The organism is Paenibacillus pasadenensis (assembly GCF_002864175.1).
Lineage (GTDB): Bacteria > Bacillota > Bacilli > Paenibacillales > Paenibacillaceae > Paenibacillus_O > Paenibacillus_O pasadenensis.
The window spans coordinates 1-57,671 of sequence record NZ_NFEZ01000004.1 but is presented as its reverse complement, the minus strand read 5'-3'; the positions used below and the strand labels follow the sequence as shown (position 1 = coordinate 57,671).

The following is a 57,671-nucleotide window of genomic DNA, read 5'->3' as shown; positions in this document are numbered from 1 at the left end:
TGAACAGCGCGGTGCTCAGGTAGCGCTCGCCGTTGGAAGGAACGACCGCGATGACGCGCTTGCCCGGTCCGAGCTTGGCTGCGACCTGCAGCGCGGCGGAGATGGCGGCGCCGGAGCTGATGCCGACGAGCAGGCCCTCTTCCTTGGCGGCGCGGCGAGCGTAGTCGAACGCTTCTTCATTTTCGACGGTGATGACTTCGTCGTAGATGTCGCGGTTCAGGATATCCGGGATGAAGTTGGCGCCGATGCCCTGGATCTTGTGGCCGCCCGGCTTGCCGCCCGACAGCAGCGGAGATGCCGAAGGCTCGACCGCGACGATCTTGATGTCCGGGAAGCTCTGGCGGAGCACTTCGCCGGTGCCGCTGATCGTGCCGCCCGTGCCGATGCCGGCGACGAACGCATCGAGCTTGCCGTCCAGCGAGTTGATCGCTTCCACGATCTCAGGTCCTGTCGTCTCGCGGTGAATTTTGACGTTCGCCGGGTTTTTGAACTGCTGCGGCAGGAAGTAGTCTTCGTTCTCGGCCGCGAGCTGCTCGGCCTTCTTGACCGCGCCGTTCATGCCCTCGGCTCCCGGCGTCAGCACGAGCTCCGCGCCATAGGCGCGCAGCAGGTTGCGCCGCTCAAGGCTCATCGTCTCCGGCATGACGAGGACGGCGCGATAGCCCTTGGCCGCTGCGACCATGGCCAGGCCGATGCCCGTGTTGCCGCTCGTCGGCTCGACGATCGTCGAGACGCCCGGCTTGATCAGGCCTTGCTCCTCGGCGACGTTGATCATGCTGATTGCGATGCGGTCCTTGACGCTGGATCCCGGATTCTGATACTCAAGCTTCACATATACTTCCGCGCTGCCTTCCGGCACCAAGCGGTTCAAGCGGACAAGCGGAGTATCTCCGATCAGTTCGGTCACATTCTGCACAATTCTGGCCATCGTCCAACTGCCTCCTCATCTATATTCCGACTAAAATAGTAGGTTATTAGCTGTTTCTATCTTAACAAGGCCTTTCGGCCCTTGTCAAGCCTGCGATGAAGAGACCTTGGGCCAATGTCAAAGTCTAACGCAAAACCGCTATCCGCTGGCCGATGGGGCCGGCTGCGGGGAGGCGTCGGCGCCCGTCCGAGCGCCGTATTGACGCAGCAGCCGCTGCTCGCCTTCCTTCAGCGAGCCCGCCTCGTCGAGAGCGATGAGGCGCCGCACCTTGGAGCGCAGCACCTGCTCGTCCAGCGCCGGCGGCGACTCGCGCTCCAGCAGCTGCACGAGGGCGAATCCGCCCTCCACCTCCGCCGGCCCGCCGAGCTCGCCCTCCGCCAGCTCCGCCGCCGCGGCCGCCGCGCCCGGATCGAGGAACGGGTCGCCTTCCTCGACGACGCCGAGATCGCCGCCGAGCTCCGCCGTCGCTTCGTCGAGCGAGTGCCGGCGGGCCAGCTCGGCGAAATCCTCGCCGGCCTCCAGCCGGCCGAGCAGCGCCTCGGCTTCCGCGCGGGAAGCGCTGACGATCCAGCGCAGATGAGCGCGCGGAGACGGCCGCAGCTCCGATTCATGCTCCTGCAAGTACGTGTCGACCCGGTCGTCGCTGACGGCGATGCCCTGGGTCATCCATTTCTCCATCAGGAGGCGGTACATCGCTTCCTCATATACCTCGTCCCGGTCCAGGCCGAACTGGCTCTCCATCTCGCGGTAGAAGCCCTCTTCGTCGCCGTAGCCTTCCATCTGCGCCTGCAGCTCCGCCTCGATCTCGGCTTCCGTCACGGCCAGGCCGGCCTTGGCGCTCTCCTGATCGAGCGCGGAGCGGATCATCATCGTCTGCAGCACGCTCTCCCCGTACTGATCGCGCAGCCGCGCCGCCAGCTCCGACTCCGCGATCACATCGCTGCCGACGACAGCGGCCGTACCGTCGCCTCCGTCCTCTCCGTTCTCCCCGACCTGCGCTCCGACAGGCACGAGGACCGGCTCGCCGCGCAGCTGCCCCGCCAGCACGAACGCGGCCAGCACGATCATGCAGGCCGCCTGAAGGCCGATGATCGTTTTCAACGCCTTGTCTCTGCCCATGCTCCGCTTCCCTCTATTTCCCGCTTCCCGAAGTCGCTTCCTGCAGCAGCCTCTCCAGCTTGGTGCGATCGAACACATACGCTTCATTGCAGAAATGACACTGAACCTCCGCCTCGCCGTCCTCCTCGATCAACTGGCGCAGCTCGGCCTCGCCGAGGCTGACGAGCGTCTGCTCCACGCGCTCCTCGCTGCACGGGCAGGCAAAGCCGACCGGCAGCGTCTCATGCACCGTCAGCTCGTCGCCGACGACCCAGCGCAGAATCTCTTCCGGCGTCTCGCCCTGGTCCAGCAGCGCCGTCACATGCGGCAGATGGCCGAGCGCATGCTCGAGACGGGTGATCTCCGCGTCGCTGAGGCCGGGCAGCAGCTGGATGATGAAGCCGCCGGCATGCAGCACGCTGCCGTCCACGTCCACGAGCACGCCGACGCCGACCGCCGAGGGCGTCTGCTCCGAGGAGGCGAAGTAATAGGTGAAATCCTCGCCGAGCTCCCCCGAGATGATCGGCACGCTGCCGCGGTACGGCTCCTTGAGCCCGAGATCCTTGGTCACATGCACATAGCCGGTCGTGCCGACGACGCCGGCGACATCCAGCTTGCCTTGCGCGTTCGGAGGCAGATGCGCCTGCGGGTTGTCGACGTAGCCGCGAACTTCGCCGCGGGCGTTGGCGTCGACGACGATCGCGCCGATCGGTCCGTCGCCCTTGACCTGCAGCGTCAGCTTCTCCTCGCCTTTGAGCATGATGCCCATCATCGCGCCGACGGCCGCCGTGCGGCCGAGCGCGGCCGATGCGGTCGGAAGCGTGCCGTGGCGGCGCTGCAGCTCGCGCGTAAGCTCCGTCGTGCGCGCGGCGAAGACGCGGATCTTGCCGCCCCACGCCGTCCCGCGCACCAGATAGTCCTTCGTCGTGTCGCTCATGCGATCCCTCCTGTCCGGATTCGTCCCGGTAAAATGAATCGGCGCCCCGTCCAAGCCGGACAGGGGCGTCGATGGATGAAGTCAGTCCTGATTGCGCTCGTAGATGAGGCGCAGCCCCTCGAGCGTCAGCAAATGGTCGACCCGCTCGATCGTCTCCGACTCCGCGGCGATCAGATCGGCGAGCCCGCCGGTTGCGACGACGCGGGGATGGTTGTCGAACTCCTTGCGGATGCGCCGCACGATGCCGTCGACCTGGCCCGCATAGCCGAAAATGATGCCCGCCTGCATCGAGGTGACCGGATTGCGGCCGATGACGCTGCGCGGCTTGACGAGCTCGATGCGCGGCAGCTTCGCCGCCTTTTGGTACAGCGCCTCGGTCGAGATGCCGATGCCGGGGACGATCGCTCCGCCAAGGTACGCTCCGCTCTCGTCGATGTAGTCGAACGTCGTCGCCGTACCGAAGTCGACGACGATGAGCGGGGCGCCGTACTTCTCTATGCCGGCGACGGAATTGACGATGCGGTCGGCGCCGACCTCGCGCGGATTCTCGTAGCGGATGTTCAGCCCGGTCTTGATGCCGGGGCCGATGACGAGCGGCGCATGCTTGAGATAGGTCGTGGACAGCTGCTCGAGCGTCCGCATGAGCGGCGGCACGACCGACGAGACGACGACGCCGCGGATCTCGTCCAGCGAGATGCCCGCATAGTGGAACAGGTTGTACACCATCATTCCGTATTCGTCGCTCGTCGCCGAGCGGTTCGTGCTCATCCGCCAGTGATGGAGCAGTTCGCTGCCGCGATAGATGCCGAGCACGATGTTCGTGTTGCCTACGTCAATGACGACGATCACCGCTTACGCCCTCCCTTTTTTGCCGCCGAGGTCGAGGCTGATGTCGAGCGAGCGGAACGAGTAGGTGAGCCCGCCGACGGAAATGACGTCCACGCCCGTCTCCGCGATGCCTCGCACCGTCTCCAGCGAGACCCCGCCGGACGCCTCGACGATGACATGAGGGGCGCGGCCGCGAATAAGGGCGACCGCCTCGCGCATGAGCTCCGGCTCCATATTGTCGAGCATGATGATGTCCGCTCCGCTGTCGAGCGCCTGGCCGACCTCGCCCAGCGATTCGGTCTCGACCTCGATCTTCATCGTATGGGGAATCGCCGCCCGCGCGGCCGCCACGGCCGCCTCGATGCCTCCGGCTCCCTTGATATGGTTGTCCTTGATCATGACGGCGTCGTACAGGCCGAACCGGTGGTTCGAGCCGCCCCCGACGCGCACCGCGTACTTCTCCAGGCGGCGATGGCCCGGCGTCGTCTTGCGCGTGTCGACGAGGCGCGTCGGAAGGCCGCCGAGCGCATCGATGAACTGCCTCGTCTTCGTCGCGATGCCGGACAGCCGCTGCATCAGGTTGAGCGCCAGGCGCTCACCCGTCAGGATGCTGTGCGTGCGGCCCGAGACCTCGGCGATGACCGTGCCCTTGGCTACGGCATCGCCGTCGCGTACGAGCGCGGTGAAGACGAGCTCCGGATCGACGACGCCGAACACCGCCTGCGCGACCGGCAGTCCGGCGACGATGCCGTCTTCCTTGACGTGGATGACAGCCTTCATCACGCTGTCCGCCGGAATCGTCGAGCGCGTCGTGATGTCGCCGGTGCCGATGTCCTCGGCCAGCCAGGCGCGGATGCTCTCGCGCAGTCCCGTATCGTATCCTTCCAAGCCGAGTCCGTGCTCAGCGGATCGCTGCATCATCGATCTTCTCCTCCGTCTGGCCCTGCACTCGATGCAGCACCGTATGCTTGCGCCAACGCCCGTCGTCCCGCTGCGGGAAGTCCACGCGGTAGTGCGCGCCGCGGCTTTCCTCGCGCGCCGCGGCGGATTCCGCCGTCAGCAAGGCGTTCGTCAGCAGATTGGCAAACTCGAAATCTTCGCGCTTCGTCATCTCCGTCGTGAAAAACGGCAGCTGCCGCTTCAGCTCGCCCAGTCCTTTGGCGAGACTGTCCGCGCTGCGGCGCAGGCCGATGTAGCGGACCATCACCTTCTGCAGCTTGAGCCGCTTCTCGACGACGGCCTGCCGCGACACGGCGTCATGGCCCGCGCGCTCCTCGCGCACGCGAACCTCGCCCTCCAGCGGAGGCAGCTCGTGGATGCGGTGGATGATGCGGCGGCCGAACACGATCGCCTCGGACAGCGAGTTGCTGGCCAGCCGGTTCGCGCCGTGCACGCCGGTCGAAGACACCTCGCCGCAGGCGAACAGGCGGCGGATGTTCGTTTCCCCGTTCAGATCGGTGCGTACGCCGCCCATCGTATAATGCGCGGCCGGAGCGACCGGGATCCAGTCCGTCGTCAGGTCGAGCCCGTACTGCAGGCAGGTCTCGTAGATCGTCGGGAAGCGATGGCGCACCATCTCCTCGGATTCATGCGTGACGTCGAGATAGACAAATGTCGCGCCGGTCTGCTCCAGCTCGCTGACGATCGCGTTGGCGACGACGTCGCGCGGCGCGAGCTCCAGCTGCGGGTGGTACCGCTCCATGAAGCGCTCTCCGTGGATGTTGCGCAGCACCGCTCCCTCGCCGCGCACCGCCTCGGAGATGAGGAAGCGCGGCGCGCCCGGATAACAGAGCGTCGTCGGGTGGAACTGGATGAACTCCATGTCCCGGATGTAGGCGCCGGCCCGGTAGGCCATCGCCACGCCGTCGCCGGTCGCCACCTCGGGATTGGTCGTATAGCGGTACATCTGCCCGGTGCCGCCGGTGCAAAGGATCGTCGCCTTGCCGCGCACGAACACCCGGCTTCCGTCCGGCTTCTGCACGAGCGCGCCGCAGCATTCGCCGTCCCGCGTGATGAGGTCGATCGCGAAATGGTCGTCCCATACCTCGATGTCCTCGTTCGCCAGCGCGCGCTCGGACAGCGCGCGCACGATCTCGTAGCCGGTCGCGTCGCCGTTGGCGTGCAGGATGCGGCGCTGGCTGTGCGCGCCTTCCTTGGTCAGGGCGAACTCGCCGTTCTCGCGGTCGAACTGCGTGCCCATGTTGATGAGCGTGCGGATGCCTTTCGGCCCTTCATGGACGAGCACCCCGACGGCGTCCTCGTCGCATAGCCCGGCTCCGGCGACGAGCGTATCCTGAAGATGGAACTCCGGCTTGTCCTCGTCGGAGATGACGGCCGCGATGCCGCCCTGGGCGTAGCGGGTATTGCTGTCGAGGAGCGATTTTTTGGTGATCATGAGCACCGAGCCGCGCTCGCTCGCCCGCAGGGCGGTGAAAAGGCCGGCGATGCCGGCCCCGATGACGATGACGTCCTTCTCGACGACAGGCAGGGCGTCCAGGTCGAGCTCCACCAGATATCTAGGAATCATAGGTCGGTTCTCCTCCGAACATGGGAGTAGCGCATGGCTACTTGACCAGCAGCATGCGCTCCAGGGACAGACGGGCTTTGTCGGCAACCTGCGGCGGCACGTAGATCTGCGGAGACATGTTCTCCAGGCAGCGCACGAGCTTCTTCAGGTTGTTGACCTTCATGTTCGGGCAGACGAGATACTTCGTGGCGAAATGGAACGTCTTGTCCGGGCTGTCCAGGCGAAGCTGGTAGCCGGTGCCGTCCTCGGTGCCGACGATGAATTCCTTGTTCGGCGATTCCTTGCAGTATTTGATGATCGCAGTCGTGCTGCCGACAAAATCTCCGAGCGCGACGACTTCCGGACGGCATTCGGGATGGACGACAAACTCCGCGTTCGGATATTTGGCCTTCATCTCCTCGACGTCCTTGACAGTCAGCATGTCATGCGTATTGCAGTAGCCTTCCCAGATGATCATCTTTTTGTCCGTCTTCTGCTGGACGTAGTGGCCGAGGTTTTTGTCCGGCACCCAGATGATCTCGTCGCCTTCGACCGAGTTGACGACCTTGACGGCGTTCGCCGACGTGCAGCAGATGTCGGTCTCCGCCTTGATTTCGGCCGAGGAGTTGATGTACGTGACGACCTTGGCGTTCGGATGCTGGGCCTTCAGTTTGCGGAGCCCGTCGACGTTGACCATGTCGGCCATCGGGCAGCCGGCGCGCTCGTCGGGAATGATGACCGTCTTGTTCGGAGCGAGAATCTTGGCGCTCTCCCCCATGAAGTGCACGCCGCAGAATACGATCGTGTCCGCATCCGTCTCAGCGGCCTTTTGGGCGAGCAAAAAGGAATCCCCCCGGAAATCGGCCACTTCCTGAATTTCGTCCCGCTGGTAATAGTGGGCGAGAATGATCGCGTTGCGCTCCTTCTTGAGCTGCAGCAGCCTCTCCCGCAATTCCCGGTTTTGCTCTGCCTTGCGTTCCAGAGCCAGTGCTTCCACGGCGCTTCCTCTCCTTCGGTCCATCGAGTCGCCAGCCGATTGTCACGCCGAGCCGACCCGTATAGTATGCGGCATTCGTCCCCGTCTCAATAGGGAACGGAAGCCGTTTCAAGCAAGTGAAATGATTCACATGTTACAAAGAAGTGACGAATCAGTACACCTAATTTACACTTCGCCGGGTACACTGTCAACCGACGGTTCAAGCGATTTCAAGACCATTTCCCAGGAAATTGAAACGGAAAGAAAAAAGCTCCCCGCAAGTGCGGGAAGCTGGGGAAAATCAGCGCTTGCTGGGATCGTAAGGCTCGCCGACTGCGGCCGGAGCCCGGCTCTTGCCTGCGGCGATCGCCAGCACGAGCAAAGTCAGCACGTACGGCAGCATGTACAGGAACTCGTTCGGAATCGACTTCGACCAGTCGAACAGGCCCGCCTGGAAGCGGAGCGCTTGCGTGAACCCGAAGAACAGCGCCGCTGCGGCCGCGCCGATCGGATGCCAGCGGCCGAAGATGACCGCCGCAATCGCGATGAAGCCTTGGCCGCTGATCGTCGTGTGCGAGAAGTCGTACGTCGTCGTCAGCGAGATCGTCGCGCCGCCGAGGCCGGAGAGCGCGCCGCTCAGCAGGACGCCGATGTAGCGGTACTTGGTGACGCTGATGCCGACCGTGTCGGCCGCGCCCGGATGCTCGCCGACCGAGCGCAGGCGCAGGCCGAAGCGCGTGCGGTAAAGCGCGTACCAGCTGACGAAGACGAGCAGGTAGCACAGGTACGTCGTCGGGTACGCCTTGAACAGCGCGTCGCCGATCAGCGGGATGTCCGACAGGAACGGCACGTTGTACTTGGTGAACGCGATGCCGGACAGGTTCTCCGTCTGGCCCGAGCCATTGAACAAGCTCTTGACGAGGTAGACCGTCAGGCCGAGCGCCAGGATGTTGATGACGACGCCGATGATGACCTGATTGGCCTTGAACGTGATCGTCGCGACCGCATGCAGCAGCGAGAACGCCGCTCCGAGCACGATCGACATCAGCACGCCGAACCAGGCCGACGCGCCGCCGAGGCCCCACTCATGGCCGTAATAGGTGAAGACGGCGGAGCTGAAGGCGCCGATGATCATGAGGCCCTCGAGGCCGATGTTGACGACGCCCGAGCGCTCCGAGAAGATGCCGCCGAGCGCGACCAGAATGAGAGCGGTCGAGAAGACCAGCGTCGTATTGAGCAGAAGACCGATTGTATCCATCTAGGCCGCCTCCTTCCTTTCTTCGCGCCGTTTGCGGAAGAACGGCTTGAGGAACCATTTGACGATGCCGTGGCTGGCGACGAAGAAGATGACCGCCCCGATGACGATGCGGATGATCTCGTTCGGTACGTCGGCCTCGAAGCTCATGCCGGTGGAGCCGTAGCTGAGGAAGCCGAACAGCAAGCCGCCGAAGATGATTCCGAACGGATTGTTGCCGCCGAGCAGCGAGACGGCGATGCCGTCGAAGCCGTAGCCTGGCAAGGCGTTCATGACCGCCATCGACTTGAACACGCCGAGCGATTCGAACGCGCCGCCCAGGCCGGCGAGCGCGCCGGAGATCATCATCGCCTTGACGATGCTGCCCTTGACGTTGATGCCGGCATAGTGGGCCGCGTCCGGATTGAAGCCGGAGGCGCGCAGCTCATAGCCTTGGCGGGTGCGCCACAGGATATAGTAGAAGACGAACGCGCACAGCACCGCGACCAGCGTGCCCCAATGGACGCGGGCGTTGTCGAGGATGCTGACGAGCCAGTCCATCGAGGCCGAAGCCGTCTCCTGGACGTCCTTGGAGCGGTTCTGTCCCGGCTCGACCATGACGACGCGCACCATGTAGTTGGCGAGGTAGTAGGCGATCCAGTTGAGCATGATCGTCGAGATGACCTCGTTGACGCCGCGCGAAGCCTTCAGCCAGCCGGCGATGCCGGCCCAGAGCGCGCCGGCGATGCCGCCGACGATGACGGCGAGCGGCATGTGGATGAACCACGGCAGGTCGAGGTTGATGCCGATCCACGTGGCGGCCGTCATGCCGGTGATGAACTGGCCCTCGGCGCCGATGTTGAACAGGCCGGCACGGAACGCGAAGGCGACCGCGAGACCGGTGAAGATGAGCGGCGTAACTTGGCGGATCGCTTCGCCGAAATCGTACTTCGAGCCGAAGATCTTGTTGAGCATCGCTCCGTACGCTTCCCACGGGTTGTAGCCGCCGAGCCACATGACGATGGCGCCGACGAGCAGGCCGAGCACGATCGCGACGAACGGCACATAGGTCTCCTGCTTGGTGAAGATCTTGTTGAACGCTTGCACTTAGCTTTCCCCCTGTCTAAGGGCGGTATCGGACGCGGCGCTGCCGAGGGCGTTGCCCGCCATCATGAGGCCGATCTGCTCTTCGTTTTTCTCGTCGGCATCCATCTGGCCCATGATGCGGCCCTCGTAGATGACGGCGAGACGGTCGGAGAGGCCGTACAGCTCCTCGAGCTCGAACGAGACGAGCAGCACCGCCTTACCGGCGTTGCGGGCTTCGATCAGCTGCTTGTGCACGAACTCGATCGCGCCGACATCAAGGCCGCGGGTCGGCTGCACGGCGATGATCAGCTCGGGATCGCGCGTCAGCTCGCGGGCGATGATCGCCTTCTGCTGATTGCCGCCGGACAGCGACCGCGCCTCCGTATGGATGCTCGACATGCGGACGTCGAATTCAGCCGCGAGCTTCGTCGCGTTTTCGTCCATCGCCTTGTAGTTCAAAATGCCGTTGCGCGTGTAGGGAGCCCGGTAATAATTGCCCAGGACCATGTTCTCGCTCACGGAGAAATCGAGCACGAGGCCGTGCTTGTGGCGATCCTCCGGGATATGCGAGACGCCTGCCTCGGTCACCTGGCGCACCGACGAGCCGAGCAGCTCCTGCCCGTGGATGCGAACCGAGCCGCCGCTAGCTTTGCGCATGCCGGTGATCGCCTCGACAAGCTGCGTCTGGCCGTTGCCGTCGACGCCTGCGATGCCATAGATCTCGCCGGCGCGGATCTGGAAGCTGACGTTATCGACGACTGCCTTGCCGTGCTCGCCTTGGACCGTAAGGCCGTTCACCTCGAGAATCGCCTTGCCCGGCTTGGACTTCTCTTTGTTCACTTGGAAGTTGACCGAGCGTCCGACCATCATTTCGGCCAGCTGGCGCTCGCTCGAGTCCTTGACCGCGACCGAGCCGACGACCTTGCCGCGGCGGATGACCGTGCATGTGTCGGCGATCGCCATGATCTCCTTGAGCTTATGGGTAATAAGGATGATCGACTTGCCCTCGCGAGCGAGGGCGCGCAGAATCTCGATCAGTTCCTCGATCTCCTGCACGGTCAGCACCGCCGTCGGCTCGTCGAAGATCAGGATGTCGGCGCCCCGGTACAGCGTCTTGAGAATCTCGACGCGCTGCTGCATGCCGACGGTGATGTCCTCGATGCGTACGTGCGGATCGACCTTCAGGCCGTACTGGTCCGACAGCTGGCGCACGCGTTCGCCCGCGCCCTTGATGTCGACCTTGATGCCCTTGGTCGGCTCGTTGCCGAGGATGATGTTCTCCGCGACCGTGAACGGCTTGACCAGCTTGAAGTGCTGATGGACCATCCCGATGCGCAGCTCGATGGCCTTGCCGGCGCCGTCGATGACGACCGGCTTGCCGTCGATCTCGATATGGCCCTCGTCCGGCTGGTACAGTCCGAACAGGATATTCATCAGCGTCGACTTGCCCGCTCCGTTCTCGCCGAGCAGCGCGTGGATTTCCCCTTTGCGCAGCTGGAGGCTGATGTTGTCATTCGCGACAATGCCCGGGAACCGCTTTGTAATCCCTTTCAACTCTGCCACGATAGGCTGCTGTCCCATGCCTCTCTCTCCTTTCCTTGCCCTCAAGCCCTTTACGCGAAAAAGAACAAGGCCGGCTCTGGGGCTGGCCTTGTCTGATTCCATTTGAACCCTGTCTTATTTCGCAGGAACGGTGATTTCTCCGTTCACGATTTTCGTCTCGTATTCCTTGACTTTAGCCATGATGTCTTCGGATACGTTCGGGTTGTTCTCCGGCAGGCCGACTGCGCCGTCCTTCAGCGTCAGCGTACGTGTCGTGCCGCCTTTGAAGTTGCCTTCGATCAGTTCCTGGGATACGATTTGCACCGCTTGGTCGACGCGCTTGACCATCGACGTCAGCGTGATGTCGTTGCCGAACTCGATCGATTGGTCTTTGTCGACGCCGATGACCCATACTTTTTCGCCTTTGGAGACGCGGTCTTTGGCTTCCGTGAAGACGCCGTTGCCGCTGCCGCCTGCAGCATGGTAGATGATGTCGTTGCCGTCGTTGTAGAGCGTCGCTGCGGATGCTTTGCCAAGGTCAGGCTTGGTGAAGTCGCCGACGTATTGGACCGTTACTTTGGCATCCGGGTTGACGGCTGCGACGCCTGCCACGAAGCCCGCTTCGAATTTCTTGATCAGATCGCCTTCTACGCCGCCGACGAAGCCGACTTTGTTCGTCTTGGTCGTCAGGCCTGCGACGACGCCGACGAGGAAGGAGCCTTCGTTCTCAGCGAACATGACGGATTCGACGTTAGGAGCGGTCACTTCGCTGTCGATGCTCGCCAGCTTCGCTTCCGGGTTTTGCGTCGCGACCGTCGTGATCGCTTTGTTCATCATGAAGCCGATGCCCCACGTCAGGTTGTAGCCTGCTTTGACCATCTGGTTCAGGTTCGGTTCGAAATCGCTCTCGCCCTTGCTCTCCAGATACTTGATCTCGGCGCCGGTGTCCTTTTCGAGCTGCTGCAGGCCTTCCCATGCGGATTGGTTGAACGATTTGTCGTTCACGCCGCCGCCGTCCGTAACCATGCCGATCTTGAAGTCCTTGCCGGCATCGCTGCCTGCGCCTGCATTTTCGGTGTTCGCTGCCGCGCCGCCATTGTTTGTCTCGGAGTTATTGCTCTTCGAGCCGCAGCCGCTAACGACGAGCATCAGTGCCAGAGCGGAAACGCTGAGTACATGGAACGGTTTGCTTGTCCATTTCATCTTTGTCTTTCTCCCCTGTTCTTCACCATAGGTTATTGGTTGGATATAGATAGTATAGCCTATATTCATCAAGAGTCAACGAGAAAATGTAACTAATCCTGACATAATGAAAGCCATTACAAAATAAAATTCCGAATATAATGTCGGTTCATGACAACATTTCGGATGATCATGCATATTGCAGCATAAATATCTAACATCAACGTTACATATTCGTGCGCAATGCATGGTTTGGCTTCCATCAAGTTGATCTCATTATTCCCTGACCCTCGCTTATTATACCCGAACGCCTTGAACAGAAGCAACAGCCCCCATGCACAAATGTGCATGGGGGCTGCGCCGAATAGTTCGATTGTCACGCCTTGTCTGTCGGGCCCGGCTCGCCGCCGGCGTCCGCATCGGCCGGCGCGGCATCGGAGCCTTCGCGGATGCCTTCGCCGCCTGGGGCATCGCCCGGCTCGCGGCCTTGAATGCGGACCTTGACGCTGCCGATGGAGTCGATCGTCGGCTCGCCGCCTGGCTCGGAGCCTTCGCCGCCCTCGCCGACGCCTACGCCGTTGCCTTCGACCGATCCGGTCTCCAGCAGGTTGCGGATCTGCTCGAGATCGAGCGTCTCCTGCTGCAGCAGCGTCTGTGCGATGAGGTGGACTTCCTTGCTCCGCTCGGTGAGCAGGTTTTTGGCCCGCTCGTAGCATTCGTTGATGAACGTCTGCATCTCCTGGTCGATCTCATAGGCGATCTTGTCGGAGTAGTTCTGCTCATGGCCGATGTCGCGGCCGAGGAACACCTGTCCCTGCGAGCTGCCGAACTGCATCGGGCCGAGCTTGTCGCTCATGCCGTATTCCATGACCATGCTGCGCACGATGCTCGTCGCCTGCTTGAAGTCGCTGTAGGCGCCGGTGCCGATCTCGCCGATGAACAGCTCCTCGGCGACGCGGCCGCCGAGCAGGCCGGTAATCTTGTCGAGCATCTCTTGCTTGGTGATCAGCATGCGGTCTTCCTTCGGCAGCATGATGACGTAGCCGCCGGCGCGTCCGCGCGGGATGATCGTCACTTTATGCACCATGTCGGCGTTCTCGAGGAAGTAGCCGATGATCGTATGGCCCGCCTCGTGGTAAGCGACGATCCGCTTCTCGCGGTCGCTGATGACGCGGCTTTTCTTCTCGGTGCCGACGATGACGCGGTCGACCGCCTCGTCGATCTCGATCATGGCGATGTCCTTCTTGTTGCGGCGCGCCGCAAGCAGCGCGGCCTCGTTGAGCAGGTTCTCCAGATCGGCGCCGGTGAAGCCGGTCGTCCGCTTGGCGACGACGTCGAGCTTGACGTCCTTGTTGAGCGGCTTGTTGCGGGCATGCACCTTGAGCACGGCCTCGCGGCCCTTGACGTCGGGACGGTCGACCGTGATTTGGCGGTCGAAGCGGCCCGGACGGAGCAGCGCCGGATCGAGGATGTCGGGACGGTTCGTCGCGGCGACGATGATGATGCCCTCGTTGGCGCCGAAGCCGTCCATCTCGACGAGCAGCTGGTTGAGCGTCTGCTCGCGCTCGTCGTGGCCGCCGCCAAGGCCGGCGCCGCGCTGGCGTCCGACGGCGTCGATCTCATCGATGAAGATGATGCACGGCGCGTTTTTCTTGGCGTTCTCGAACAGGTCGCGGACACGGGAAGCGCCGACGCCGACGAACATCTCGACGAAGTCGGAGCCCGAGATGCTGAAGAACGGCACGCCTGCTTCGCCGGCGACCGCGCGGGCAAGCAGCGTCTTGCCTGTGCCCGGAGGTCCGTTCAGCAGGACGCCCTTCGGAATGCGGGCGCCTACGGCGGCGAACTTGCGCGGATCCTTGAGGAATTCAACGACCTCGACGAGCTCCTGCTTCTCCTCGTCGGCGCCGGCGACGTCCTCGAACGTCACGCGCTTTTTCTCTTCATTATACAAACGAGCCTTGCTCTTGCCGAAGTTCATGACTTTCCCGCCGCCGCCTTGAGCCTGATTGATCAGGAAGAAGAACAGGATGAAGATGATCACGAACGGAATGATGGAGGTCAGGAACGTGAGCCAGATGCTTTGACCTTTCATCGGCTTGTAATCGTAGTCGAATCCGTTCTGCTTCGCGGCGTCGTCGATCTCTTTGGCCGCGAACTCCTCGGCACTCGTGTAGGTGTAGAACTTCAGTGATTCGCTTTCAGCCCCCGCTGGCGCTTTTCTGTATTCACCGGTCACCAGATACGTGTAACTGTCGAATTGCACGGTCAGCTTGCTGATGTTGTCCGCCTGGAGCTCCTGGCGGAATTCGCTGTAGAAGATCTTTTCGGTGTTATCGTCCTGACCGCTGATGAACTGCACAATTCCGACGGTTACCAGGAAAATAAGCAGGTAAAATCCAGTGTTCCGGATGATTCGATTCATCCCCTACCTCCTCTCAAGACGCTTCAAATATTTTACCATAGCCGCTCCGGCGATCTCAACAGAACCCAAGCGGGCTCAGAGCCTCGCGGACTCTAGCTTATTTGCGGTAGACTTCCGGCTTGAGGATGCCGATGTACGGCAGGTTGCGGTAGTACTCGGCATAGTCCAGTCCATAGCCTACGACAAAAGCATGAGGAAGGGTGAATCCGGTATAGTCGGCGTTGAGGTCGACCGAGCGTCCGGACGGCTTGTCGAACAGCGTGACGACCGTCACCGACTTCGCGTTGCGGCGCTCCAGCACGTCGATCAGATAGCTGAGCGTCAGGCCGCTGTCGATGATGTCCTCGACGATGAGCACGTCCCGGCCTTCGACGGAGACGTCGAGATCCTTGATGATCTTGACGACGCCGGAGGATTTGGTGGAGGCTCCGTAGCTGGAGACGGCCATGAAGTCCATTTCCAGCGGCACGCGTATTTCTTTAACCAGATCGGCCATGAAAATAAACGCGCCCTTGAGGACGCAGATGACGAGCGGATTGCGGCCCTCGAAGTCCCGGGTCAGAATCTCTCCGAGCTCCTTGACCTTGTCGCGGATCTCCTCTTCGCTGTGCAGAATTTCTTGAATGTCATTATGCAATGATGGTTCCTCCCGAATCGTCTAATCCTATTCTTATGAGCGGAATAAGTCCGGTTATTCGCCGGCGGGCTCACTCGAGCCGCCGGCCGGCCGGACCTCGGCGCGCAGCAGCAGCCGCGTGCCCTCGTCCGCGAGCGCATGGCTCGAGCGGCGGAGGCCCGGAATCCAAAGGATGCGTCCGCCGCCGTCGCACAGCAGCGGAAGGAAGGGCCTCCTGGAAGGAGGCAGCTTCCCGTCAACGAACATATCTTGCACCTTTTTGGTGCCGTTTAGTCCCAGCGGACGCATCCGGTCGCCGCTGCGCCGAGGACGGAGAAGCAGCGGGAGCTCCAGCTTGTCCCAATCAAAAAAAGCGGTCCGCGCGTCCGCGTCCGAAGCCGCGAAGCGCGCCGTACCGTCCCTCGTGTGGCGATGGGCGCTGAACCGGATCTCCAGCCCCGCCTCCGCGATCGTCCAGACGCCATCCGGCTCCGGGATCTCGACCGCGTAGGGCAGCGGCTCCTCGTCCGCGCGGCGGGTCCAGGCAAGCCGGCCGTATTCCCGTCGGAACCGCAGTCCTCTCGACAGGTCGACCCGCCAGCTCGCAGGCGTGCCGGACAGCGCGCCGACACGGATCCGCTCCACCTCGTCAAAGCTGGAGGGCGCCATTTCCAGAGCAAGATAATCTAATATTAGTTTAATCAATCTTCTTTGTAAAGCGACGTGGAGGGCCGCAAAAGCCGCGCCGGACATCGTCAAACCGCCTCTTTCGGACACGACGCTCGAGGCGAAAACCTCCTTGGTCCTGGCATCGAGGTAGTCCGACTCGGCCGACGCCGATTCGGCCGTCCGGCAGAGCGATTCGGCGAGCCGTCCGTTGAACTTCTCCAGATAGGGCATCGCCTCCAGCCGAATCGCATTGCGCGTGTAGTCGGCCGAGCGATTGCTGGCGTCCTCCTCGTACGGAACGCCATGCCGCTCGCAGTAGGCCAGCAGGTCCGGCTTATGTATACGCAGCAGGGGGCGGATCAGTTCCGCCTTTCCTTCCTGCCGCCGCAGCGGAATGCCGGACAGCCCTGCCGACGAGCTGCCGCGAAGCAGCCGCATGAGCACCGTCTCCGCCTGATCGTCCGCATGATGGGCGAGCGCGATGCGCGGCGCCCCCGCCCGCTCGGCGGCCTCCAGCAGGAAGCGGTAGCGCAGCCTCCGGGCTTCCGCCTGCTTGTTGCCTCCATGCTCCGCCAGATGCGCGGGCACGTCCAGCTCGGCCGTCTCGCAGGGCACGCCGAGCCGGGCGCAGAAGCCGCGCACCGTCTCGGCCTCGCGCGCGGAGGCTTGCGGGCGGAACCCGTGATCGGCATGCGCCGCGGCCACGGACACGCCGAGCTGCGGCGCCGCGGCATGCAGCGCATGCAGCAGCGCCATCGAGTCGGGCCCGCCGCTCACGGCGACGAGCACCGTGTCGCCCGGCTCCCAGAGCCGCTCGTCCGCGCCCATCCGCAGCAGCTCCCGATGCACGCGGTCCGGATCGCCGGCGCTTGCCGGCGGCCTCAGCGGCTCCCGGCGCGTACAGTCCGGCTGGCCGGAATCGGTTGATGCCATGACGCTTCCTCCTTGTCGTCGAATCCTCTCGCTCTAGCCGAGCCCGCCGCCCAGCCAGAACACCGAAGCCGCCAGCCCTGCGGCGGCGGCCAGAAACAGCGCTTTGGTCCACCAAGGCACCGGCTTCGCGGGACGGGAGACGCGGTGCATGACAGCTTTCCAGGCATGGGACGCCTCCGCCGCGTCGGCGAAGCCGCCCGCGAGCGCGCGCGCCAGCCAGCCGGAGAACGGCCGCAGCTGCGGCGCGTCCTGGGCGAGCTTCAGTACGTCGCCCGCGCTGCGGTTTTGCGGGAGCGTGCCTGAGGCGGCCCGATGCAGCTCCTTTTCGGCGAACAGCTGCACGCACAGCACCGTGAACGAGAACAGGTCGTATCCGGCATCCGAAGCGCGGGTGCCGGCGTTCCAATAGCCGCGATCGTAGATCTCGGTGAACTGGCGGATGCCCTTGCCGAAGGCGGTCACGCCGCCGTAATCGATCAGCTCGACGCGCCCGTACTCGGCCGCGAGCACGTTGTCGATCTTGAGATCGCCGAATGCCCAGCCGGAGGCATGAAGCTCGGCGAGCCGCAGCAGCAGATTGTATCCGGCCAGCGGGAACCATTCGTCGCCGCTCGCGGCCAGAAAAGCCGGCAGCTTGGCCCCGCGCACGTAGCGCATGACGTAGAACGGGTACTCCTTGCCGGAGACGAGCTTCAGGTCGTCCACGTCCAGCAGGTACGGGCTCGCCCCGCCGCCGCGCGGCTGCTGCTTCTCCAGCGCCTTGAGCACGTTGATCTCCGACTGCAGGTCCGCCGTGTCCATCCCGACCTTGAGCGCGAGCAGCCGGCCCTCTTGCTGGACCAGGTACACCTTGCCGTTGGCGCCTTCTCCGAGCATCCGCTCGACGCGGTACCGGCGGCGGCGCCACTTGCCCGTAATGACCATGCCCCGGTCCAGATCAAGCTTAGCCGACGTAGCCACTCCTCATCTCGTCCTCCTCGCCGCCCCTTCGCCGGTCGCCGGCGCTGTCGCGATAATACTGGATCACCTGGCGAAGCGCCGGTCCCGTCGGCGTCGTGCCCCGCATCTGCAGCTTGGGAAACAGCGCCTGCACGCCGCTCAGATCGCTCGTCCACTCGCGATCGAGCGCCGCGTCGTCGCCGTGCCGGTCGCCCGGGAAATGGAATACCGCCAGCTCGCTTTCGCCCTGCCGCGACTGCAGGCTCAGCATGAGGTCGCGGATCGCTTCCTCCACGGCGGCGATTTTGGGCTTCATGCTGGCGCTGGCGTCGATCAGCAGGGCGACGCGCAGCCGGCTCGTCTCGCCGAGCTCGTCGATGACGCGCACGACTTCCCCGCGCCGCTCCGGCGGCAGGTCCTCGAGCGCGCCGGTGCCGCCGAGCACCGACTTGAGCTCCTTCTGCACCGCCTGCTGGATCGTCTGCACGACCGTCTTGCGCGTCATCATCTGCACCGTCTGCGACAACTGCCGCGTGCTGACCATGCGGCTCATGCCGCCGCCCGCATGGGCGATCTCCTGGATCTCCTTGGCCCCGTACTCGCCGAGGTCGCCTCCGTCGAGCACGCCGACCACGTTCACCGTTATTCCTTCCGCAAAGGCTTCCGCCGACGCCACGACCGGATTCAGGCCGACGTTCGAGCAGCCGTCCGTAATGAGCAGAATCTGCTTCATCGCAATCCCTCCCGCTGATAGATTGAACTCTATCATTCAGTGTTGCCCCATCGGGAGAGATCTAGACCTGCGGCGCGGCGGATCGGGGCCAGCGGGAGCGCCCGGGCGGCCGTCCGGCCGGGCGCTACTTCAGCGGGTAGCCGCGCTTGTAGGCCGGCTGCTCGGTGCGCAGCCCCTCGGTCTTGAGAAGCGCGTCGACCGCCCAGTACGGATTCCGCAGCAACGCGCGCCCGATTCCGGCAAGATCGGCGTCGCCGCTTTGCACGACCGATTGCGCGAGCTCTGGCTCGTCCAGCATGCCGACCGCGATGACCGGGATGCCGGCCGCCTCGCGCACGGCGCGGGCCATCGGCACCTGGTAGCCCGGATAGTTGCCGGGCTGGCGCTTGCCGTTTGGCGGCGCCTCGCCGCCGCTCGACACATGCAGGATGTCGGCGCCGGCTTCCTTGTAGCGGCGGGCGATTTCCAGGCCGTAGTCGAGCTCGTAGCCGCCTTCGATGTATTCGGTCGCCGAGAAGCGCAGGATGAGCGGCATGTCCGCCGGCATGACCTCGCGCACAGCCGCGATCACCTCGCATCCGAAGCGGAGCTTGTCCTGGCCGTACTCGTCCGTGCGGCGGTTCAGCGACGGCGAATGGAACTGATGGATGAGGTAGCCGTGCGCTCCGTGCAGCTCGATCGTGTCGAAGCCGGCCTCGACCGCGCGCCGGGCCGCCTCGCGGAACAGGCCGACCTGACCGCGCACCTCCGCGGTCGTCAGCTCGCGCGGCGTCTTCCAGCCGGTCGGCTCGACCGGGATCGGCGAGCTGCTGACCGGCTGCTCGGCGTCGGTCGCCTTGCGCCCGGCATGGGCGATCTGCACGCCGACGCGCGCGCCGTAGCGCTGGCATTCCCGCACGATGCGGGCATAGGCCGGAATCTGCGCGTCGTCCCACAGGCCGAGGCAGCGGCTGGTGATGCGGCCGTCCGGCTCGACGTTGGTCATTTCCATGATGATGAGGCCGGTGCCGCCGACCGCGCGCGAGACATAATGGACGAAGTGCCAGTCGTTCGGCGTGCCGTCCTGCTCCTCGACGGAATATTGGCACATCGGCGCCATGACGATCCGGTTTTTCAGCTCCAGCCCTTTCAGGCGGAACGGTTCCGACAGCTTGGCCATGCTCTTTCGCGCTCCTTCCGGCGGGAGCCTGCGGGCTCCTCGTCGTTTCTTTTCCTCTATTATAAGCGAACCCGGTCGAGAAAAGAAAAAACCGCTCCCCGAAGGAAGCGGCAAAGGGAGGTCAGGCTCTCGCCGACGAGCGGCGCAGCATGAGCCAGGACAGCGTCGCGAACAGGACGGCCAGCGCGAGCAGCAGCAGGCAGACTCCCTGCAGGCTGATCTGGAGGCCGGAGATCCAGTCGAAGATCGGAACCCACCAGCCGCGCAGCGAGGCGATCGTGGTGAACGCGCCGCCGAGGATGAACGCGCCGCCGTACAAGAGGAAGTTCCCCCGCTTGCCGTAGCGCCGGCTCAAGCTGCCGGACACGAAGCCGCCGTAGCCCGCGAAGAGCAGCGCCGTGAAATAGACCGCGAACGTCTGCCAGAACGGACCGTCCGTCGTGTAGGGAATGACGAAGAAGTGCATGCCGAACCAGCCGCCGATCGCCTGCTCGATCGAGGTCGCGACCGTCAGCAGCGCGCCGTGGAACGCTGACATCGCGAGAAAGGCGATGCCGCTCCCCGTAAAGTAGTCGCGCCGGCTGATGCACAGGCTGAGCGCGAAGTTGAAGGTCCAGTAGACGGAAATCATGCCGACGATAAACATGTAGATGATGATCGACAGCAGTCCTCCGGTCGTGAACGACTGCTCGCCGCCGCCGCGGTTCACGGAGAAGGCGACGACCAGATTCACCGTGAAGCTGGAGAGCAGGATGAGCCAAGGCAGCAGCAGCCAGTTGAATTTGTCTCTCCGATACATCGTAAGGATGCTTTTCAGTCCTCGATTCATGCCGATTCCTCCTTGCCGCGGGCCGCATGGGCCGTCAGGTCGACAATCAGCTGCTGCAGCGGCAGCGGCTCCGCCTCCAGCCCGGCTTCACGCGCCCGGCCGATGCCGTTCTCGCCCGGCTCGCCGGCCAGCACCGAGGCGACAGCCGAGCCGCCGATCGTCTCGCGGCGCAGCACTCTCCGGCCCGCCGTGACGGCGTCGACCTTGGCGGCCGAGCCGCTCACCCGGTAGGCGCGGGAACGCAGCGACTCCGCATCCTCGCTCAGGAGCAGCCGGCCGCCGTCGATGACATGGATCGCCTCCAGCAGCCGGCTCACCTCATCGATCAGATGGGTCGACAGCACGACCGTGCGCGGATGCTCGGCGTAATCCTCGATCAAGCGGTCATAGAACAGCGAGCGCGCGACGGCGTCGAGGCCGAGGTACGGCTCGTCGAACAGCGTCAGCTCCGCCCGGCTCGACAGCCCGACGACGATGCCGACCGAGGAGAGCATGCCGCGCGAGAAGCCTTTGATCTTCTTGCGGCGGGGAAGGCGGAACGACTCCACGAGCTCGCCGGCGAGCGCCTCGTCCCAGTTCGGATACAGCGCGCGGGCCGTCGCCAGCACGTCCTCGACATGGAACATATCCGGGTATCTCTGGCTTTCCTTGATGAAGCAGATCTTGCTGAGCGCCTCTCGGTTCTCGTACGGCTGCTGCCCGAAGATGCGGACCTCGCCGGACGTGGCGAACAGCTGCGCGGTCGCGATGCTCATGAGCGTCGTCTTGCCCGCGCCGTTGCGCCCGAGCAGGCCGTGGATGAGGCCGGCCTCCAGCTTCAGGCTCACGCCGTCCAGCGCCTTTTGGGCGCCGTAGCTCTTGGTCAGCCGGTCGGCCTCCAGCGCGTAGGCGGCCTGCGTCCGGTCCTTGACGGTCATCATATGCTCAGCCCCTCCCTTTCTCCTGAATGATGGCCGCCAGCCGGCCGCTGTCGATGCCGAGCTTCTCCGCCTCGCGCAGCAGCGGCACGACGTACTGCTCGTAGAACTGCTCCCTGCGTCTTTCCATCAAGCGCTCCCGCGCCCCTTCCGCCACGAACATGCCGATCCCTCTCTTCTTGTAGAGAATGCCTTGATCCACCAAAAGATTGACGCCCTTGGCCGCAGTCGCCGGATTGATGCCGTAGAACTGGGCGAAATGCGTCGTCGAAGGCGCCTGCCCTTCCTCCGGGAGCGATCCGTCTACGATGTCATCCTCGATCTTCTCCGCGATCTGCTGAAAGATCGGCCTCCCGTCATCCTTGAGAAAGCTCAACTTGCCTCACCACCACATTGGTTAATTACTCATGTAACTAACCATATAACCTATGCGGGAGAATGTCAAGGGATGCGGGCGCAACATTCATACAAGGAAATCAAAATCAGATTAGTTTGTAATATTTGGATCTGCATGATATTTTCAATTCACATGCATAGAGGAGGTAAGAGATGACGATTTTAAAGGAAGACGCTCATTGGCATAGCATTTTAAAGGAGAGAATCGCTGATTTAGAACGTACCATTGAAAATATGGGACTAAAATGAGGAAAAATATTTTTGGAATGGATGGAAACTCAAAACAAGTACCTAAAGTGGGAAACAGGTTTTGAACCATCGAAGCTCCGAAAATATAATCGTGGAGAGATCATCTTTGTCAATTTTGGGTTTAATCCAGGATCGGAAATCGGGGGACTTCATTATGCAGTCGTAGTGGATGAAAATGAGAAATCAAATCCGGTCGTAAATGTCGTGCCTCTCGGATCTCTTGAGAATAGCCAACCTAGGAGTATCTTACATAAGCATGAAATATATATAGGAGTTTTGGAAGATCTTAATGGAAAAGAGGCTTTTGCTATTCCAAACCAATTACAACCGATTAGCAAACTACGGATCTACAAGCCAAGAAGAGCTGCTGATAAAGTGTTTAAATTGCCCGCACCATTTTTAGATTTAATCGATAATAAAATTTTGGAACTGTTTACACCCAGATATTCGTCGGCTATCAAACTAATGGAGCAGGCAACTAATACAGCAGCTGCAAGCCGAGAAAATGACTCACAATAAACTATTGCATTTATCTAAAGATATATGCTATACTGTCTGGAGCGCCTTAAACAATGCCCTTTGGACTTTGTCCACTGCGGTCCTAAAAAGATTAAACGTACTTTAAAAGAGAAGACCGTCCCCTTAGGGGACGGTCTTCTTCGTCCTAAATTCAGAAAAGTAGTTCTCATTAACTGTTAATAATTTTACCTGTTGGATAATGGAGTCATCGGGAAGTCCCTTCCTCTAGATTGTCTTCCATCACCTAAAAGATGCAGCTGCCTCCATTTCAGCACATGTGGATCAAAGGAAACTCTCATTGAACGCAATAAAACGAACCGCTCTTCGGAAAAATCCCGAGGAGCGGTTCGTTTTTACAGGGATGTCTATTCGAACGAAGCTTGGGCCAGCAGGCGCTGCAGGAGCGCGGCGCTCTCGGCGCGAGTCGCGCCGGCGAGCGGCTGGAAGCGGCCCTGGTCGTCGCCTTGGATGAGGCCGTAGCGGCTAAGCTCCGCCGCTGCTGCCTGGGCCCACGAGGCGATGCGGCCGCTGTCGGCGAAGGCGACGGCTTCCGCTTGCGGAGCGGAGGCCTGGCGCCCGGCCAGCTGCACGGCGCGCAGCGTCATGACCGCCATCTCTTGGCGGGTGATGCGCTGCTGCGGACGGAAGCTGCCGTCCTCGTAGCCGCCGATCAGGCCCGCCTCGGCAGCGGCGGCGATGCCGTCCGCGTACCAGGCTCCCGCCGCGATGTCGGTGAACGATGCGGCGGAGCCGGCGGTCAGGCCGAGCGTGCGGGCCAGCAGCACCGCGAACTCGGCGCGCGTCACGGCATCGCCCGGAGCGAACGCCGAAGCGGTCTTGCCGGCGACGATGCGCTTGCCGGCCAGCTCTTGCACCGCCGCGGCGGCCCAGTGGCCGCGCATGTCGGCGAAGGCGGCGGCTGCGCCGCCCAGGGCGACATAGCTGCTGTTGCCGCGGCTGAAGAAGACGATCTGGCCGTCCTGCACGATGAACGGTACCGGCACGTAGGCCAGCTGGCCGGAGGCGTCGGAGCTGAGGCGCACGATCGCCGTCACGGCTGAAGTGTCAGCGAGGCTGAGCGAGCGCGGAACGTAGGAGCCGAAGCGGTTCGGCTCGGACGTCTTGCCGTCGACCGTCAGCGCAAGCTCGTACTCGGCAGCGCCGATTGCCGGCAGTCCCGCAGCCTTGGCGAGGTCGAGGCCTGCCTGGCCGCTGCCGATCTTGACGGTCAGCGCGGCGTCGGCGGCACCTTTGGCCAGCGACTCCAGCAGCGCGCGGGTAAGGACGTAGCTGCCCTGCGGCGAGGATACGGCTGCCTCGCGGAAGCTCGGCGCGCCCAGCAGGGCGGCGACCGTGCCGGAAGCGAGCGTCACCTCGGTCCGGTCGAAGGAACCGGCTGCGGATGCAGCGATGGTCAGCTTGCCGTCGGCTGCGGCTTGCAGCGCGGCAAGCGCCTGCTCCGCTCCGACGGTCACGGTTCCGACGGTCAGGCCCGCCTGTTCGCTCAGCTGCAGCGGGGCGGCGATCTCCCCTGGCTTGGCTGTAGGCGCAGGCGTTGTCGAAGCCGTCGGCTGCGGCGTCGCCGTGCCTGTCGGTGTTGCTGTCGGCGTTGGCGTCGGCGTTGTTGTCGATGTCGGCGTTGGCGTCGGATCGACCGGCAGCGGGCTGCCTTTCAGGTCGATGATGCGGCCCGCCGGAGCCGTGCTCTCATCGATCGTTTTCTTTTCCTTCAGATAGGTTTCCATCACTTCATAGTCCGGCAGATAGAGCGGCACGACTCGGCCTTCGTTGTAGGCCTTGGCCAGAGAGTCGTAGAAGTCGCCGCCGCGCGCGGTGAAGGCGTTGGTCGCGAGCTCGTAGGTCGCGTCCTCCTTCATGGCGACGTAGCTGCCGTCCGGCTGCAGCGTCTCGATCTTGACGACGCGCGAGCCGGCAGGCTTGAGCGAGTCGTAGTAGAAGCGCATGCCCGCCACATGCGGGAAGCGTCCATCGGAGGCCGGAAGCTTGGAAACGCCGTTTTCGAGCGCCTCGCGGATTTCCTTGCCGGTCAGCTTGACGGTGACGAGATCGTTGTTGAACGGAAGCACCGTCAGCACCTGGCCGAGCGTAATCGTGCCGGCCTCGATCGAGGCGCGGATGCCGCCGCCGTTCTGCAGCGCGAGCGTCGCGTTCGCGCCCGCTTTGCGGGCTGCGCTCAGCATGCCGTCGGCGATCAGGCGGCCAAGGTTCGTCTCCTTGGTGCGGACGTCATCGCGGACGCCGTTCAGCACGACGGTCGACTTCGCGACTTCCTCGCGTCCGAGCGCGTCGACGCCCGGCTTGTAGTCCTGCTTCAGCAGCGCCTCCGCTTCGGGATCGTTCGCCAGCACATAGGCGCTGCCGTTTTTCTCCTCGATGGAGATGAGCTTGTCGGCGTATTCGGAGATGACCCCTTCCTTGTCGAAGGCGACATCGAGGCGGCCGAGGAACTGGCCCTTCTCTCCCGTCTGCACGATCAGCGTCGGCGCTTCGAACGTGCGGTCCACGACCGCTTGCTCGAGCTTGGTGTGCGAGTGGCCGCCGACGATGACGTCGATGCCTGCCACCGCTTGCGCCAGCTCAATGTCCTCCTCGTAGCCGAGATGGGACAGGGCGATGATCTTGTCGATGCCTTGCTCCTGCAGCTGCTTGACGGCGGCTGCGGCGCTAACGGCCGGATCGGCGAACGTCACCGCTCCCGGAGACGCGATGTTGGCCGTGTCCGGCGTCGTCAGGCCGATCAGGCCGATCTGCTCGCCGCCGATTTCCTTGATCATCGTCGGATAGATCTTGCCTGCCGCCGCTTGTCCGGCTCCCGCCGCCGGGCGGACGAACGCCTGCAGCGCCGCTTCGCCAGAGAAGTCCACGTTGGACGAGACGAACGGGAACGCCGCGCCCTGCACGAAACGGGCCAGCACATCGGCGTTTTTGTCGAACTCATGGTTGCCGAACGTCATGGCGTCGTATTTCATCAGGTTCATGAACGCCAGATCGGCCATGCCTTCGTACTTGTTGAAATACAGCGTGCCGGAGAACACGTCTCCCGCATCGACGAGCAGCGGATTGACCGCGCTCGCGCCGTCGTGTCGAGGTTGGCATGCGTATCGTTCGTATGCAGCAGCGTCATGCGGAAGTCCGGCTTCGGCGCCGGCGTCAGATCGATCTGCGCGAGCACCGGATCATGGTCGGAGACGCGTCCTCGCGATTCCGGGAAGTCGGCGTTCAGGTGAACGACGTCGACCTTGGAGCCGACCAGCAGGTTGCGGCTGACGAGGATGTGGTCGAGCACCTGCGAGTTGCCGTCGTACGTGTACGTGTACTGCTGCTCGGCCGGCAGCGTGTCGATCAGGTTCGCCAGCTCGCCGCCTTTGAGGACCTTTGCCGTCTTGGTGAACTGGAAGTCGTTGAGGTCGCCGGTGACGACGACGTTCGCTTCCGGATTCGCCTGGACGATGGTCTTCACAAAGCCGTTCACGACGGCGGCGATTTTGTGGCGCTGGGTCTCGCTGGACAGGATCGGCGGCTGCGCCGCGCCGAACGGCCCCTGGTCGCCGCCCTTGGAGTTGAAATGGTTCGCGACGACGATCACCTTGCGGCCTTGGAACACGAACTGCGCGGCCAGCGGCTTGCGCGAAGAGGCGAACGCGTCGTTCGTCGGGTCGACGCGGCCCGGGTTGAGCGTCAGCGAGTCGGAAGCGGCATCGTAGGCCGTCGCTTCCGTGGAGCCGCCTTTGCGGCCCTGCACGCTGTCCGCGAGCTGCACGCGCTCGGCGTTGTACAGGAAGCCGACGCGGATGTTGCCGCCCGGCGCTCCGCCGTCCTCCTTGTTCACCGGAGCGATGTCGACGTACGTATACGTCGGTCCGCCCTTGGCGGCGATCGACTGGATCAGCGCGGTAGCGTCCGCTTCGACGATGCCGTTGTCGGTCTCGCCGTTGCGGTCCTGCATCTCGATGACGGTAATGATGTCCGGCGCCTTGAGGTTATGCGCGATGGAGTCGCCGAGCTTCTCGATCTTCTCCGCCTTGACGCCCGGGTAGAAGTTCTCGATGTTGTAGCTGGCGACGAGCAGCTTGTCGCCCTCCGGCTGCAGCGTCGTCGTCTCCTGGGCAAAGGAGCTCGTCTCAATTGCAGGCAGGCTGCCCGGCGCCGGGATCAGCTTGAAGTTGCCGGCATGGTAGCCGAGCGCGCCTACGACGTCGCCGGCGAAGCGGTCGCCGGTGCCGACCTCGAAGCCCGGATTGGACGAGAGGATCAGGACGCGCTGCGGATTGTAGTCCTTGTACGCGCCGAGCGCCAGGCCGCCGGCCGGCGTCACCAGCTCGCTGGAGCCGTTGTCGATGCGCGTGGCGATCGTGTACAGGCCGCTGCTGATCCAGTACGGGCTCGTGATGACCGGAGCCGGAGCTTGGACGCGCATGCCCTCGAGCGATTCGAAGAAGTCGATCGCGTCGTTCTCCGGATCGAAGACGGTCATCTTGTCATCGTCGATCGTCGGCGTCGGAATCTGGCGTCCCTGGGCGCCGAGCACGACCGGAGCCGGCAGCTCATGGCCGCTCTCCAGCACGGAGATGCTGGCCAGCGCGAGCTGCGTCGTCGTCAGGTTTGTCGCCAGCCCTTCGTTGTACTCGTCGATCTTGCCGCTGACTTCGACGACATCGCCGACAGCCGGCTTTTTGGACGCATCCGTGCTGTATACGAACAGTCCCTCGGAGGTGGCCGGGTCATTGTCCGGCTCCAGCGTCTGGATGTAGAAGCCCTTGTAGGACGGGGTCGCGCTCGCCAAATTGTAGCCGAGCTGCGTGACGACGCCCTTCACGCCCTGGATCGTCTGGCCGACGAACGGGGAAGCATGGCCCTTGCCTTGAATGTCGCGGATGCCGACCTCTCCCGCCAGCTGGTAGGAGAAGGAAAGCGTCTCGGTGCGCTGCTCGCCGTCCGTGGCGTACGCCCGGATCGTCATCGCCCGGTCGACGAGGATCGACTCCTCGTAAAGGGGGCTGGACGCGGTCGGCTCGGAGCCGTCGGTCGTGTAGCGGATCGGCAGGTCGCCGGCCGGCACGCTCAGAGCCACGCGGGTTCCAGGAGCGACGATGCCGCCGGCTGGGCTCGCGAGCACGGTGAACAGCTGGTCGACCAGCATGCCGTCATGCAGCGGCACGAGCTGGTAGATGCCCTGGTACTGCTTGACGACGCCGATGACGCGGTCGAAGGCTGCATTTTCCTTGACCTTGGCCGAGCTGGAGAAGATGGCGAAGCTGGTGTCGGAGCCGGCCTGCTTGGCCGACCAGGTGCTGCCGGACTTCGCTCCGATCGTCACATTGTCGATGGAGATGAACTGCGCTTCCAGCGCCTCGCCGGCCGGAGCGGCCAGCTGCTCCGGCGTGACGGCGCGGATCGCCGGCACCGGCTGGTCGCGCTCCAGGATCTCGAGGCTCAGTCCGGCTGCAGGCTTCAGCTCCTGCAGGTTGTTGTAGTGGACCATCTCGCCCTGCACGCTGACCCGGTCGCCCGCGCGGAGCTGGTCCGGATAGTCATACAGCACGATGGCGGCGGTATTGTCTTGGAGATAGACTTCCCTGCCGTTTACGGCGGTAACGACGCCCTCCGTCCAGACGTTGCGTCCGACCGGAGCGAGGCGGGCGTCGGCGACCGACTGCTTGGCCAGCACATCATAGGCCAGGTCGCGGGAGATGCTTCCTTCTGCGCCTTCTTTGGCGGCATAGGTGTGGAAGGTGACGGACTCCGTCAGCACGATCGGGCTGGTGAAAGCGCGATACGTGGAATCGGCGGACGTCGAGTAGTAGACGGACGCGCCAGCCGTCGCCGTCGACAGCGTCACCGCCGTGCCGGCCGGCCATGCGTTCGGAGCCGGGCTGCCCGTCACGGGCTGGACCGTCACGACCGACGGCACGTCGGACGGGGAGGCGCTGTTGCGCGGAGCCGGAGATCCGACTTCAAAGTCGGTTGCGTTGTTGTCCGTATCCTGGCCGCGGTCGTTGCCGCCTGTGACGGACGGCTTGCGAATCGCCGCGGTCGTGTTGGACAGAACCTTGGTCGGGCCCGAGCCTTCGAACGTCGTCGCCGCCCCGTAGCCGACCATGTCGACGACGGCACCGGAAGCATCGGACAGGCGGACCTTGCCGTCCGTGCCGCCGAGAGCGAGGGAACCGGACGCATCCGGGGTCGGCAGCGATGCGGCGCTGTTCGCGCCAGCGGCTTGCTGAATCAGGAAATAGCCTCCTGGAGCAAGGGAGCCGCTTAGCGTCATATTGTTGTTCGATGGAAAGCCGCCGGCTTTGCTGGCGTATTCCAGCTTCCACCCGTTCAAGCTCACCGTCTCGCTCGTCGGATTGTACAGCTCGATGAAATCATGGCTGTACGGCGCGCCGTTGTTGCCGCCAGCTCCGAAGATCTGGCTGATGACGACATGGCCGGCCGCCGCGGCGCGGACGGTCGTCGCCATGCCGGCTGGCAGCAGCAGCGTCGCCAGCAAGGCGAGCACCGTGAACAGGCTGATGTTTCGTTTGGAGCGAATCAAGAAGGATACGGGGTGAGAAGGCAAATTCGTCAGCTCCTTGAGGATAATAGAGGATATTGCGTTTATTATAGCGGAAAATTTTAGCTTGCATAGATGAATATTCATCATGAGTATCATTAGTTTTTTGTAAATGAGATGCAAATTGATTCAAAGATGAATGAAAATAGATGCAGAATGTTTGCAAATTCATATGAATTCAGGCTTCCGACGGTGAAATGTCAGGTTTTCAGCGGCGACTTCATTTTGAACAAAAATTTCGGCGAGGGCCGGATTGTTCGCTGCGCGCAAGGGGCGAAGGGAAGCGAAGGCCGTCTTGGCCTTCGTTGAACCCTAGGTCCCGAACGGCAGCAGACAGCCCGTTTGAGCGCTCGCCGCCCCTCTCCGTCCGACGCCTGACAGGAGAAGGCAATGAAAAAAACCGGCAGCCCGAATGGGGGCTGCCGGTCGGCAAGGTCTGGCGCGTCGCCGCATGAGGCGCCGGCCAGGATGCTGGCTCTATGCGCCTTAAAAGGTGCTCGCTCGATGAGCGCTGGCTCGGGGCGCCGCATAAGGCGCCCGCTCGGTAGGGCGGACTCGGCGCCGGATGAGGCGCCGAGCGAGATATGGAATCGCGGAGCCTTGGCGCGGCGGGCGGACGGCTGACCGCTCCGGACCCGGCGAGGCTCGGCGTCGAATGGATAAGTTCGGGAAGCTATTCGGTTGTCGCTCCCGGCTCCGGCGCCGGGCTCAGCGGGGCTTGCCGCCGCGCGCCTCCTTTCCCGGAGGTCGCCCCGGCCTCACGAGCCGCAGGCGTCCTTCCTCGCCGCCGCATGGGCTGCGCACCGGTCCGCGCCGCCTTCGGAGCGCCTGGGCGGCGCGGCTTCGTCGCCGCCCGCTCCCCGCCGCCGCAAGCACGTCGGCGGCGAGCTCCATGGCCGGCAGACGCCCGGCCCAGCGGCAAGGCTCCCGGCGCGGCATCCCCCTGCCGCGCCTCCGCCGCGCCGCCCGTGCCCGGCNGCGCCATGCCTCCGGCGGCGCGGCCGCGCCCGCCGCCGTGCGGCTGCGCCGTTCGCCACGAGCTCCAGCTGCGCGCGGGAGCTCGTCCGCTCCGCCGCCGCCGTCCTCGCGCCGCCCGCTCCGCGCGCCCGCCGGCTGCGGCTGCCGCGGGCATCCAGCCCTCGGCATAGCCGGAGCGCTCGGCCTCGCGCTCCGCCTGCGCGGCCGCCGCCGTCTCCATGAGCGCCGCGGCGAACGCGCGCTGCGCCATCCGCTCCTCCGCGGTCCACAGCCGCTTGCCGCGCTTCTTGTCCGCCGCGAGCCGCATCCGTTCCATCTCGCGCATCAGCAGCTCCTCGAGGCGCAGCTCCTCGAGCCGGGCCTCCGCCTCGCGGCGCTTTTCCCGCTCCTGCTCCCGGCGGCGGCGCGCCGCCTCCAGCTGCTGCTGCTCCTGCAGACGCAGCTGCTCCTCGAGCCTCTGCTGCTGCTTCTGCTGCAGGCTTTCGCGCTTCTTGCGGGAACGGGCGCTGCCCGGGTTTCTGCGGATAAGAGTGGTCATGATCGAATTCCTCCTTTGATTGGTCGAGCGGTTGATCTATGCTCAAGGTTCCGGCGGACCGCCCTCTGCGGCTCTGCCGTACGCGATTCGCGCCATGCGGCCCGGCGCCGCCATGTCCGTCCCTAACGTCCGTCATCCCTCGGATGCCGGCCCTTCCCTGCCTCGCATCGGCCATCGCGGACCCGTCCCTGCCGGTCGTCCTCCACCAGATGTCCGTCCCTGCCGGCCGATGCCGCGGGCGCTCCGTCCTGTCTCCGCTCTGCCTCGCCGCCTGCCTGCCGCTCTAGCTCACCGTGCGCGGCCGCTCCAGCTTGCTGAGGCCCGGCCAGCGGAACGTCGCCCACTCCGGCAGATGCTTGTCCACCTGGGCCACGACGACCGTCATGTCGTCCACGATCTCGCCCTTATACTGCCGCACGACGCGCTCGAGCAGCATGTCCGCGATCAGCTGCGGGTCGTCCGTCGCCATCTCCTGGATGATGCGCTTCATCCACAGCTCCTTGTTGACCGCATGGCCCGGAGCGTCGTAAATGCCGTCCGTCATCATGATGAGCGTGTCGCCCGGCTGCAGCTGCATGCGGATGAGGTCGACGTCGATGTCCTGCAGGATGCCGATCGGCAAGTTGTTGGCGGCCACCGGGATGACCTCGCTGCCGCGCTTGATGAAGCTCGGCGTCGAGCCGATCTTCATGAATGTCGTCTGCGCCGTGTACAGGTCGATCAGCGCCACGTCCACCGTGGCGAACATCTCGTCGGGCGAGCGCAGCATCAGCACCGAGTTGACCGACTTGATCGCGAGCTGCTCGTCCATGCCCGACTGCAGCAGCTGCTGCAGGATGCTGAGCGCCGTGCTGCTCTCCAGCCGCGCCCTTTCCCCGTTGCCCATGCCGTCGCTGATCGCGACCGCGAACTTGCCGTTGCCGAGCTCGACCGTGCTGAAGCTGTCTCCCGACAGCAGCCCGCCGCCCTTCGCCGCGCCGGCGATGCCGGTCGCGACCTCATACTCCTTGGCCGAGCCGAAGCGCAGCAGCCGGGGCTCGCCGTTTTTCAGCGGCTCCCGCTCCGCCTTCACCGCCACATGCTCGCCCAGAATGTCGCTGAGCAGCGGCGCAATAATTTTGCGGCCCTCGTCGTGTCCCTGCGGGAAAGTATGATAAACCTCAATCTCCACATTCCCTTCCTCGAGGCTGATGATGTCGATGCCGTGGATGGACAGCCCGAGCGCCTCCAGCGCGTCGCGGATCTGCTCCTCCTGCAGATGCAGCTGCTGCCCCTCGCGCTGGATCTCCCTCGCCAGATCCTCCATGATCTGCGAGACGCCGGCCAGCTGGTCGGCGACCAGTTGACGCGATTCGAAGATTTGCCGCTTCCAGTGCAGATCGTGCTTGTAGCGCTCATGCTGCTGCTGCAGGGCGTTCATGACCGGATGCGTCTTGCTGCAATGGCTCGTCCACGTCCTCGGCATGTCTTTTTTGCCGGTATACTCCCCCTCGTCGATCGTCGTCATCATCTCGGTCATCATCTTGTAGGTGTCCATGAACTTCGAGCTCCAGCACATATCCTTGCGGTGGCAGCTGGCGCATACTTTGGAGGAGGCGGCATTCATGAAATGCTCGAGCTCCTCCTCGGCCGGCTTTTGCGGAGCGGCCGTATTGAGCTGCCCGAAGCTGCTCGCCAGCTGGCGGAACACTTCCGAGAACTGCGTCACCCGCTGCGCCGTCACTTCCCGGACGCGTTTCGCATACTCATGCTGCGACTTCACATGCTCGCTCGTGCCCGGCACGTAGCGGGAGATCGTCTTCACGACGAGCTTCGGCGTGAGCAGGAACAGCGCGGCGGCGACGACCGATTCCCAGGTGCTCGCCATGACGTCCATCCCTCCGCCTACATATAAGGAAAGGATCGACGTGCCGAGCAGCATGCCGAACGCGACGGCCATCCTTCCGCCTTCCTTCAGCAGCCCCGCAAGCAGTCCCGAGAAAGCCAGCAGGCTCATCTGCACGACCGCGTTCAGATTGGCGAGGCTGAGGATGAGGCCGGCGACGACGCCGACCGACGCCCCGAGCGGCGCGCCTCCCGCAAAGGCGAACAGCAGCAGCATGTAGCGGGAGAGGATATGCTCGAGCGACAGCCCTTGGATGCTCCACCCGACCGCCCCCGTCATGACCGACGCCATCAGGATCATGAGGCAGATGATCTCCTCGTTCTTGAGCGAGTTGCTCTTGCGCGTCATCGTCAGCACCGGGATCGCCTGCACGAACACCAGCGTCAGGACGAACGCGAGCGCCGACTCTACGCCGACCATCATCAGGTCGTACCAGCCGAGCGTCCCGTGCACGAACGCCCCGAACAGCTTCACGACGAGCGTCGCCAGGAACACGAGGATCGGCGCCTGCGACAGCTCCGCCTTCTCGTACACCTCCAGTCCCTTCAGGAGCAGGAACAGCACCGCGATCTCCATCGCGATCGGAATCGCGCTCGGCGTCGCCGCCAGCAGGCTGCCGGCGACGAGCGACACGGCCGTCAGCTTGTACATGTCCCTGCGCAGGAAGTAGATGACCGCGAAGTACGCGGGAGCGAACGGCATCAGGTTTTCCAGGATGACCGCCCGACCGAGCAGGAAGCCGACGACAGCGAGCAGGATCGTCCAGCGCTTCGCGGCGATCAGCTGGAATACTCTCCACTGGGCCGCCCTTTCCCTCCCTCTGCGCAGCGCCTCCGCCGCGCGGCTTGTCCGAGGCTGGCCGGGGAACAAAACAACGTTGGCCTTTTCCTTCATTTCGGCACCACCATTTCCGCCTTAGTGTAGGTCTGATTATAGGGGCCGGTTTTTATGAAGTTTGTCAGAACAAGGCTTCTGCCCGAAAGTTTTTTCCGACACGCGGCGCGTCCGGGTCGAGCCGCCCGCGCCGCGCTGTCGGCTGGGGGCGCGAGCCCTTGCCCCGCAAGCGCTCCGGGTCGTTCGGAGAGCGGCCTGGCAGCCGCGGCGAAGCTCCCCTCGCGCGGATGATGCGGTGCTTCACCCCGTTTAGCTTCACTCGGGACGCGTCGAATCGCAGTGGGTTCGTGTCGGGATTGATGGGACGGAGGGGAAAAGTTTTTGGCATACGCGGGTATAAGGCGAATCGGGGGACGGCGGAGTCGAAGCCTCGGGGGCGGATGCTGTCCGCGCACGACGCCGGGCCGGGGCGGGCCAGCCGCGAGAAGCTCGAGGGCATGAGGCTTTGGGGGCAAAAAGAAAACCCCCAAGGCGGATGCCTTGGGGGTTTTTCGCTCGAACGAGCTCGTTTGAAATCATGTTTCGTTTTCCCGAACGGGAGCTATGTAGAACATTCGTATCCTATGATAGCGCGTCGGCTGTAGGCTGTCAATGCTTATGAAAGCTGTCCGACCGCCGCTTCGGCGGCCATCTGTCCGGTCTGCTTCAAGGCGAGGATGGCTTCCGCCTCGGCCTGCTGGAGCGGATCGCGCGAGAGCAGGCCGCGGACGAGCCTCCTCCGCTCCCCGAACGGCATCTCGATCGCCTGGAGCGGAATCGCCTTCATCGTCTTGCTCCAGGGGAGCTGGTAGAGGAGCAGGCTGTGGTGCAGGCCGTAGGCGACCGGGACCTCCAGATCGGAGCGGTTGTCGTCGCTGAGGCCGAACGGGATATGGCTGCCCAGCTCCTTTTCGATGACGCTTCTCAGCGTCGGCTGCTTCAGCAGCGTCTCATGGAACAAGGCCAGCACCTGCCGCTGCTGCCGGACGGTCAGCGACACGTTGACGAGCCGGCCCGCAGCGTTGCGCTTCTTGACCGGCTCGATGAGGCTCCGGCGCGACACGGTCGTCAGCTGGTTGATCATGATCGCCGTATCCTCGGCCGGCAGCGTGTCGACCGGACCGATGGCGAACTTCGGATGCTTCACCTTGCTGCTCAGGGGAAAGACGCTCAGGTTCGAGCTGTGCGCCGGCGCGTCCCACACGACGGCATAATGGGGCTCGTTCATGAGATGGCCGATGCCGATGAAGCTGACGAGCACGATATCGAATCGGTCGAGCGAAGGCTTGTAGACGGTCTTGCCGCGTTCATCCGTTCCTTGGGACAGCACTTTGGCTTCGGCGTTGATGAGGCGTTCGAACTGATCGACGAGCTTGTCCTGCAGCTCGCGGTCGAGGCGGCCGAATGTCTCATGGCCGTTCAGGCATTCATGCACGTTGGGGTCTCTCCTCCGGGGACGCAATCGGGCCGCTTGCTCAAGAGCCGATTAGATCCACTATTTTTGTAAAGACGAATCTCTCTTCCCTCCTTACCCGCTTTTGTCCGCGCGACGCGAAAAAAGCCCTCCGGTAAGGCGCGCTTCGCATCGAAGCGCTTCTTGGCGGAGGGCGGGAGGGGAGAATCGTCGAGCCGCGCTCAGGAGCGCGGCGGAGGCGAAGCGACGGAGGACTCCGCATAAGGCAGCAGCGGCGTCTCGACCCGGTCGCGGTACGTCGGCTGGAAATAAGCGGCGAACGTCAGCGGCACGGTCAGCTCCTGCTCGCTGCCGCAGCCGCAGGAGCTGCGGCTCAGCTCCAGCGACTCCAGCGTCGTCAGGCGGGTCAGTCCGTGCAGGCTTTGCACGTACTTCAGCACGGCGTCGTACGTTCCCTTGACGACGGCCGACACCTGCAGGCGCAGCGGCCCTGCGGCCGCCGCTCCCGCCGGCTGCGGCTCCGAGGACGGGGAGCCGCCGGCCGCCAGGCCCAGCTCGTCGGCGGACGGGGCGGCATCGCCTTCGGCCGCGGGGGCGCCTTCGCCGGGAGCGGCGGAGCGCTCGGCGGCCGGATCGGCGGACGGATCCGAGCGGAGCGGACGGGAGGCGGCCAGATCGCCGCTGAAGGCGATCGACACATGCTCCACGCCATTTTCGGCGCCGAGCTGCTCGAGATCGAGCACGAGCTGCTCTGTGTTGTCCCAGTACGGCAGCTCCGCCTGGACGCCTTCCACGGGGCGAATCTCCGCCTCCTCCCGGCGTTCCTGGAGCTTGGCGATCAGGATGTCGTTCAGCTTCTGCTGCGTGCCGAGCTCCGCCTCGAGCGAGGCGGCCTTTTCCTCCGCCGGCTTCAGCCCGTAGAGGAAGAACAGCAGCAGGCCGAGGAAGAGGATCGCGGACAGCAGCAAAATCCAGGAATTGCGTCTAGCTGCCATCGGCGGTCCCCTCCTTCGTAGGCTCGGTCGGCTTCAGGACGATCGTATAGGCCGCTGCATACGTCGGCGTCGCGTCGTTCTCGGCCCCTGTCTGCTCCTGCTTGATCGAAGTCAGCGTCGCCTGGTCCAGCCACTCGATCCGCCGGATATCGAACAGATAGCGGGAGGAATCCTTCATGCCGCCCAGCCGGACCGATACGCTCAGCTGCCCTCCGCTGCTGTAGGCGATGCTCTGCAGCTCCGCCCCCGTCGGCAAATAAAACTCGAGATCGCGCACGTAGCCGGTTGCATCCCGCCGCTGGGCCCGAATCTGCTCGGCCTGCTCGTACGGATCGGCTTCCGCTCCGCTGGCCTGCCGGTTCAGCCCGTCGAGCTGGCGCTGCAGCGCCAGCTGCTGCTGGCTCGCGTCCAGCAGCCGCTCCTGCGCGTCGGACGCCGCTTGCCGCTCGCCGACATAGCTGTAGCCGAGCAGCGCCGCGCAGGCGATCCAGGCGACCGCGAGCAGCGCCGCCGCCAGCGGCGCCAGCCGCTGCTCGCGGTCGACGCGCGGCAGCAGGTTAAGCCGGAGGATGCCAGATCCGCGGACGAGCAGCCCGGCCGGCACGACGTACGGCTCCGCGCGGCCGTCCAGGCTCTCGGCCGCAAGGCTGCCAGGCTCGGCGCCGCGGAACTCCACCTCCGGCAAAGCGGCGGCCAGCGACTGCCGCAGCGCCTCCGCCTGCTTGCCGGCACCGGTGATGACCGCCTGCCGGATGCGGGAGCGGCCTTCCTGCAAGCCGAATTCATAGAAGCTGAGCATGCGCGTGATCTCGGCGGTAAGCTCCCCGATGCGCAGGCCGCCCAGCTCCTGGTCCACGCCGTCCGCCTCGATCGAGCGCACGAATACCGGGTTGCCTTCGTGGAACATCGCGATTTCCGCCGCGGCTCCGCTTAGATGGACATGCATCCGCTCGCGGGGAGGCTCGTCGCCGAAGCCCGCCGCTCCTTGCAGCGCCGTCGCCACGATGCCCGTGCCGACGACGCGGATGCGCGCCTCCCGCAGCATCGCGACCAGCGGCTCGATCCAGCTGCGGGGCGCCGCGTAGACGAGCGCCTGCGCGCTTTCCTCGCCTTGCTCGAGCAGGACATAGTCATAGACCGGATGCTCGAACGGCAGATGCATGACCGTCTCGACTTCCAGATGGATCAGCTGGCGCAGCTCGCGGTCGCTCGCCGCCGGCAGCGCCATCCTGCGTACGATGACCTGGGAGGTCGGCACCGCCAGCACGGCGACCGCGCCTTGCAGCTTGCGCTCCCGCGCCCACTCCCGGATCGAGAGCCGCAGGCTTTCTTCGTTGACGATGGCGTCCTGCGCGATCAGTCCCGGAGGGAACGGAAAAAATCCGGCCTGCTCCGGATCCAGTCCCTTCTTGCCGAGCGGAGCGTAACGGATTCCGGCGGCGTCGATCGCGATGCCGATCCGCTTTCTGCCTAGTGCGGGCATCCTTATCACATCCTGCCTACTTGAATAATTGAAGGTAGCTGCCGATCAGCGCATCCCCGTACCCGTACGCGATCAGCGCGCCGAGCATGAGGAAAGGGCCGAACGGCATCGGCTGGCGCAGCTTGCTCCGCCGCCGCAGCAGCAGGACGAGTCCTGCCGCCGTTCCGGCGAAGCTGCCGAGGAGCAGCGTCAGAAGCGCGCCTTTCCAGCCGAGCGCGAGTCCGATCAGCGCCAGCAGCTTGACGTCGCCCATCCCCATGCCTCCCCGGCTCAGCAGCGCGACTAGCAGCAGCACGCCGCCTCCGGCGATCGCCCCGAGCGCGTACTCCGCATAGGAGCGTCCGTCCGGCTCGAGCAGGCGCAGGAGCAGCAGCGGCGGCAAGAACGCCAGCAGCACCGCGTTCGGAATCCGCATGTAGCGGATGTCCGACACAGTCACGATGACGGCCAGGCTGGCGAGCAGCAGGCCGATCAGGCCCTGCGCCGTCAGGCCGAACCGCAGGTACGCCCAGACGAACAGCAGCGCGGCGGCCAGCTCGCCTGCCGGGTACAGCGGCGAGACTGGCGCCGCGCAGCTGCGGCAGCGCCCCCGGCTGAGCGCGTAGCTCAGCACGGGGACGAGCTCGCGCGCAGCGAGCCGATGCCCGCAGTGCGGGCAGGCGGACGGCGGCCGCACGACCGATTGGCCGAGCGGCACGCGCAGCGCCACGACGTTGAAGAACGAGCCGCAGGCGAGTCCGAGCGCGAACAGGTAGAGGGAGATGAGGAGGGTCATGGGTTTTTATTTATTTTAGATCTGCTGCTTGGTAAACTTTATCTTCGGTTGTTGCGGCTTCATCTGTACTTATAGTTACCGAATCGAGAGTGCCATCAGCTTTAAACTTTACCTCCCCACCTGTAATCACTGCTTTGGTACTTGGAAGCCTGAGCCCTGCATCCAAATAATTTTTAGATACCAATGTGTCACCTGTACCACCGACAATTTTAATATCCTTACCTTTAAAATCACCATTCAATTCCGTCGACACGTACATCCTGGCTGCATCATAAATTTGTTGTGCTGTAGCGATGTCGGACTTGTCTCTCGATTTATTCATGATGTTGCTGATGACCGGAATCGCAATCGCAGCAATAATCCCCAAAATAACGATTACCGCCAGAAGCTCGATCAGTGTGAAGCCTTTCTCGTCCTTCTTCAACTTCTTCAAAATTGCTGTCATGTTTATTCCTCCTAAATGAATGATGACTTGAACCTCAGGGCATCCAGGGTTCACTGCATGCCCTGCAATATAGATTGAGCTCATACCTGTAACCCGATTTTTTCGGGTTACAGCGTCTTTCTTGCCACTTCGAGCACCTGCAACCTGATTTTTTCGGGTTACAGCGTCTATTCCGTGACTTCGAACACCTGCAACCCGATTTTCTCGGGTTGCAGCTTCTTTTCCATCACTTCGGACATCTGCAACACGATTTTTTCGGGTTGCAGCTCTGGCGGCGCGCCTCTAACACCCGAGTTACTCGGTTTTTCCGCGCAACTGCCACGTCGACGTGCCTCTAACACCCCAGTTACTCGTTTTTTTCGCGTAACTGCCGCTCCGACGGCCTTCCAACTACCCAGTTACTCGGTTTTTCCGCGTAACTGCCACGCCGGCGCGCCTCTAACACCCGAGTTACTCGGTTTTTCCGCGCAACTGCCACTCCGACGGCCTTCCAACTACCCAGTTACTCGGTTTTTCCGCGTAACTGCCACTCCGACGCATCCCCAACCACCGAGTTACTCGGTTTTTCCGCGCAACTGCCGCTCCGACGGCCTTCCAACTAACCAGTTACTCGGTTTTTCCGCGCAACTGCCTCGCCGTCGCGCCTCCTACTACCCAGTTACTCGGTTTTTCCGCGCAGCTGCCACGCCGGCGCGCCTCCAACTAAGTTTTCCGCGCAACCGCCGCGCCGTCGCGCCTCAAAAGCCGCCTACCCCATCTGCCCGTACAGGCTGAACATCGGCAGCATGATCGCCGCGACGATGAGGCCGACGACGCCGGCGAGGAAGACGATGAGCAGCGGCTCGATGAGCGACTTCAGCCGGTCGACGGTGTTGTCGACGTCCATCTCGTAGAAGTCCGCGACCTTGGCCAGCATCTCGTCGAGCGCGCCCGTCTCCTCGCCGACCGCGATCATCTGCGTGACGAGCGGCGGGAATACCCACGACTGCTTGAGCGGCTCCGACAGCGGATTGCCCCGCCGCAGCGAGTCGGCGCTCAGCCGCAAGTAGCGGGCGATGACGCGGTTGCCGACCGCCTCCTCGACGATCTGCAGCGACTGCAGCATCGGCACGGCGCTCGCATACAGCGAAGACAGCGTGCGCGACACCTGGGCGATCGCGCCCTTTTGCTGCAGCTTGCCGAACACCGGGAGCTTCAGCTTCACATAGTCGAGCGCATACGCGCCGCGCTGCGTCCGCTTGAACCCGAGCAGCAGCGCCAGCAGCAGCACCGCCGCTCCGAGCCACAGGTACCATTCGTTCTCGATGCTGGCGCTGAGCGCCATGACGACCTTGGTGATCGCCGGCAGCTCCGCGTTCATCGACTCGAACATGCTGACGAACTGCGGCACGATCGCCTTGAGCAGGTAGATGACGGCCGCGACGGCAAGCAGCCCGACGATGACCGGATAGGTGAGCGCCGACTTGATCTTCTCCCGCGTCACATGCCCCTTCTCGAAAAACGTCGCTAGCCGCTCGAGCGTCCCCTCCAGGTCGCCCGACTCCTCGCCCGCCCGGATCATGCTCGTGAACATGACGGGGAAGATGCGCCGATGCTCCATCGCCGCCTGCGAGAAGCTGCTGCCGCGCAGCAGCGAGGCATGGACGTCGCGCAGCGCCTTGCGCAGCGGCTTGCTCTCTGTCTGCTGGGAGAGGATGTCGGTCGCCTGCACGATCGGCACGCCGGCCCGGACGAGCGTGGCGAACTGCCGGCAGTAGACGATGAAGTGGGCCGGCTTGACGGGATTGCCGATGTAGATGTCCATCTGCAGCAGCGAGCTGCGATGCTCCTCCAGCGCCAGGACGACGAGCCCGCGGCGCCGCAGCTCCTCGACCGCCGACGACTTGTCCATCGCCGTCAGCATGCCCTTCAGCTGCTTGCCGGCGGAGCTTTTGACATGATAGTGAAACTGCGCCACACGCTACTCCCCTCTCTCCTGCAGGTAAGCCCTGGCGTCGGCCGGATCGGCCGCGCCCTGGCGCAGCAGCTCCTGCACGCTGCTCTCCAGCGTGGCCATCCCCTGCTGCCGGCCCGTCTGCATGACGCCGCGCAGCTGATGGACCTTCTCGGTCCGGATCAGATTGGCGACGGCCGGCGTGTTGACGAGGATCTCCGCGGCGCAGACGCGCCCGCGTCCTCCCGCCCGGCGCAGCAGCCGCTGGGCGTGCACGCCGATCAGCAGCGAGGCGAGCTGCGCCCGGATCTGGCCTTGCCTGTCCGTTCCGAAAGCATCCACGATCCGGTCGACCGCCTGCGGCGCGTCCGCCGTATGGAGCGTGGACAGCACGAGATGCCCCGTCTCCGCCGCCGTCAAGGCGGCCGCCATCGTCTCCGCGTCGCGCATCTCGCCGACGAGGATGACGTCCGGCGCCTGCCGCAGCGCGGCCCGCAGGCCGCTGGCGAAGCTCGCCGTATCGCGGCCGATCTCCCGCTGGTCGATCAGCGAGCGCTCCTGCGGATACACATGCTCGATCGGATCCTCCAGCGTGACGATGTGCAGGCTGCGCGTCCGGCTCAAGTGCCCGACGAGCGCCGCCAGCGTGGACGACTTGCCGCTGCCGGTCGGGCCGGTGACGAGCAGCAGCCCTTGCCGCCGCTGCGCCCAGTCCGTCAGCATGCGCGACAGGCCGAGCTCCTCCAGCGTCGGCGTCCCGTTCGGCAGCACGCGCGCCGCGAGCCCGAGGCCGCCGAGACGGCGGAACACGTTCAGCCGGTAGCGGCAGCCGTCCGTCTCGCAGGCGAGATCGGCCTCGCCCTCCGCGTCGAAGCGCTCCCTGCGGCTGCCGAGCAGCGGCAGCAGCAGCGCCTCCGCTTGCTCGCGCCCGAGCGGCTCCGCCAGCGAGACGGCAGGCGCCAGCGCCCCGTCGATCCGCAGCAGCGGCGGCGCTCCGGCCGCCAGATGCAGATCCGAGGCGCCCCGCTCGCGGGCCTCGCGCAGCAGCTCCCGCAGCAGTCCCTGCGGTTCGTTCATATCGGTCCAGCCTCCTTTTGCCCTTGCAGGCGCAGCCTGATGCGGTTCCCCGCGCGAGGCCGGCCGAGCCTGGCGCGCCGGCGCCCTGCTGCCGCCTCGGACGCTCCATGATCCATCCTCAGCGCAGCGCCGCCTCGCGCATCACTTCCTGCACGGTCGTCTGTCCCTGCAGCACCTTGTCCATGCCGTCCTGCAGCAGGCCGGCCAGTCCGGCCCGCTCCGCGGCTGCCCGCAGCTCGAGCACCGAGGCGTCGTCGCCGATCATCCGGCGCAGCTCGTCTGTCACGGCCAGCACCTCGTGGATCGCGATCCGGCCGCGGTAGCCGGTCTTGCTGCAGCTGCCGCAGCCGGCGCCGCGGTACAAGCGATCCGTCTCGATGCCGTAGCTGCGCAGCAGGATCCGCTCCTGCTCGGTCGGCTCATGCGCCTGGCGGCAGTCCGGGCAGACTCGCCGGACGAGCCGCTGCGCGACGACGCCGACGAGGGAGCTGGCGATCAGATAGCTGGCGATGCCCATGTCGCGGAACCGGGTCACCGTGCTGACCGCGTCGTTCGTATGCAGCGTCGACAGCACGAGATGGCCGGTCAGCGACGCCCGGATGGCGATCTCCGCCGTCTCCGAGTCACGGATCTCGCCGACCATGACGATGTTCGGGTCCTGGCGCAGGATCGAGCGCAGCCCGGCGGCGAACGTCAGCCCGATCGCCGGGTTCACATGCACCTGGTTGATGCCTTCCAGCTGGTATTCCACCGGATCCTCGACGGTGATGATGTTCTCGCTGTCGCGGTTGAGATGCTGCAGCGCCGAGTACAGCGTCGTCGTCTTGCCGCTGCCGGTCGGCCCGGTGAGGAGCACGATGCCGTAAGGCGACTCGACCATTCCTTTGAACAGCCGGTAGTTGTCCGGGCTGAAGCCGAGCTGCTCGATGCCTTTGACGCCGACGCTCAGATCGAGGATCCGCAGCACCAGCTTCTCGCCATGGATCGTCGGCAGCGAGGAGATCCGGATGTCCACCGTGCGGAAGTCGACCTGCATCTTGATCCGGCCGTCCTGCGGCAGCCGCCGCTCGGCGATGTTGAGCTTGGCCATGATCTTGAGCCGCGCCGTAATGTAGCCCTGCATCGCCTTGGGAATGACCCGCTCCGTGCGCAGCTCGCCGTCGATCCGGTACCGGATGAGCACCTGCGTCTCGCCCGGATCGACATGGATGTCGGACACCTGCAGCTGCACCGCCTGCTGGATCATGCCGTTCACCAGCCGCACGACCGGCGAGTCCTCGTCGGTGATCTCCATCTCGCCGATCTCGTCCTGCGTCGGCAGCTCGCCCAAGATCTGGCTCATGGAGTCCTGCAGGCCGTAGAAGCGGGCGATGGCGCGCTGCAGCTCCTCTTTGGTGGAGATCGCCGGCTCGATCCGGAAGCCGGTGCTCATCCGCAGCTCCTCGATCGCGAAGTAGTCGAGCGGATCGGCCATCGCCACCATCAGCTTGCCGCCCTCTTTGTGAAGCGGGATGACCTGATAGCGGCGCGCCAGGCTCTCCGGGATGATCTGGGCGATGGAAGGATCGATCTGGTACTTGAACAGGCTCACATGCGGAATGCCCAACTGGAATTCCAGCACCTCGATGAGCTGCTGCTCGGTCATGTAGCCTTGGGCGATGAGCAGATCGCCCAGCTTCTGCTTCGTCCGTCCCTGCTCGCGCAGCGCCTCCTGCAGCTCCGTCTCCGTAATGACGCCGCTCTCGACCAGCAGGTCGCCGAGCCTTTTCCTCACCCTGTTCATCTCGCTTCGCCGCCTTCCTCTCTTCCCGCCGTCGCGGCTTGTCCTCCTAATTATCGAAAGGAAATATCGATAAGTTTAGGTCTTTAGTCTCAACATCAGAAATTAATGAACGTTTTCTCATAAAACGAATCATAATTATCGTTTAATCAATAAATATCGTCTTTTTATTTCAATATGTGAATAAAACCAGGTCTTTAACTTCCAATATGTGTTTTTTCGATGTCGAATCGATTATAATCAAACTATCCAAAATTAGTCTATATGAACTATGACCTTTTTCCGTATTCCACCATTCCATTCTGGAGGTAGATGCTCCCCATGGCCGCCCGTCTCCGCTCCGCGCTCTGCGCCCCTTTGGCGATCCTGCTGCTGCTGGCATCGCTGCTGTCGCTCTGGCCGCCATCCGTTCCTTCGGCGTCGGCGGCATCCGCCGCCAAGATCCGGCTGCTCGAACTGACGGACGCCGGCACGTCCGATCTGAAGCCGCTGCTCGGCTCCGCCGACTACGAGATCACGACGATGAAGATGAAGACGTTTGTCGCCTCCCGCGTCGACATCGACGGCCTGTACGACGCCGTCTACATCGGCAAGGGCAAGTACAATCCCGAGTCGATGTCCTATCTGTCCACGTCCGACGCACGCAATGCGGCGCATGACACGTCCAAGAAGCTCAACGACATCACGAACCTCAAGGCGCAGGAGCTGATCGACGGCTACGTCAACCGCGGCCTGCTCGTGCTTCTCTACAGCGACAAGGCGACGTCCGACGGCCTGCTGTATCAGCCGGCCCTCCCGAACGGAGAGTCAGGCGTGCTGAAAAAAAGATTTTCCATCTACCAGGAGAGCGGCAAGCAGCGGGAAAACGTGCTGTTCCTCGACAAGCAGGGGCTGAGCGCGATCGCCTCCACCTTGAAGCAGAACAAGTACGCGCGCCTGCTCTCGCTGAGACCGGAGCTGAACGTGACGGAGGCGCCGACCGACTATGTGACGAATCCGTCCCATTTCTACCGCGCGGGCGACACGCTCGTCTTCCGCTACGAACAGCCGGCCGAATCCCGCCTGCGCGCGAACCTGTACCTCAACCTGGACGCGTCGCTGCGCTTCCAGGCGGAGCAGGTCGTGGCGACTTCCGACGCCTCCGGGCCGTCCGGCGAGCTGCGGTACCGCATGCCGCGAGGCTACTCCGGGCTGTACTATTGGAAGCTGGAGCTGGTCGAGCTCGAGACCGGGCTGAAAAGCTACGCCTCCGGCGCCGTCCGCTTCCGCGACCGCCAGACGGAAATCAGCGTCCTCCAGGTGCTGCCGGGCAACGCCAACAGCGACTTGACGAAGGACACGGTGCTGAAGCAGAGCTACCTGAGCACCGAGGACTACCGGATCGCGCTGAAGACGGCCACGATCCAGGCGTTCAACACCAAGGGCGGCCCGTACGGGTACGACTCCATCGGCGGCAAGTACGACATGCTGATCTTCGGCTTCAAGGACTCGTACAACGGCAGCGCCCCGATCAGCGAGACGGCCGCCAAGGCCGTCAAAGACTTCATCGAGACCGGGCAAAGCGTCCTGTTCACTCACGATACCGTGTTCATCTCCGACGGCACGACCGACAACGTCTGGACGCGGAACTTCAAGCCCGTCACCGGACAGACCGGCCTCCACACGAACATCGGGCTGGGAGCGCCCAAGACGTCCTCGACCGTCGCCAAAGTCAACGACGGCCTGCTGACGAAGTTCCCGTTCAACCTGGATGCCGGCACGCCGTCCGTCGCGACGACGCATGACCAGTATTTCATGCTCGATCTGGAGGATCCGACGCTCGTGCCGTGGTACAACATCACCGGCGGCACGCGGGACAACAGCGACAGCTGGAATCATTACTACACCTATTCCAAAGGCAACGTCACCTACTCCGGCACCGGCCACCAGGGCGACAGCGGCACGTTCCCCGATTGGGAGCAGCGCCTGTTCGTCAACACGATGTACCGCGCCTTCATGGGCTCCAACCATAAGCCGGAGCTGGCCGTCCACGCTCCCGCCGCCTACTCGGCCCAAGCAGGCAACTACATCCCGCACTACCAGCAGATCCCGGTCAGCTTCACTGCGGAGGATCCCGACTACAAGGACCGCCGGATCAGCGCCAAGGTGGAGTTCCTGTACACGGGCACGGACGGCAAGCCGGTCGTACGCACGATGTCCGAGAACGCCTCGCTGCTGTCGGGCACGCTCGTATCCGAGTCGTATCCGAATCCGCTGCCGCAGGGCGGAGAGCTGACGGTACGCATCACCGCGACCGACCGGCAAGGCGCCTTCTCCACCGAGTCGGTGCGCGTCGTCGTGCGGCCCGTGACGGCCGGCCTGCAGGTCGACCGCTCCGTGACCGGCACGTTCAAGGAAGCCTATGTCGAAAAGGGCAAGGACTTCACGCTGAGCTACGTCGTCCGACCGCAGCCGGTGACGGCGGCCAAAGGCCAGTCGGATCTCGTCATCGCCGCTCCGTCGTTCCAGGAAAAGCTGCCGCCGAATCTCGAGCCGGTCTCGCTGCCGCCCGGATTCCAAAAGAGCGGCACGCTCGCAAGCGGCTACACGGTGACGGGCACGCTGCCCGACATCCGCTACGCCGCCGATCCGTCCGGAGACGGCACGCGCTACGCGGCGGAGCCAGTCCCGTTCTCGATCACGGCCAAAGCCGCCGCGATCGGCAGGCTGCCGCTCGACCAGGCGACGCTGACGTACCGCAATCTCGGCCAGATCGCAGGCACGTCGCTCCGCTTCAACGCCATCACGCTCGAGGCGATCGTCAAGCCGACCGCGCTGTCGCTGCCGGCGGAGGTCGACATCGCGTTCGGCCAGAGCTACAAGCTGCTGCTGACGATGGAGCCCGCGGAAGCGTCGGTCATCGGCTTGAAATGGACGACGAGCCAGCCGGCCCATGTATCCATCGAGGAGAGCGTCATCGGCGGCATCATGGTGAAAGGCTTGAAAATCGGCCAGTCCTCCGTCGTCCAGGTGACGGACGAGCTGACCGGCCTCAGCGCCAGCACGAAGGTGAATGTGATTCAGCCGGGCTTGTCGCTGAGCACCGCGGACGGAGCCTCCGTCTACACGCTCGGCAGCCGGATCGGACTGAAGTCGGTGCTCACCAAGGTGACGAGCGACGTGGTGCCGAGCGGCGCGCAGGTCGAATGGTCCGTCAGCCCGCAGCAGGCGGGTGCGGAAAGCATTCGAGAAAGGCAGCGTACGCCGGGCGTCTGGGAGTGGACGTCAGGCTTCTATCCCTCGAGCCCCGGAACGTACAGGCTCCGAGCCCGGCTGACCGTGCAAGGGCTGAACGACAAAGGCGAGCTCGTCTCCCGGACGTACGAATCGCCTGAGCCTGAGCTGAAGCTGGACATCGTCGCCCCCGACCTGCAGGTGAGCGGTCCGGCCGTCATCGTCGCCGGCGACAGCGCGGCGTCATGGACCCGTAACTGGGGCGATAGGCGGCCGGTCGGCACCGATGTCCCAGGCCGGGCTCTGACGTACGCCTGGAGCTGGGAGCCGTCCGCAGGCCCATCGAAGAGCCTGCCCGCCGACAGCGGCTATCAGAGCGTTCGCATGGATCCGTCCCTGACAGGGAGCGGCCATGTAGCGCTCAAAGTCACTCAGCCGCTGCAAGCCGGCGAGACGCCGATCGAGCTGGCCAAGGCGGCCCAGCCGGTGCGCATCATCGCCAAGCCGGCTCTTGCCGCCGGCAAGAGCGAGCTGCTGCCGGGCGAGCAGACGCAGCTGTCGCTCCGCTGGGACGGCGTCGCCGCGGCCGACATCCCCGAGCATACGGTCAGCTGGACCGTCAGCGGCTCCGGCACGCTCCAGGGCGATGCCGCGAACAGCCGCACGCTGACCGCCTCGAAGCCCGCGGGAAGCAGCGGCAAGGCGAAGGCAGCGGCCATCGTGACGATGGCGACGGGCTATTCCTTCACGGTAGAGCGGGAGCTGGGCGTGTTCGCGCCGGAGCTGGCGCTGTCCGCGCTGCCGGAGAGGCTTGCGGCGGGCCAGCAGCTGACGGTATCCGCGAGCTGGAGCCCGGCCTATAGCGGCAGCCTGTCCGCTCTGATCTGGAGCCTCGGCGGCGCTCCGGCCGATCGGGCGACGCTGGCGCCGATCGCCGGCAACCCCGCCAAGGCGCTGCTGTCCGCGGTCAGCCCCGGCAGCGCGACCGTGACCGGCTCGATCGAGCTGGGCTCCGGCTATCGCTCCAGCGTCTCCAAGTCCGTTCTGATCGGGGACTTCTCCCTGCCTGCCGCCCTAACGCTCGAGCAGGGCGCGCAGCTGCCGCTGCGGACGAGCGGCCTGCAGGCGCAGCCGTCCTCGCTCGCAAGCGAGATCCTAGGCGCCCTGCGCTGGGGCAGCAGCTCCCCGGCCGTCGTTTCGGTCGACGCAAGCGGCCGGCTGACCGCCAAAAAGCCGGGCTCCGCCGTCATCAGCGCTGTCTGGCGGGCGAACGGACTGCCGGGCGGCTCGCTGCAGCGGACGATTGCAGTGACGGTGAAGGCGCCGTCCGGCGAACGCCTCGGCGATCGCTATTGAAGGATGGCAAATGAAAAAACGGGACCAAGCGGAGATTTTCTCCGCTTGGTCCCGTTTTTTTCATTTGCCAGGAGCGGGCCGGCCCTCGGCCGCCCGATCCGTTCAGCCGTCCTGCGGCAGGAGCCGCAGCGGGCCGGTCGTCAAGCGGACCTTGCTCACCCGCGGCAGCGCCGCTTCCTGGCTGGCGAACACCGAGCTGTTGTAGTCGATGATGAAGCGGGCCTTTTCCTTGCCGAGGCTGCTCTGCTCCTGAAAGCTCAGCCGCTGCCGCGCCTCGTCCTCGACCGTGGACCCGAGCACGGCGTTCAGCGTCAGATCGCCCTTGGCGAAGAAGCCGCCGCGCATCCAGAAGGCGCTGCCGACGCCGTACAGGCTGGCCGAGCTCTCCGTGTAAAGGAACGCGTCCAGCACCTGTCCGTCCGCCTCGGCTCCGCTGCCGAATCCGGCTCCGACGGGCTGGAACGAGCTCACCCGGTACAAGTCGATCGGCCCTCCGCCGATCAGCACGAGCTCCTTGCGCGGGGCCGCGCCGCCCGGCTGCAGCCCGCGGATCGCCCCGTCGCGGATGTCCGTCCGGCCGAGCACGTAGACGGTGGCGTCGACATCGACTTGACCGGACAGCGTCATGCTGCCGGTGACGAGCACGTTGCCGCGCAGCCGCAGCGGGCTTGCGCCTTTGCCCGAAGCGCCATCCGCGCCGTCTTCTCCGCCGCCAGAGCCGCTCCCGCCGGGCTCCGCTCCTGGATCGGCGGCTTCATCGGCGCCGATGGCCGGACCGCGCAGCTCCAGATCGCCGTCCACGATCAGCCAGTTATGCTTGCCCTTGGAGGCAAAGTCGATCGCCGGAACGCTGGCGTCGAGCACGAGCGGCCCCGTCACGACAGCCGATCCGGCCAAGCCGGGAGCGCCGATCGAGGTCAGCCCTGCGCGGAATTCGGCCAGCTGCCGTTCGTGCTCGGCCACGGCGAGCTCATACTCGGTGACGGCCTGCTCATACTCGAGCCGAGCCTGCTCGTAAGCCTCAGGATCCGGACCCGCGCCAGGCGCCGCCGGGTCCGCCGGGCTCCCGCCCGGATCGGAAGGCTCCGGTCCGAGCAGGATGTCCGGCACCGCCGGCTCCTCCGCCGTCAGAGCCGGCTGCGCGCCCAGCCGCTCGTAGCGGGAGGCGTAGCTGGATTCCAGCAGGTCGACCAGCGCTGCAGCACCGCCCGACGCGTAGACGTTTTCGATGACGGTCCGATCCTGCTTGCCCGCCCCCTCGCCGAGCGAATCCCGCACCTTGTCCAGGAAGCTCGAACGGACATCGATCGAGACGAACTTTTGCGGAGGCTCGACGCGGATGCGCTGGCCGAGGCCATGCGTCTTGTCCCGGTCCACGCCGTCCGCTCCGGCCAGGCTCCGGTCGTACACCGCCATGTAGCGGTCTACGCCATCGGGATACGAGACGCCGTAGCCATAATGCAGCCTGCCGCCGTCGCCGGCGATGATCCAGCCGCTGTCGTCCAGCGGCCGGCCGTCCGCCCCGAGCATCGGGTCGAGAAAGAGGAACTGGGAAACCTGCGTCCGCCGCTTCCCGGCATAGACGTAGTCGGCCGTGTCGCTCAGCTGCAGCGCCTCTCCGGCGTACAGATTGCCGCGAAAATAAGGAGCGCCCCCGATCGTCACGACGCCTTCGGAGCCGAAGGCGTACTTGAGGAAATCCGGGTACGTGTCGAGCATGACCTCCTGCTGAAGCCGGCGCTTCGCCCCGTCCACCTCGGCCTCCGCGGTCACGACGAGCGAGTATTGGTAAGCCGCGCTGCCGGCGCTGCCCCGCGAGAGGCATTCGCCGTCGTCCGCGCAGCGGACGCTGACGACCTGATAGAACGGACGCGCCGCATCGAGCCGGCTGCCGCCGCTTCCTCCCTGAGCCAGCTGCTCGTTGAACGCATCCGTGAAGCCGGCCAGCTGCGAGCCGAGCGATTCCGGGTCGATGAAGCGGCCGTTGAACCGGTCATAGATGGCGGCGATCGCCTCGTCGAGCCCCTTTTGGGCGAGATGCACGCTCTGCACGTTCTCCTCGCTGCGCTCGGTCCGCATCGCGCCCCCGAGGCTCGCTCCGAGCACGGCGACGCCGAGCAGCGACAGCAGCAGGATGAGGAATACGACGAGCAGCAGCGAGGAGCCTTTGTCCTCCTTCATGGCCGAAGCCTCCTAAAAGCCGAATTTGCTTGCCAGATCGAGCGAGTACACCCGCCCGCCCGCTTCCCGCAGCAGGCGGAGCCGAATTTCCAGCAGACCGCTCGAGCACTCCCCGCCGCCGTCCGGACAGCGCAGCTCGATCGCCGAGCGGCCCTCGCCCTCCGTCGCCAGCTCCGAGCCAAGCTCCACGGGCATGTCCCCGATATACAAGCGGCCCTTGCCCTCGGCATCGCGGCGGATCGCCACCTGCTCGGATCGCGCCTGGCCGCTTCCGTCCGCGGCCGCCTGCATGACGATGCCGCTGCCCGCGGCTGCCTCCGCCTGTCCGATCCGCTCGGCGCCGAACGCGTACAGCCGCGCCATGACGGCGCTCATCGCCGAATCCGCATCCTCGCGCAGCCCGTTCTGCGCCTGCACGCGTCCGTAGGCGTCCGTGCCGAAGGAAATCGTGGCGTAGATGACGCCAAGCACGAGCGACAGCAGGCTGAGCGCGGCGATGAGCTCGATGAGCGTGTAGCCGTCCTCGCTGCGGCGCAGCCGTTCAACGAATCGTTTCATCGGTCAGATATCCCTCCACTCGCACCGAATCGCTGCGGCCGCCCGTCTCGGCGGCGACCTCCACCTGGACCGGCAGCAGATAGGCGGACAAAGCCTCCGCGCCGCCGGCCGCCGCGGATCGGCCCTCGTCCTCCGCATCGGGACCGATGTCCAAATACGGCGTCAGCTCCGGCTGATAAGAGATGCGCACGACATAGGCGACTCCATTCACTTCCGGACGCAGCACATGGAGCAGCACGGCCGGGTCGCGCACCAGCTCCGCGTAGTCGGCGCAGTCCGACTCGCAGCGGGAGCCGTCAAGCACGGCGTAGCTGCCGCCTGCGTCCGGCACGGCCAGATAGTCGCGCAATGGAACGAAAGGCTCCTTTTGAATGGAAGCCAGCGCGTTGCGCGCCAGATGGACGGCGATCGTCTTGCTCTGATTCTGCTTGCTGTAGCTCATGGCTTGGACGAAAAAGCCGCTGAGCGTCAGCGCCACGACCGACAGGATGACGATCGAGGCCATGATTTCCAGCAGGGTGAAGCCCTGTTCCTCGTTCACTCGCCGAAGCATGCCGTACCTCCCGATTCCCGGATAACCCGCATCCCTTGAATATCGACCGGGAAAGGCTCGTTCATTAGGCCGAAGGTCTTAGGAAAGGAGGTCCTAAGGCCTTTTTTTATCGCCTTGCGGATACGTTCTGGACGAACAGCAAAAAGAGCAGCATCCGGTTAGGGATGCTGCTCTCTGCGTCGTCCTGTCGAAACCTATACGCGTTTGGCGCCGCGGCCGCCGCGCTTGCCTTCCGTGTTCTTCTTCAGGGACGAAATCCGTTCTTCGCTGTCTTTTAGGAAACGGGACATCTTATCCTCGAAAGAGGGCTTGCCGAACGCTGGACGACCGCCGCCGCCCTTGTTGAACGGCCGGCCGCCGCCACCGCCGCCGCCAGGGCGTCCGCCGCCGAAGCCGCCGGGGCCGCGAGGAGCGCCGCCGCCGGGACCGCCAGGGCCGCGTCCGCCGCCGAAGCTGCCACCGCCGCCGCCTTCACGGTTGAAGCGCTCGCGCGCAGGAGGCGCGCTCCCTTCTGGACGGTCGATCGCCTGCTTGATGGACAGACCGATCTTGCCGCTCGGATCGATGTTGATGACCTTGACGGTCACGACATCCTCCAGCTTCAGATGATCCTTGACGTCCTTCACATAATTGTCGGCAATCTCGGAAATGTGCACGAGGCCGGTGACACCCCCCGACAGATCGACGAATGCCCCAAAATGTGTAATGCCTGTCACTTTTCCCTGTAGTTTGGCGCCCACTTCTATTGCCATAAAATAAAATGTTCCTCCCTAAAAGTTGTGCGAAGCATGTTAACTGCCGCTACCATGCACTTCCCTGCATTAGAGGGCACGCTTGGTCTCAATTATACCGTAAGGCCAAAAGCAAGGTCAACAGACGGATGTCCCGGTCTGTCCCCGCCGAGAGCCCGTCATTCCGGGGCTGTAAGCAGCTCCTCGCCAGGCTTGACCCATCCCTGCTGCTTGCTCGCGAGCTGGGAAATATATTCCGGATCGTTGAGCTGCTTGATCTTGGCCTGCAGCTCATCGGTTTGCTGATGCAGTTGCTCCAATCGGTCCTTGGCGAGCGACAGCCGTTCCGCGGTCTCCGCCTGGCGCTGCGTTTGAGAGAACAGGGCATACCCTGCCCACGCTAGAATAACCGTCATCGCCACCAGCCACAGCTTGAACCTTCTGCGCGCACCCGTCGTTTTCGGACTTTCCATCACGTGAATCCTCCCGTCTCTTCCAAGGGTTCGGCTTGTAGGACCGGAGCGAATCCAATCACCTGCGGAAAAGCCGCTTCCAAGCCTGCTTGAATCCATTCGACACTCGGGCCGCCTTTTCCTTCAGTTCCCAGCGGACCATGAGCTGCCCCAGCTGCCTGCTGATCGGACGCAGCAGCGGACCCAGCATCCAGAGGATCAGAATTCCTGCAGGACGAACCAATTGTAGCATAATGCGGAACAGGAACATAGAAAAGGCGAGCAAAAAACCTGTCAAAACGCGAACTAAGCGGTAGATTCCTATCAAGGGACGAATAACCAGCATGTCCGTCAGACGGACAAGCCAGCCGATGACCGCCTTCGCCGCCGCGATCATCCATTTGGTGAGCCCGACCACCAATCCGCTGAACAGCAGATAATGAAGGCAAAGCCCGATGCCGAGTCCGAGATACACGTACGCCCGCACCTCGCCGTCGTTGCTGGCGTACAGCACCCGGAATACAGCCAGCGCCGCGATCATCCAGTAGGCGACGTCCAGCGGCGGCAGCATCCAGCGGGGGAAGCGCAGCTCGCGGGACACGACGCGGTAGCCGTCGAACGCCGTGCCCATGAGCACGCCCGACAGCAGCATCAGCGCCATCGTGAGGCCTTGGGTCTCCAGCGTCACTTGAAGATCTTCCCGAACAGACTCTTGGACTTGGCCTGCTGCGTGCCGTCCAGATAGGCGAGCGTATGGATCAGACCCTCGATGGCGACCAGGCCCTGCTCCAGGCTGAGATGCTTCATATGCAAATTCTGGCCGCGGATGGCCAGAAATCCGAGCTCGGTCTCCAGCAGGAACTCCTCGTTGTCGAAGCTCTCGACGTTCAACACGCCCGTTATCTCCAGCAGCTTGCGGTTCAGCATCTTCACTTCCTGCCGCTTCTGCCCTTTCATCGGTTCACTCATGCCTCGTCCCCTCCTTATAAGCCTATGCTTATTAGGAGGGGACGAGGTTTAGAACCTATAGGAGTGGGGGGTAAGCTTCATTACCCGCGGCTCCGGCGGGCCAAACAGGCCGCGAAATTTTTTTTAAGATCAGGCGTCATGCCCCTTCTACGGATCGGCCCCGAGGGCAGGTACAATGAAAAAAGACCCCTCGCAAGGGGTCTTCAAAAGGCAATGGCTGGAAGCTGCGGCGCCGGACTAGAAGCCCAGGCCGTCGTCCTCGCGCTCGCGCGCTTCTTCCTTGAGCAGCGTATAGAGCGTAGCCGCTTCATCCTTGCGGGTCGTCTCCGCCGTGCGCTCGACGCGCACGGTGATGTACTTTTGCCCGTACTGGATGCGCAGCTCGTCGCCGGCTTTGACGGAGCTGCTCGGCTTGGCCTCGCGGCCGTTGATCCATACGCGGCCCTGCTCCGACACATCCTTGGCGACGGTGCGCCGCTTGATGAGCCGGGAGACCTTAAGGAATTTATCGAGCCTCAATTACTTGATGGCTTCTTTCAGCTTGTTGCCGGCTTTGAATGCAGGAACCTTCGATTCCGGAATCGTGATTTCTTGGCCCGTTTGCGGGTTGCGGCCCGTACGGCCGGAGCGGGTGCGGGTCTCGAACGTGCCGAAGCCGATCAGTTGAACCTTGTCGCCGGAAGCGAGCGCTTCGGTGACTTCGCCGAGGAAGCCGTTCAGGACGGACTCGACGTCGCGCTTGGTCAGGCCGCTTTTCGTTGCGATGCTGTTGATCAGGTCGTTCTTGTTCATGATTGTTTCCTCCCGGAATAAGTAATGGATTCGGTTGAAGTGCATGTGCGCTGCCTCTCGGCAGCATCAGGGTCGAAACAAGAAGGCTCGGCCGCAGCGCGCGGGAAGCGTCCCGGACGGAAGCCGGCGGCGCCGCTTTTTTTCGAGGGATACGTAATTCGTGCCCCCGATGAAAAAATCCTGCTGCATTCGGAATTTTTTTTGCAGAATTCCGTCGAGAACGGGCGAACGATGGCGCAAAGGAGGCCGAATTCCAAGCGGGCGAATCTATAACCCTCTCTTCTTGGCTTCCTCCCACCAGCGGTCCATCTCTAGTAGATCAGTCTGGTCAAAAGATTTGCCGTTTATACGAAGCTGCTCCTCGACGTAGAGAAAGCGCCTCTTGAACTTGGCGTTCGTCCGCGCCAGCGCCTCCTCCGGGTCGGCGCCCAGGAAACGCGCGGCGTTGACGACGGCGAACAGCAGGTCGCCGACCTCTCCGGCGCTCGCCTCGGCGTCGCCAAGCCCGGCCGCCTCGCGCACCTCGCGCAGCTCCTCCTCGATCTTGGCCAGCATCGGCTCCAGCTCGTTCCAGTCGAAGCCGACCTTGGACGCCTTCTTCTGGAGCTTGTAAGCGGCCAGCAGCGCCGGCAGATCCTTGGGCACGCCGTCGAGCACGGAGCTGCGGTCCGCGTCGCGGCCCTTGATGCGCTTCTCCTCCGCCTTCATCCGCTCCCAGCTGGCGAGCGCCTCGCCCGCATCGGATGCGCCGTCCGCGCCGAACACATGCGGATGGCGGAAGATCAGCTTCTCGTTCAGCTCCTGGATGACGTCGTAGACGGTGAAGGCGCCCGTCTCCTCCTCCATCTGGCTGTGCAGCATCACCTGCAGGATGACGTCGCCGAACTCCTCGCGCATGCCGTCCGGATCGTCCGCGTCGATCGCCTCGAGCGCCTCGTACAGCTCCTCGATGAAGTTTTTGCGGATCGACTGATGCGTCTGCTCGCGGTCCCACGGGCAGCCGTCCGGACTGCGCAGGATGGAGACGATCTCGTGCAGCCGGTCGAAGCTGCGGCTGCGCAGCCGCTCGTCGTTGCTGGCGGGCACGTAGACGAGGCTGAGGTTGCCGTAGTCCTGTCCCCGGTCAAGCTCGTAGAGCGGCACCGTGACGATGCGCTCCTCCCCGGCGACGCCGAGCGCATGCCCGATCGTCACCGGATGCTCCTCGGGATAGCGCTCCATGAGCGTCAGCTTGACGTCCGAGGCGGTGAAGCCGTCGTACACCTGGCCGATCAGCGTATGCAGCTGAGGCTGCAGCAGATGCGGCTGCAGTCCGGCCGCGTCGAGCAGCTGGAAGCCCTCGATCGGGTCGAAGCCGAGCCGCGTGAAGGCGATGTCGAGGAAGCTCTCGCCCCCGAGCACGGTCAGCTCGACGCCTTCGCGGGGGCAGCGCTCCCGCAGCAGCTGCACGGTGCGCTCGGCCACCATCGGATGGCCGGGCACGGCGTAAAGCACGGCTCGGCCCAGGCCGGCGGCAGCCGAAAGTGTAACGGCGGCGTTAGGCGGTACGGCGGCGGCGTCCGGCGGTACGGCAGCGGCGTTAGGCGCCACGGCAACGGCGTTCGGCGGTACGGCAGCGGCGTCAGACGGCACGGCAGCGGCGTCAGACGGCACGGCAGCGGCGTCAGGCGGCGCCGAGCCCTTGGCCAGTCGGATCAGCTCGTCCGCGATCGCGTCGTACACCTCGGGGAACGACTCCGACTGCTCGTACAGCCGGTCGAAGGAATGGATCGGCACGCCGGTCTCGCGCAGCATGTCCATCATCGGATGCTTCGCGGTGCGGACATAGATCGCGTCCGCGGCTTGCAGCCGCCGCCAGATGCCCAGCGTCAGCTGGTCCGGATCGCCGGTGCCGAGGCCGGCTACCGCGATCGACGGCACGGCTCCGCCGGAGCGGTTGAGGCTCGAATCGGATGTCATGGCGCGGTTCCTCCCTGTGGCAGGCGCGGCCCTTGCTCGCGCCCTGCGGCATAAGCCCCGGAAACCCTTCCGGGGCCGCCTCCTTTAAGACTTTACTTGGCTTGAAGCCAGGAATCAAGCGGCATCGTTCTCATTAAGGAAATATATGTAAGAAGTAGGGCGGGACGAGCCGGCGCAGTGGCTTAGGACTCCCTCGCGGGGGCAAAGGCGCCGAGATCGGCGGGGCAAGGCACTCTCGGCTCCCTCGCCGGGGCGGAACTGCCGAGTTCGGTGGGTCAAGGCACTCTCGACTCCCTCGCCGGGGCGGAACTGTCGAGATCGGCGGGTCAAGGCACTCTCGGCTCCCTCGCGGGGCCGGAGGCGCCAAATTCGGCGGGTCAAGGCACTCTCGACTCCCTCGCGGGGGCGGGGGCGTCGAGATCGGCGGATCAAGGCACTTTCGGCTCCCTCGCGGGGCCGGGGGCGCCAAGCTCGGCGGATCAAGGCACTCTCGACTCCCTCGTCGGGGCGGAGGCGACGAGTTCGGCGAATCAAGGCACTCTCGGCTCCCTCGCGGGGAAGGAGGCGCCAAGCTCGGCGGGTCAAGGCACTTTCGGCTCCCTCGCGGGGACGGGGGCGCCAAGCTCGGCGGATCAAGGCACTCTCGACTCCCTCGTGGGGGCGGAGGCGTCGAGATCGGCGGGTCAAGGCACTTTCGGCTCCCTCGCGGGGACGGGGGCGGCGAGCTCGGCGAATCAAGGCACTCTCGACTCCCTCGCGGGGCGGAGGCGACGAGTTCGGCGAATCAAGGCACTCTCGGCTCCCTCGCGGGGAAGGAGGCGCCAAGCTCGGCGGGTCAAGGCACTTTCGGCTCCCTCGCGAGGGAGGTGGCACCGCGTTCGGCGGCTCAAGGCACTCTCGGCTCCCTCGCCGGGGCCGGGGGCGTCGAGATCGGCGAATCAAGGCACTCTCGGCTCCCTCGCGGGGCCGGGGGCGCCGAGATCCGCAGATCAAGGCACTCTCGGCTCCCTCGCGGGGCCGGGGGCGTCGAGTTCGGCGGGTCAAGGCACTTTCGGCTCCCTCGCGGGGGCGGAGGCGTCGAGTTCGGCGGGCTAAGGCACTCTCGACTCCCTCGCGGGGGCGGAGGCGCCGTGTTCGGCGGGTCAAGGCACTCTCGACTCCCTCGCGGGGGCGTCGAGCTCGGCGGATGCCCGCATGGGTCCGCCTTACGGCATCAGCCGCCAGCGGCGCAGGCGGGCGGCCATCCGCTCGCCGCCCGGCAGCAGGCGCAGCTCGGCTGCGCTTACGGCGCCGAGCCGCAGCAGCGCGGCGCCGTAGACGGCGGCGCCGAGCAGCACGCCGCCAAGCGTCTGCGCGGCGGCGGAGGCGCGCGGCGCCAGCGAGGCCGCGCCGGCGGCGAGCTCGGCGAGGCGCGCGCCGGCAAGCGCAGCAGCGGCAAGCGCCGCGAGCGCGA

43 protein-coding genes and 1 pseudogene (1 of these 44 running past the window's edge) are annotated in these 57,671 nt (G+C 64.4%); 2 read left to right on the top strand and 42 right to left on the bottom strand.

Translation table 11 applies throughout. From position 1 onward, the window contains the following. The 20 genes from cysK to B8V81_RS09810 form a co-directional block, all read right to left on the bottom strand. Window positions 1-928: the 5' portion of a cysteine synthase A gene (gene cysK, locus B8V81_RS09910; protein WP_028598307.1), read on the bottom strand. The gene continues 14 nt to the left of window position 1, outside the view; the window shows 928 of its 942 coding nt (coding positions 1-928); the start codon lies at window positions 926-928; its stop codon lies beyond the left edge, outside the window. 138 nt (window positions 929-1,066) lie between these two features. Continuing rightward, window positions 1,067-2,047, bottom strand: coding sequence for a peptidylprolyl isomerase (locus B8V81_RS09905; RefSeq protein WP_180968416.1), 981 nt, complete (start codon window positions 2,045-2,047; stop codon window positions 1,067-1,069). 13 nt (window positions 2,048-2,060) lie between these two features. Then, entirely contained in the window at window positions 2,061-2,963 is a 903-nt protein-coding gene (gene hslO / locus B8V81_RS09900) for an Hsp33 family molecular chaperone HslO (protein WP_101808289.1), read from the bottom strand. Window positions 2,964-3,044: 81 nt separating this feature from the next. Next, entirely contained in the window at window positions 3,045-3,812 is a 768-nt protein-coding gene (locus B8V81_RS09895; protein WP_028598305.1) for a type III pantothenate kinase, read from the bottom strand. A gap of 3 nt (window positions 3,813-3,815) precedes the next feature. After that, window positions 3,816-4,712, bottom strand: coding sequence for a carboxylating nicotinate-nucleotide diphosphorylase (gene nadC / locus B8V81_RS09890; protein WP_240478984.1), 897 nt, complete (start codon window positions 4,710-4,712; stop codon window positions 3,816-3,818). Then, the gene (gene nadB, locus B8V81_RS09885; protein ID WP_028598303.1) at window positions 4,693-6,318 is read right to left on the bottom strand and encodes an L-aspartate oxidase; all 1,626 of its coding nucleotides are present in this window, start codon (window positions 6,316-6,318) and stop codon (window positions 4,693-4,695) included. The genes nadC and nadB overlap by 20 nt, the downstream gene beginning before the upstream one ends. Before the next feature lie 37 nt (window positions 6,319-6,355). After that, window positions 6,356-7,294: a quinolinate synthase NadA gene (gene nadA / locus B8V81_RS09880; protein ID WP_028598302.1), complete on the bottom strand. Its 939-nt coding sequence runs from the start codon at window positions 7,292-7,294 to the stop codon at window positions 6,356-6,358. A gap of 280 nt (window positions 7,295-7,574) precedes the next feature. Further along, entirely contained in the window at window positions 7,575-8,531 is a 957-nt protein-coding gene (locus B8V81_RS09875; protein ID WP_028598301.1) for an ABC transporter permease, read from the bottom strand. After that, a complete protein-coding gene (locus B8V81_RS09870) occupies window positions 8,532-9,614 on the bottom strand; it encodes an ABC transporter permease (RefSeq protein WP_244912747.1) in 1,083 nt (360 codons plus the stop codon). It lies immediately after the preceding gene. Further along, window positions 9,615-11,174: an ABC transporter ATP-binding protein gene (locus B8V81_RS09865; RefSeq protein WP_101808288.1), complete on the bottom strand. Its 1,560-nt coding sequence runs from the start codon at window positions 11,172-11,174 to the stop codon at window positions 9,615-9,617. A 96-nt stretch (window positions 11,175-11,270) separates the two neighbouring features. After that, the gene (locus tag B8V81_RS09860; protein ID WP_101808287.1) at window positions 11,271-12,338 is read right to left on the bottom strand and encodes a BMP family lipoprotein; all 1,068 of its coding nucleotides are present in this window, start codon (window positions 12,336-12,338) and stop codon (window positions 11,271-11,273) included. A 355-nt stretch (window positions 12,339-12,693) separates the two neighbouring features. After that, complete coding sequence (gene ftsH / locus B8V81_RS09850; protein WP_101808285.1) at window positions 12,694-14,742, bottom strand: ATP-dependent zinc metalloprotease FtsH; 2,049 nt, start codon at window positions 14,740-14,742, stop codon at window positions 12,694-12,696. 97 nt (window positions 14,743-14,839) lie between these two features. Beyond that, a complete protein-coding gene (hpt, locus tag B8V81_RS09845; RefSeq protein ID WP_028598296.1) occupies window positions 14,840-15,379 on the bottom strand; it encodes a hypoxanthine phosphoribosyltransferase in 540 nt (179 codons plus the stop codon). A 54-nt stretch (window positions 15,380-15,433) separates the two neighbouring features. Next, a complete protein-coding gene (gene tilS, locus B8V81_RS09840) occupies window positions 15,434-16,960 on the bottom strand; it encodes a tRNA lysidine(34) synthetase TilS (RefSeq protein ID WP_101808284.1) in 1,527 nt (508 codons plus the stop codon). A gap of 33 nt (window positions 16,961-16,993) precedes the next feature. Next, on the bottom strand, window positions 16,994-17,920 hold the full coding sequence (locus tag B8V81_RS09835; RefSeq protein ID WP_101808283.1) for a protein kinase domain-containing protein: 927 nt from the start codon (window positions 17,918-17,920) through the stop codon (window positions 16,994-16,996). Next, the gene (locus tag B8V81_RS09830; protein ID WP_028598294.1) at window positions 17,904-18,632 is read right to left on the bottom strand and encodes a vWA domain-containing protein; all 729 of its coding nucleotides are present in this window, start codon (window positions 18,630-18,632) and stop codon (window positions 17,904-17,906) included. The genes B8V81_RS09835 and B8V81_RS09830 overlap by 17 nt, the downstream gene beginning before the upstream one ends. 124 nt (window positions 18,633-18,756) lie before the next feature. Further along, window positions 18,757-19,791, bottom strand: a complete 1,035-nt coding sequence (locus tag B8V81_RS09825; protein WP_101808282.1) for an NADH:flavin oxidoreductase/NADH oxidase — start codon at window positions 19,789-19,791, stop codon at window positions 18,757-18,759. A gap of 121 nt (window positions 19,792-19,912) precedes the next feature. Continuing rightward, window positions 19,913-20,620: a hypothetical protein gene (locus B8V81_RS09820; RefSeq protein ID WP_101808281.1), complete on the bottom strand. Its 708-nt coding sequence runs from the start codon at window positions 20,618-20,620 to the stop codon at window positions 19,913-19,915. Continuing rightward, window positions 20,617-21,540 (bottom strand): ABC transporter ATP-binding protein, encoded by a 924-nt coding sequence (locus tag B8V81_RS09815; RefSeq protein WP_240478982.1) that lies wholly within the window; start codon window positions 21,538-21,540, stop codon window positions 20,617-20,619. The genes B8V81_RS09820 and B8V81_RS09815 overlap by 4 nt, the downstream gene beginning before the upstream one ends. Window positions 21,541-21,544: 4 nt before the next feature. Beyond that, window positions 21,545-21,913 carry a GntR family transcriptional regulator gene (locus B8V81_RS09810; protein WP_028598290.1) on the bottom strand — a complete coding sequence of 123 codons (369 nt, stop codon included), beginning with the start codon at window positions 21,911-21,913 and terminating at the stop codon, window positions 21,545-21,547. A 290-nt stretch (window positions 21,914-22,203) separates the two neighbouring features. Between B8V81_RS09810 and B8V81_RS09805 the strand changes: the two genes are divergently transcribed. Beyond that, on the top strand, window positions 22,204-22,701 hold the full coding sequence (locus tag B8V81_RS09805) for a type II toxin-antitoxin system PemK/MazF family toxin (protein ID WP_244912813.1): 498 nt from the start codon (window positions 22,204-22,206) through the stop codon (window positions 22,699-22,701). 365 nt (window positions 22,702-23,066) lie between these two features. Here B8V81_RS09805 and B8V81_RS09800 read toward each other — a convergent pair whose 3' ends face one another. The 11 genes from B8V81_RS09800 to B8V81_RS09745 all read right to left on the bottom strand — a co-directional run bounded on the left by B8V81_RS09800 (window position 23,067) and on the right by B8V81_RS09745 (window position 43,457). Next, a complete protein-coding gene (locus tag B8V81_RS09800) occupies window positions 23,067-25,757 on the bottom strand; it encodes a 5'-nucleotidase C-terminal domain-containing protein (protein ID WP_101808280.1) in 2,691 nt (896 codons plus the stop codon). Next, window positions 25,697-29,284 (bottom strand): chitobiase/beta-hexosaminidase C-terminal domain-containing protein, encoded by a 3,588-nt coding sequence (locus B8V81_RS09795; protein ID WP_180968415.1) that lies wholly within the window; start codon window positions 29,282-29,284, stop codon window positions 25,697-25,699. The genes B8V81_RS09800 and B8V81_RS09795 overlap by 61 nt, the downstream gene beginning before the upstream one ends. Window positions 29,285-31,077: 1,793 nt before the next feature. Beyond that, complete coding sequence (gene spoIIE, locus B8V81_RS09785) at window positions 31,078-33,573, bottom strand: stage II sporulation protein E (protein WP_028598288.1); 2,496 nt, start codon at window positions 33,571-33,573, stop codon at window positions 31,078-31,080. A gap of 595 nt (window positions 33,574-34,168) precedes the next feature. Beyond that, on the bottom strand, window positions 34,169-34,987 hold the full coding sequence (locus tag B8V81_RS09780; RefSeq protein WP_101808277.1) for a type II toxin-antitoxin system PemK/MazF family toxin: 819 nt from the start codon (window positions 34,985-34,987) through the stop codon (window positions 34,169-34,171). 200 nt (window positions 34,988-35,187) lie between these two features. Continuing rightward, window positions 35,188-35,961 carry a hypothetical protein gene (locus tag B8V81_RS09775; protein WP_043111134.1) on the bottom strand — a complete coding sequence of 258 codons (774 nt, stop codon included), beginning with the start codon at window positions 35,959-35,961 and terminating at the stop codon, window positions 35,188-35,190. Next, window positions 35,951-37,444 (bottom strand): type IV pilus biogenesis protein PilM, encoded by a 1,494-nt coding sequence (gene pilM / locus B8V81_RS09770; RefSeq protein ID WP_101808276.1) that lies wholly within the window; start codon window positions 37,442-37,444, stop codon window positions 35,951-35,953. The genes B8V81_RS09775 and pilM overlap by 11 nt, the downstream gene beginning before the upstream one ends. Window positions 37,445-37,460: 16 nt before the next feature. Then, a complete protein-coding gene (locus tag B8V81_RS09765) occupies window positions 37,461-38,219 on the bottom strand; it encodes a prepilin peptidase (RefSeq protein ID WP_028598286.1) in 759 nt (252 codons plus the stop codon). Window positions 38,220-38,229: 10 nt separating this feature from the next. Further along, window positions 38,230-38,664 (bottom strand): prepilin-type N-terminal cleavage/methylation domain-containing protein, encoded by a 435-nt coding sequence (locus tag B8V81_RS09760; protein ID WP_101808275.1) that lies wholly within the window; start codon window positions 38,662-38,664, stop codon window positions 38,230-38,232. A 748-nt stretch (window positions 38,665-39,412) separates the two neighbouring features. Beyond that, on the bottom strand, window positions 39,413-40,621 hold the full coding sequence (locus B8V81_RS09755) for a type II secretion system F family protein (RefSeq protein WP_028598235.1): 1,209 nt from the start codon (window positions 40,619-40,621) through the stop codon (window positions 39,413-39,415). A 3-nt stretch (window positions 40,622-40,624) separates the two neighbouring features. Then, entirely contained in the window at window positions 40,625-41,674 is a 1,050-nt protein-coding gene (locus B8V81_RS09750; protein WP_101808274.1) for a type IV pilus twitching motility protein PilT, read from the bottom strand. A 118-nt stretch (window positions 41,675-41,792) separates the two neighbouring features. Then, window positions 41,793-43,457: a GspE/PulE family protein gene (locus B8V81_RS09745; RefSeq protein WP_101808273.1), complete on the bottom strand. Its 1,665-nt coding sequence runs from the start codon at window positions 43,455-43,457 to the stop codon at window positions 41,793-41,795. A 318-nt stretch (window positions 43,458-43,775) separates the two neighbouring features. Between B8V81_RS09745 and B8V81_RS09740 the strand changes: the two genes are divergently transcribed. Then, window positions 43,776-48,023, top strand: coding sequence for an Ig-like domain-containing protein (locus B8V81_RS09740; RefSeq protein ID WP_180968414.1), 4,248 nt, complete (start codon window positions 43,776-43,778; stop codon window positions 48,021-48,023). A 102-nt stretch (window positions 48,024-48,125) separates the two neighbouring features. Here B8V81_RS09740 and B8V81_RS09735 read toward each other — a convergent pair whose 3' ends face one another. From B8V81_RS09735 to B8V81_RS25200, 11 genes and pseudogenes are all read right to left on the bottom strand, one after another. Then, on the bottom strand, window positions 48,126-50,204 hold the full coding sequence (locus tag B8V81_RS09735) for a hypothetical protein (protein ID WP_028598239.1): 2,079 nt from the start codon (window positions 50,202-50,204) through the stop codon (window positions 48,126-48,128). Window positions 50,205-50,216: 12 nt separating this feature from the next. Beyond that, on the bottom strand, window positions 50,217-50,762 hold the full coding sequence (locus tag B8V81_RS09730) for a prepilin-type N-terminal cleavage/methylation domain-containing protein (RefSeq protein ID WP_101808271.1): 546 nt from the start codon (window positions 50,760-50,762) through the stop codon (window positions 50,217-50,219). Further along, window positions 50,746-51,315: a type IV pilus modification PilV family protein gene (locus B8V81_RS09725; RefSeq protein WP_101808270.1), complete on the bottom strand. Its 570-nt coding sequence runs from the start codon at window positions 51,313-51,315 to the stop codon at window positions 50,746-50,748. The genes B8V81_RS09730 and B8V81_RS09725 overlap by 17 nt, the downstream gene beginning before the upstream one ends. A 194-nt stretch (window positions 51,316-51,509) precedes the next feature. Then, complete coding sequence (locus B8V81_RS09720) at window positions 51,510-52,067, bottom strand: S1 domain-containing RNA-binding protein (RefSeq protein ID WP_101808269.1); 558 nt, start codon at window positions 52,065-52,067, stop codon at window positions 51,510-51,512. Window positions 52,068-52,225: 158 nt separating this feature from the next. After that, window positions 52,226-52,519 (bottom strand): FtsB family cell division protein, encoded by a 294-nt coding sequence (locus tag B8V81_RS09715; RefSeq protein ID WP_043111124.1) that lies wholly within the window; start codon window positions 52,517-52,519, stop codon window positions 52,226-52,228. A gap of 58 nt (window positions 52,520-52,577) precedes the next feature. Then, window positions 52,578-53,186 (bottom strand): spore cortex biosynthesis protein YabQ, encoded by a 609-nt coding sequence (yabQ, locus tag B8V81_RS09710; protein ID WP_228551213.1) that lies wholly within the window; start codon window positions 53,184-53,186, stop codon window positions 52,578-52,580. Further along, on the bottom strand, window positions 53,183-53,467 hold the full coding sequence (yabP, locus tag B8V81_RS09705; protein ID WP_028598245.1) for a sporulation protein YabP: 285 nt from the start codon (window positions 53,465-53,467) through the stop codon (window positions 53,183-53,185). The genes yabQ and yabP overlap by 4 nt, the downstream gene beginning before the upstream one ends. A 237-nt stretch (window positions 53,468-53,704) precedes the next feature. Further along, complete coding sequence (locus B8V81_RS09700; RefSeq protein ID WP_028598246.1) at window positions 53,705-53,986, bottom strand: RNA-binding S4 domain-containing protein; 282 nt, start codon at window positions 53,984-53,986, stop codon at window positions 53,705-53,707. Next, a complete protein-coding gene (locus tag B8V81_RS09695; protein ID WP_028598247.1) occupies window positions 53,987-54,259 on the bottom strand; it encodes an HU family DNA-binding protein in 273 nt (90 codons plus the stop codon). It abuts the gene before it with no gap. Window positions 54,260-54,526: 267 nt separating this feature from the next. Continuing rightward, window positions 54,527-56,218, bottom strand: a complete 1,692-nt coding sequence (gene yabN, locus B8V81_RS09690) for a bifunctional methyltransferase/pyrophosphohydrolase YabN (RefSeq protein WP_101808268.1) — start codon at window positions 56,216-56,218, stop codon at window positions 54,527-54,529. Between the two features lie 1,205 nt (window positions 56,219-57,423). After that, window positions 57,424-57,671: pseudogene (locus B8V81_RS25200) on the bottom strand (polysaccharide biosynthesis protein); the annotation flags it as partial.

Coding starts and splice junctions, on each gene's coding strand:
- B8V81_RS09905 (WP_180968416.1), bottom strand. CDS start 2,047: ATGGGCAGAGACAAGGCGTTGAAAACGATCATCGGCCTTCAGGCGGCC.
- hslO (WP_101808289.1), bottom strand. CDS start 2,963: ATGAGCGACACGACGAAGGACTATCTGGTGCGCGGGACGGCGTGGGGC.
- nadC (WP_240478984.1), bottom strand. CDS start 4,712: ATGATGCAGCGATCCGCTGAGCACGGACTCGGCTTGGAAGGATACGAT.
- nadB (WP_028598303.1), bottom strand. CDS start 6,318: ATGATTCCTAGATATCTGGTGGAGCTCGACCTGGACGCCCTGCCTGTC.
- B8V81_RS09875 (WP_028598301.1), bottom strand. CDS start 8,531: ATGGATACAATCGGTCTTCTGCTCAATACGACGCTGGTCTTCTCGACC.
- B8V81_RS09865 (WP_101808288.1), bottom strand. CDS start 11,174: ATGGGACAGCAGCCTATCGTGGCAGAGTTGAAAGGGATTACAAAGCGG.
- B8V81_RS09860 (WP_101808287.1), bottom strand. CDS start 12,338: ATGAAATGGACAAGCAAACCGTTCCATGTACTCAGCGTTTCCGCTCTG.
- ftsH (WP_101808285.1), bottom strand. CDS start 14,742: ATGAATCGAATCATCCGGAACACTGGATTTTACCTGCTTATTTTCCTG.
- tilS (WP_101808284.1), bottom strand. CDS start 16,960: ATGGCATCAACCGATTCCGGCCAGCCGGACTGTACGCGCCGGGAGCCG.
- B8V81_RS09830 (WP_028598294.1), bottom strand. CDS start 18,632: ATGAAGCAGATTCTGCTCATTACGGACGGCTGCTCGAACGTCGGCCTG.
- B8V81_RS09825 (WP_101808282.1), bottom strand. CDS start 19,791: ATGGCCAAGCTGTCGGAACCGTTCCGCCTGAAAGGGCTGGAGCTGAAA.
- B8V81_RS09820 (WP_101808281.1), bottom strand. CDS start 20,620: ATGAATCGAGGACTGAAAAGCATCCTTACGATGTATCGGAGAGACAAA.
- B8V81_RS09815 (WP_240478982.1), bottom strand. CDS start 21,540: ATGATGACCGTCAAGGACCGGACGCAGGCCGCCTACGCGCTGGAGGCC.
- B8V81_RS09805 (WP_244912813.1), top strand. CDS start 22,204: ATGGAAACTCAAAACAAGTACCTAAAGTGGGAAACAGGTTTTGAACCA.
- spoIIE (WP_028598288.1), bottom strand. CDS start 33,573: ATGAAGGAAAAGGCCAACGTTGTTTTGTTCCCCGGCCAGCCTCGGACA.
- B8V81_RS09775 (WP_043111134.1), bottom strand. CDS start 35,961: ATGGCAGCTAGACGCAATTCCTGGATTTTGCTGCTGTCCGCGATCCTC.
- pilM (WP_101808276.1), bottom strand. CDS start 37,444: ATGCCCGCACTAGGCAGAAAGCGGATCGGCATCGCGATCGACGCCGCC.
- B8V81_RS09765 (WP_028598286.1), bottom strand. CDS start 38,219: ATGACCCTCCTCATCTCCCTCTACCTGTTCGCGCTCGGACTCGCCTGC.
- B8V81_RS09760 (WP_101808275.1), bottom strand. CDS start 38,664: ATGACAGCAATTTTGAAGAAGTTGAAGAAGGACGAGAAAGGCTTCACA.
- B8V81_RS09750 (WP_101808274.1), bottom strand. CDS start 41,674: ATGAACGAACCGCAGGGACTGCTGCGGGAGCTGCTGCGCGAGGCCCGC.
- B8V81_RS09745 (WP_101808273.1), bottom strand. CDS start 43,457: ATGAACAGGGTGAGGAAAAGGCTCGGCGACCTGCTGGTCGAGAGCGGC.
- B8V81_RS09740 (WP_180968414.1), top strand. CDS start 43,776: ATGGCCGCCCGTCTCCGCTCCGCGCTCTGCGCCCCTTTGGCGATCCTG.
- B8V81_RS09735 (WP_028598239.1), bottom strand. CDS start 50,204: ATGAAGGAGGACAAAGGCTCCTCGCTGCTGCTCGTCGTATTCCTCATC.
- B8V81_RS09730 (WP_101808271.1), bottom strand. CDS start 50,762: ATGAAACGATTCGTTGAACGGCTGCGCCGCAGCGAGGACGGCTACACG.
- B8V81_RS09725 (WP_101808270.1), bottom strand. CDS start 51,315: ATGCTTCGGCGAGTGAACGAGGAACAGGGCTTCACCCTGCTGGAAATC.
- B8V81_RS09720 (WP_101808269.1), bottom strand. CDS start 52,067: ATGGCAATAGAAGTGGGCGCCAAACTACAGGGAAAAGTGACAGGCATT.
- B8V81_RS09715 (WP_043111124.1), bottom strand. CDS start 52,519: ATGGAAAGTCCGAAAACGACGGGTGCGCGCAGAAGGTTCAAGCTGTGG.
- yabP (WP_028598245.1), bottom strand. CDS start 53,467: ATGAGTGAACCGATGAAAGGGCAGAAGCGGCAGGAAGTGAAGATGCTG.
- B8V81_RS09695 (WP_028598247.1), bottom strand. CDS start 54,259: ATGAACAAGAACGACCTGATCAACAGCATCGCAACGAAAAGCGGCCTG.
- yabN (WP_101808268.1), bottom strand. CDS start 56,218: ATGACATCCGATTCGAGCCTCAACCGCTCCGGCGGAGCCGTGCCGTCG.